Source organism: Filibacter tadaridae, assembly GCF_900609045.1.
GTDB classification, from domain to species: domain Bacteria; phylum Bacillota; class Bacilli; order Bacillales_A; family Planococcaceae; genus Sporosarcina; species Sporosarcina tadaridae.
Map to the genome: position 1 here is coordinate 1 of NZ_UXAV01000045.1, position 57,671 is coordinate 57,671.

Below are 57,671 nucleotides of genomic sequence, written 5' to 3' on the forward strand. Positions count from 1 at the left end.
ACAGTTCAGTCGGGCCATTACAGTTTCCGCAGTTGCCATTACAGTTTCACAGTTTGCCCTTACAGTTCAGTCGGGCCATGACAGTTTCCGCAGTTGCCATTACAGTTTCACAGTTTGCCCTTACAGTTCAGTCGGGCCATGACAGTTTCCGCAGTTGCCACGACAGTGTCTCATCAGATTTAGAAAAAGCCCATTTGCATCTTGCAAATGGGCTTTTCGGTATTTATTTAATAAGGAACTTCGTTTGGCTATGGCCTTCCCTGGATTTCTTCACTTCAAGAATAGCTGGGAATGCCGCCTTTAATTCTTCGACATGTGAAATGACACCAATCATGCGGCCCGACTTTTGAAGTTCAATAAGTGTGTCAATTGCCTTATTCAAAGATTCCTCATCCAAGGAGCCGAATCCTTCGTCGATGAACATCGTGTCAATTGAAATGGAGCCTTGGAAACTTTGGATCACATCAGCCATCCCAAGAGCAAGACAAAGAGATGCATTGAACTTCTCGCCGCCTGACAAGGTTTTTACATCACGCGTTTGACCAGTATAGGCATCATACACATCCAATCCTAGGCCACTTTGCTTACCTCGTACTTCCTGGCGATCACTGCGTATCAATTCAAACTGACCGCTGGACATTTCCTTCAACCGGCCATTTGCAGACTGAATAATGCGTTCCAAGTATTCGATTTGAATATATCTTTCAAAGGATAATTTTAATCCATTTTGTCCTCTTACAACGTCGTAAAGATCCGTTACCTTTCCGACACCCCGTTCAAGCTCACTCACTTTCCCTGCTGATTGTACAATTCTCTCTTTTAAACCGGACGCTGATTTTTTGAATTCCATTGACTGATTGTAATCTGTAAGTGCTTTTTCGTATGCACTTTTCAATTCTATTACAATTGATTCCAACTGGATAAGGTCTGTCATTTCTTTTCCGGCTAGATGCTTTTGCAAGTCTGCTACCGCATCTTTAAGCGATTGCAATTGCTGCCTGAAATGAATGATCTCTTCTTTCAATGAAATACGATCTGTTTCAGTCATCTTTGCGACACGGTATACCTCTTCTGTTTCAAAATGGGATTTTTTCAATGCTTCCTTGAATCTCAATATCGCATTGTTTTGCTTCATAATCGCTTCATCTAAAGATTTCCCAGCATACAACTCCGTTGAACGTGACGTTGTAAGTTGTTCCTTTGCCACTTCACGTACTTTTTGTATCGTATCCCATGCATGGTCCATATCTTTTTTGCTCTTTTCCAGCTCAGCGATTCGTTTTTCTAGAACGGCAAGTATGCGAACATCTTCGGGTATTGCTTGTATCGTCATTTCAACAAGGGCATGTTCTTTTTCGTATGTAGCTTTCTTTTCATATAAAGATTTTTCCATTTCGTTTTCTTTTGATACAAGTTCTATTGTAAGGTCGTTTTGTACGTTCAATTTTGTTTTCTGCTCTTTAAGCACCTTTCTGGATTCACGGAGTTGCGCGACTTCATGGTCCAATTCTTTTCTCAACGTATATAAAGCATCACTTTCAACATCGATTGCGAAACGGTTAGTATCCGCCACTTTTTCATTCAATAAGTCAGTTACACTTTGTCGTTTTGCGACAGCCGTACGATAGATGCTATCAATAGCTGCTAGGCTTCTTTTCTCACCTTCCAATTGGTCTCTCGTTAAACTTTCGTTCGAATGGCCATTCGATTTTGTTGGATGATCTAAACTTCCACAAACTGGACAAGCATCTCCAGCATGCAGAGATTCCGCCAACATCGCCGCTTGGTTATTCAACCATTTCATTTCTAGTGACTCATATATTTTCTTTTGCTTTTCATAGTTTCGTTCTTTTTCGACTTCTTCTTTTTCTAATGAAATGGCTTGTTTGTGAACCGTACGGTATTCATCAAGGATTTTGCATTTTTCATTCGTTTCATTTAACGCATCAACACGTTCATCAAACGGAATCAGTATTTCTTCAAGTTGGTCTATTCTACTTTTTAGCGCGTCTTGTTTTTCTTTTTCTGCAACGGACTTTTCTTTTGTAGCACCAAGTAGTTCTTCTTTCACGGAGATTTCTTTTTTCATTCCATCAATCATTTTTTCCTTCGATGCTAATTGTGAAACGGCCGGTAAATGACCATTCAATCGAATTAGTGTTTCCGTTAGTTGCTCGCGTTCCCTCTTTCGCGCTTCCTCAGCCTCAAAACGTATACCGATTTCTTCCATCTTTTTAGTTGCATGGAGAACCATAGTTTTTGATTCCTCAAAAAACTTCGTTTTGGACGCTACTTCTTTTTTCAGTTCATCACATCGTGACTCGATTTCTTCAACGGATACTGCATGTTCTGCATCTGCTAATTGTTTTTCCTTTACCTCTATATAAGGGATTCGCTCAGTGATTTCGGTTAGCAGACGGCTTTTTTGCTTCATTTCCTCAAATCGCTCGTTTGTACTTTTTGCTTCATGATAAAAGGCTAGCTTTTCCGCATGTTTGTTGACTGTTTCCTCGTAATTCTTCTTGTCTTGTAGTGTTTTCTCTTCGTAATAGACAAGTTCTTCTTCTAAACCTTGTACAACCTGATTGACGTTGTAGTGCTCATTTGCGAGTACGGTGAACAATTCGGATTCTCTTATTGGTAATAATGTCGGAATTTGTTTAATATGGCTTTCACTTAATTGCATTTCACTCGTTAGTTCTGATTGTGCTTTGTCTTTTTTTACTTTTAGGCGTTCCACCAATTCACGATACGGCCCTGTTTTGAATATTTTCCGCATGATTGCTTCCTTGTTTTCCGTGTCGGAAGTAAGGAATTTACGAAACTCTCCTTGCGGTAACATGACGATCTGACTGAACTGTGCTTGTGTGAAACCGACCAGTTCCTCCGCTTTCTTATTGATTTCAGAAACAATTTGTCTATCGACAAACGGCACTTCGCCATGTTCGGTGATCTCATAAAACTCACAGTTGGCTGTCGTCTCTGACTTGTTGCCTTTTTTTGTATAAGGCACTTGGCGCATGATACGATACGTTCGATTGTTTATGGTGAATGTCAATTCAACAGACGTCTTCACAGCTTCATCTGCAAAATCGCTGCGCATCGCCCGTATATCCGTTCTATCTTCACCACTTGCTTGTCCATATAATGCAAAACTGATACCATCGAAAATCGTCGTTTTTCCGGCCCCTGTTGCACCCGAAATAACGAATAAGCGATTGTCTCCCAGTTTTGTGAAATCCACTGTTTCTGTTCCTTTATACGGTCCGAATGCCGTCATTGATAGTCGTATCGGTCTCAATTCCCCGTCTCCCCTTTCCGCATCACTTCATGGAGTACTTCTGCAAAGAGTGCTTCTGTTTCAGAATCCGGTAGCTCCTCTTTCATTGCTTCGTAGAATGATTTAAACAGTGTCCAGTCATCTTGTTTGCCGATTTCAGACCGTTGTTTCTCACCTACTACCGAGGAGGTCTTAGGTATTTTACGTTCGACATGCATTGCATTCGGAAAGACTGACCTGATTTTCTCCATGGGGAACAAAACCGGTGTAGTGTCCTCTAATTTCACAAAGACATAATCGTCGCTAGCCGGATGTTGTAAAATGTCTTCCATCAGTCCTTGAACTGTCCGCATATCCCGTTTTGGTTTCAGCTCCCGTTTTTCAACGGTCACTTGCCCTTCACCATCCAGTTCAACGATGAAAAACCCTTTGTTATGATGTTCTTCTGAAATTGAATATTTCATTGGTGATCCGGCATAACGCACTGTTTCATCCGACACATAATGTGCCTGGTGTAAATGGCCAAGTGCCGTGTATTTGAAAGGTTCAAAAAGATGTGCTGACACATATTCCGCACCGCCGATTGCGATGGGGCGTTCTGAATCGCTTGTGTTGGCTTCGCCTTCACCGTGAGGCGTAACAAAAGCATGTCCTACAAATACATGTCGTGCGTCTTCCGCCCAATTTCCGCGGATACCTTCTATCACTTTTTTCATGGCGTCATGATGGTTCGAAATTGTTTCGTCTTCATATAAATGTTTTACAATGGAAGGATCCGCAAAAGGAACAAGGTGGAAATGAACATCACCGAAATCATCCGACAAAATGACCGACTCGATGTCCTTCGTCATTTGACCGACAACATGATAGCCATTCGACCGCATTAGGCCGCTACCGAAGTGCAAACGCCCGGGGCTATCGTGATTGCCACTTATTGCGATGACGGGCGTATTGTGCGTAATTGTAATCTCTTCTAATATATCATTCAATAATTCAACCGCTTCAGTTGGCGGTACTGCCCGGTCATACAAGTCGCCTGCGATAACGACCGCATCAGGCTTTTCTTCCTTTATCGCTGCAACGAATTGATCTAAAATAAAACGTTGGTCCTCTGTCATATAAACACCTTGGACGAGCTTACCTAAATGCCAGTCCGCCGTATGGAAAAATTTCAATTTCCTCTCCCCTTCCGAATCACTTTTCCCTTACTTTACAGGAAATAGCGCTAAAACTGAAGTTGACCTTCCCGTTAATGCACGATAAAAAATAACCGGAGGACACAGTAGTACCTGTGACTTCCGGCCGTTTTGTTGCCTATCAGATATCCCCTAACGCAATTATTTCCCCTGTCACCGCGTTAACACCTTCGGCTGCATCTAATAATCCGCATAATATGTACTTACCTGACGCCAAGTCATATACATATGTAGGATCGAGTGAAATATAGGGGAGCATTTTCTCAAATGCCTCATCATGTGTGACAACTTCTTTATCAGCTGGTGTAAACGTATCAAAAATCTCAAAAAACGACCCATTGTCCATAAAATTCAGCACGGACATCTTTTCCGGATGGATGAATACAACAAACTTACGATTGAACAGTGTTGAATTTTCATAACTCATTTTACAATGCGCTTCAATGAAATTCTCTTGGCACTGAAGTTTAACTAGCTTCCACATTCCCGAATCATCTGGAAGCTCCGTCCGTAAGACGTCTGTTACAATAACTTTACACTGTTCGATTTGTTGATCTGACAATGTCAACTTACCCAGAGTACCGGTATTGCCAAATGCCACATCCGCAGTCACTTCAGACAAAAACTCAATTTCTTCACGGGCAATCTCCTCTGTAAGTGGTTCAAGCCATTCGATGACTATATCTGTTTTCACTTCGGTACGTTCATGTTCCAGAAATGGAATCATCCTAGTTCCATCGACCGTTATAAACACTTCTTCCATCGCATAGACCGGAACAAAACATTTTTTCTCCTCCGAAGGAAATTTCACGAGTTGAAGTTGCTTTTTAACGAGTGGCTCTATTTCTTCCAATGTTAATGTGAACACTGACTTTTCCACTTGGTTTTCGGAAGGAATTTCACCATATGTATGATAGGATATCAACTTACCAACCTCATCAAATTCAACATTGATTATACAGCTTGGTGAAAGGGAAATCCCGTCAATATCTGATTCAAATTGAAAACCATTGGTACTTGATTTAGTCAGTTTAAAGCTTTCGCCATAGACTAAGCCCGTTTCCTTTTCAAGCCATGTCGATACTTCTTCGATTGATTTATTCGGGAATTGTGTCATTGTCGATAGTGATAAGTCATCGACAAATGTCACACTTCTAAACTGCTCTTTTCGGATCATATAGTCAATACTTGCAGTTCCATCAGGATTACAATCCTCTTCAACAGGCTCTTTCAAGTTCTTCGGAAACCACTCCAAATTCACCATATAAACTGCCGTTCCCATGCTGTCCCGCTCTTTGTAAATTGAATGTCTTTCCAATTCGTAAGCTTCCAAACCGAACTTCACTTTTGCCTCTTCTGCAATTCTTTCCACGCGCTTGTCCATGTGCCCACCCTTTTCATATCAGTTTATGCAAAAAGAAAAGCTGATTGCACATGGCAGTCAGCTCTTCAATTTACTCGAAAAACACTTTATCAACATTGTATCTTGCACGTTGCGTATTAATGATATACGTTTCGTAAATTTCACGTTCCATCGGGTCTTCAATAATGATAACGGAAATCTCCTTCACTTCGTTACGGTGTTCTTTGATTGGTGATACGTTATCTTCAAAATGCTTCTTTACACGTTGGCGTAGTTTACGCGCTTTCCCTGCAAACAGCAATTCACCTTTGTTATTATAAAACAAAATGATGCCGCCCTTATCACGCGGAATCTCATGTAAATCGATGAATCCATAAATTGGTTTTATAGGTACTACACCTGCGCCCAATTCCTGGTCACGTTGAACAATCGTTATATCTGGTTTCGGTATTGTAATTGAAATCAATTCAAAGTCACGTCCTCTTCTTTTCTGAAACTAAATACTACCACAAAACGGACTAAAAAGCGAAGGACGGCTTCACTGTCATCGATTTAAGAACCGGACTAATTTCCGGACCAATCCCTCTGTCAGTTCACTGTTATCCAAATTCGACATCATTCCGGAAATAACAGGTTTACGGAAATCAAGAGTTAATAGTTCTTGTCCGATCACGTCAAGGCTTATGAATACCTCATCTTCCGTGTCATTAATCTGTCGTTTAATCATTTCGATGTCCTTTATTAATTCTTCAGTTGTAATTGAAATCGCTGTACCCTCGAAACTCAGTAACTGCTCTTTCTTCAAAAAAGGCTCAGTTAAACCACTGATGATAGAATCAGTTCGCTCGACAATGTAGCTTGCCAAATCAGCGATATTCAATTTTTTCTTATTGAACACAATAATTTCTATATAGCCGTGTGTGATACCGTTTAACATGACGATTATATCGGGCAAATGATTGTGAATACCTTCGCCATACAAATTCAATAGAAGGTTCTCCATTGTTTCATACGCCTTTTTACGCATTTTATTCATCAAATCCAGCATTTCTTCATTTACAGGACTCGTTTGTTCCCTCATCTGCATAAGAATGAAATCCGAATAACGAGCAATTTCCTCAAATTGAATAACGAAAAACTGTTCAAATCTTTTCCTCGGGGTGGTTTCCATGTGATGAATCGCACCTATCCGGTCAATCAGTTTCGTACCAAAGTATTCAAAAACTGAAAGCAGAAGGCCTTCTTTCGATTTAAACGAAAGATAAAACGAACCTTTCGAAATGCCGCATGCATCTGTAATTTCTTGGACAGAAGTTGCTTCAAAACCTTTTTTCGCAAAAAGCTCCGAAGCTTTTTCGATTATCAATATTTTCTTATCCGACAAATCAAAACCCCCACCTAGTAGAAAAGTAATCTATTAAAATTGTTTCACTTGACTCATGACTGACCGGTCAGTTATTATGATAAAGCACCGATTGACTATTCTTTTCCAATCATAAAGCATTATGACTAGTTGGTCAAAGTAAAAATTCTAATGGAGGTACATATGAATTCAATCATTAACTTTGTCATGAAAAACAAATTGGCCGTATGGCTTGTCACGCTAATAATAACAGCTGCTGGTATTTATTCCGGATCGAAAATGAATTTGGAAACCATACCGGATATTACGATTCCTATCGTTAGTGTAACAACGGTTTACCCAGGTGCTACACCTGATCAAGTGGTGAACGAACTTTCAGAACCACTTGAAAAAGCAGTTAAGAGTTTGAATGGCGTCACTTCAGTCAGCTCCACATCCTATCAAAATGCGTCATCCCTTCAAATTGAATATGATTTCGGGACAGATATGAAGCAAGCTGAAGAAGATGTAAACGAGGCGCTTAAGAATGTCACGTTGCCAGAAAACGCGATGGATCCTACTGTCGGCAGAATCAGTATCAATGCATTTCCGATTCTCGCACTCAGTGTTTCTGATAGCAAAGCAGACCTTGAAGAGTTAACGGTAAAAGTCCAAGACTCATTGGTTCCTGAACTCGAAGGGATTGAAGGTATTTCAAGTGTTGCAGTTTCGGGACAACAAATTGAGGAAGTCATTCTGACATTCGATAAAGAAAAGCTAGCCGCAAACAATTTAGATGAAGAAACAGTCAAACAACTTGTAAAGGGCTCAGATGTGACGATGCCACTTGGCTTGATTCAATTCGACGAAGATGAACAATCCGTTGTCGTCGACGGCAATATTACAACTGTTGAAGATTTAAAAAACATATTAATTCCCGTGATGCCGACAGCTACTCCCGGTTTAACAACACCACCTGCCGGATTGGGATCATCAGCTCCCCAAATGTCTACAGTCAAACTAGGTGAACTCGCAACAATTGAGCATATTGGTAAAGCTGAATCTATTTCAAGGATGAATGGTAAAGAAGCCATTGCCGTTCAAGTTGTAAAATCACAGAATGCCAATACAGTAACCGTTGTTAATAATGTAAATGAACTGATGACGCAGTTTGAAAAAGAAAATGATGGCGTCAAGATTTCTACGACGCTGGACCAAGGTGAACCTATTCAACAATCAGTTGATACGATGGTGAGTAAAGCACTATTTGGTGCACTTTTTGCTATCATCATTATTATGCTCTTCCTTCGTAACTTTAAATCTACACTTATTTCAATTGTGTCGATTCCAATGTCACTGCTAATTGCCGTCATATTCTTGAAGCAGATGGATATCACACTAAATATGATGACACTTGGTGCAATGACCGTTGCAATTGCACGTGTAATCGATGATTCAATTGTCGTAGTCGAAAACATATTTAGGCGAATGTCCCTTTCAACAGAAAAATTGAAAGGTAAAGATCTTGTACGAGAAGCAACGAAAGAAATGTTTAAACCTATCATGTCGTCCACACTCGTTACAATTGCAGTCTTCCTACCGATCGCATTAGTTAGCGGTATGGTTGGCGAACTATTCATGCCATTTGCTTTGACAATTGTATTTGCTCTACTCGCTTCACTTATTGTCGCGATTACAATCGTCCCGATGCTTGCCCATTCATTATTCAAAAAACAGCTGTACTCAAATACTGGTAGCCACATTGAAAAACCGAGTAAAATGGCTGCAGCCTATCGGAACTTTTTGAACTGGACGTTAAATCACAAATTTATCACATCCATCATTTCAATCGTACTGCTTGTCGGTAGCTTATTCCTAGCCCCTGTCATTGGTGTGAGTTTCCTTCCGGATGAAGAACAGAAAATGATGTATATTACGTATACTCCTGAACCCGGTGAAACGCTTGATACCGTGAATAGTACTGTTGAATCTGCAGAAGAGTATTTATTGGATTTGAAAGATGTTGAAGTTGTGCAAGCTTCAGTCGGAGGAGAAAATCCGATGGCACCTGGTGCATCTAATGGGGCCCTAATGTTTGTAACATTCGATAGCGATACTACCGAGTTTACGAAAGTGAAGGAAAAAACAATCGTCGAACTGCAAAAAATTCCTGCTAAAGGCGAATGGAAATCACAGGACTTTTCAACAAGTGGTTCAAGTAATACCGTAAGTTATTACGTTTACGGAAATAACTTGAAAGACATTGAACCTGTCGTTGAGGACATTGAAAAGATCATGATTGACAATAAAGACCTGAAGAATGCTAAAACAAGTCTAACAAGAAAATATAAAGAATATACACTCGTTGCCGATCAAGAAAAGTTAACACAGTACGGTTTAACCGCTGCACAAGTCGGAATGGTCCTCTATCCGAATAACCAGCAAGAAGTATTGACTAAGATTGTAGAAGACGATAAGACAATCGAAGTTCTTATTAATGAAGAAAAGAAAGAACATAAAACAATCGATGACCTATTGAAAGAAAAAGTTCAGTCACCACTTGGCATGGAAATCGCCATTTCTGAATTGGTGGACATTCAAGAAGGTACAACGTCTGATACGATTTCCCGTAAAGACGGTAAATTGTTCGCAAGTGTTTCAGCAGAAATTACGACAAAAGATGTCGCAAAGGCATCAACGGCTATTCAGAAAAAGGTTGATGAACTCGATGTTCCATCTAATGTGAAAGTTAATACCGCTGGCGTAACAGAAGATATCACAGAAGCGTTTACACAGCTTGGGCTTGCGATGCTTGCAGCAATTGCTATTGTGTACTTGATTCTGGTTATTACATTCGGCGGAGGCCTTGCGCCACTAGCAATCCTGTTCTCCCTTCCCTTCACAGTAATTGGTGCTTTGGTTGGTCTATGGATTGCTGGTGAGACAATCAGTGTTTCGGCAATGATTGGTCTACTAATGCTGATTGGTATCGTTGTGACGAATGCGATTGTATTAATTGACCGTGTCATCAATAAAGAAAAAGAAGGACTTACAACGAGAGATGCCATTTTAGAAGCGGGCTCTACAAGACTTCGTCCTATCCTTATGACTGCACTCGCTACAATCGGAGCATTGATTCCTTTAGCTATCGGTGCGGAAGGTAGCGGACTGATTTCCAAAGGACTCGGCGTTACTGTCATCGGTGGTTTGACAAGCTCAACATTACTCACACTTATCTTCGTTCCAATTGTCTATGAGTTTTTAGGAAAGTTCCGTAAAAAGAATAAAAAAGCTTAACTTTTAACACAATTAATAAACTCGCCCTTGTCAATCGTTTCAAGATTGACAAGGGCGAGTTTTTTGTTTTTCAATATCTAGTAAAAAAGAAACTATTCAAGCCGCCTCACAACAACTGCTTATCAATTTCTCCATTGTCACTATTCCCAAACAAGCTTGTCAATTTCAGTTTTGCTTTATCCTTCATATCATCATCAATATATGCAATGACTTTATAAACGGCAGCTACTATGACACTGGCATCGTCAGCTAGTCCCACTACCGGTATGAAGTCGGGAATAAGATCTATCGGGAGAATGAGGTAACTAAGTGCACCGATAATTATCATCTTCGAAGACTTCGGAACCGCTGGATTTTTGGCTGTATAATAGAGAAGCAAACTATAATATACGGTCTGTTCCCCTGCCTGTTTGCCATATTTCTTCACTTTATCCCAAAACCGTTCGTCTGAATAATGATTGTCCGTATTTTGCAAGTCAGATTCCGGATCAACGTGTTTCAATTCAACTTCATACTCATCTTTCTTTTTCAGCATATGGATGTCTCCCTTTTCAACATTCTTTACATTAATAGTACACATTACAACCTGAGTTGTCATTTGTCAGCTATGAAAATCCTTACTACATCCGGTAGTCGAGTTGATTTCTCTCAAATTGTTCGCCTCTTCTTTCCCCTATCATCCAAGCATACACTATACCATTCTGCTTTTTTAGAAAGGATGGAGTCTATGGATTTTCCTGTTTCAATTGTTACTAAAAAACTGCCCCATGCTTCACCAAACGTCAACGTGTATTACCCCACCGTTATGCACCTACAGGACTTTACTGTCCAAAGGAAAATCAACCACGCTATTATTTCGACGTTAAATGAAATTCTTATCGAACAGAACTTTTATGATACCAACCTTGTAGAACTGCAAGCATACTATGAACTGAAAACGAATCAGCGGGGCATTCTCAGTTTGAATCTTATCGTCTATTCTTTTACGGGCGGTGCACATGGTATGACGATTATCAAATCGCTAACATTCGATGTGAAAACCGGAAAACAATATGACCTGAAAGACTTATTCAAACCAGGCAGCGATTATCAAAAAAAACTATCGTCCATTATTCGCAAACGTATTACAGATTGGAAAACCATTTTGTTAGATCCGCCATTCAAAGGAATCCGTAGCGACCAGAACTTTTATATCGCGGATACATCAATCGTCATCTATTTCCAGCTTTACGAAATCGCTCCCTATTCATCAGGTTTTCCATATTTCCCAATTCCAATTCTTGATATCGCCGATATCGTCAGATCCAATGGCCCACTTGAGCGCATGATGTCATTTACGTGATTCATTCAATACTTTCCTGTTGGACCTCAGTAAAAAGCGAGTCACTGAAACTTCTTTCCGTTTCAGTGACTTGCTTTTTCACTTCCAACAAATCGGAGCAACTAATTTCAATCGCCCACACGTTGACATCCTTTCTCATTGTTCTATTCTATTTACATTACTTTACTGTTGATGTAGCTTAGATACATAGGATACTGTATTGAAAGGTGGAATTCGGTGGATAGAATACTTGTCATAAGTGACATACATGGCGAACTGGACCTATTTGAACGCTTATTGAAAGCGGTACACTACGATCCAGCAAAGGACCAGCTAATTCTACTGGGAGATTACGTAGATCGCGGCATCAACGCAAAAGCCGTACTAGATAAAGTCATCCAGTTAAAAGGACAAGGCGCCGTCGTTTTAAAAGGTAACCACGAAGATATGATGATCAAATCACTGACAATGGATGACGAACGGGCTTGGGGAAATTGGACAGGCCGCAACGGTGGCAATAAAACCTTGGAAAGTTACGGATTCAAAGAAAAGGACTTTATAATCCCTGAAGATGAAGCTTTTATAAAGCCTTCACTTTACTCTGCAACATTAAATGGCCATCTTCAATTCATCCAAACCCTTGATCACTTCATGGAGTGGGACGATTACATTTTCGTTCACGCAGGTGTAGATCCAACAACCCCAATTGGCGAAACGGATCCATACGTCCTTATGTGGATTAGAGAAGACTTTTATAAAAATTATAAGGGGAATAAAATAGTTGTTTTCGGACATACGCCAACAAAAATTCTTCATGGAAGCGCCGATAATCATGCTGTGTACTTCGGCAAGAATAATATCATCGGTATCGATGGGGCTGCGGTATATGGCGGACAATTAAATTGTTTGGAATTACCTAATGGTGTCGTTCATTCTGTAAGGAAATAGTACATAGAAGCAATGCTGTACAGACTAGGAAAGAGGTGTTTGTTTATGGAAGAGAAAAGTTATCAAGAACTGATTCCAGGTAGAATATTCATTGGTGGAATCGATGCAATCGGCGAACTACTTACCAACGAAGAAATCGATGCTATTTATGATTTACGAGCAGAAGTGAAGGGTCCTCTATCAAGCGCTATAAGCGTACACCAACCCCTTGTTGACGATGCCGAACAGCAAGACGCATCTATCAAAGCCGCAGTAAATGAAGTGATTAGTGCCTACACATCGGGCAAGAATGTCTATTTTCACTGCAATACTGGACGCGGACGTGCTGGGACTATTGCAACCGCAACACTGTTGGAACTTGGATTAGCAAATTCCGTAAATGAAGCAGAGCAAAAGGCACAAGAGATACGCCCACAGATTAATGTCAAACCACAATTCAAGGAAGCCTTAAAAAGACTATACGAAGCATAATACAGCAACAAAGCCGGGTCTCCAGAACACTGGAAAACCGGCTTTTATTTATATTCGGAACCTTTATCACTCTACAGTAATAGCCCGCTTGTTTTTTCTCCCAACAAATAAATAAATCAGTAATACAACAACTATCAATGCCGCAGAAAGCAAGTAAACATTTTGGTAACCGTAATAGACAGCTACAAGCCCTAATACATAAGATCCTGTCGCAATGCCAAAATCAAAGAAAGTGAAAAATGTCGCAGTCGCATAGCCACTTCGTTCATGTGACGTCGACTGAATCGCCAGCGTTTGTAAGCAAGGAACAAGTGCCCCATACCCAAGACCGATAAACACACCAGCAACAAGGAATAACCACGCTGTATCCATAAATGCCAATAGAACAAGACCAATAATAAAGAAAATCATGCCCGGTATCAAAATGAAGATTGGTCCTTTTTCATCAAAAACCTTCCCGGTAAACGGTCTTGTAACCAGCATAGCCACTGCATAAACGACGAAGAAAATACTTGCAAGTGCTAACAAATTCTTTTCCTTCGCATAGATTGATAAAAAAGATAAGACGCTCGCATACGAAAAGGCGATTAAACTACTCAACATCGCAACCGGCAATGCCTTTTTCTCAAAAAGATCATTCAATGAAAACTTACTCTTTTTCAAGGCCGGCACTTGCACAAAATCCTTCGGTATAGTTAATGAAGCAAGTGCACCTATTACCATTAAAACGCTCATTACAATAAACAACGTTTGAAACGAATACGATTGAATAATGAATAAGGCAATGAATGGTCCGATAACAACCGCTAAATTTGTAGACATTACAAAATAACCAAGGCCCGCACCTCGTCGCGTGGGCGGGACATTATCAGCGGCAAGTGCCCCTGCAGCCGTCGTTACAATACTGAACCAAATTCCCTGAACGAACCGAAGGATCAATAGACTTTGAAAAGGTTCGATGAAATAATATAGGATTGTACAAAGTAAATAGAACACTAAGCCAATCCATAACATTTTACGCTTCCCTACGAGTTCCAGTACTTTCCCCGTGAACGGTCGAACTACAATTGCCGATAGTAAGAATATCGTCATTAATAGTCCAGCTTCTTCGTCTGTCCGGCTCAATACATCTTTCGCATAAAGCGGTAAAGTGGAAACTAATCCATAAAATATGATAAAAACAGATAAATTCGTTAAAAATAAACTGATAAAAGCTTTTGTCCAAATTGGTTCTTTTGTAGTCAAACTATCAGGACCTTTCTTTATTCGTTTTTTTCAACAACGACATTAAAAGCGATTGCTCTTCTGCCGTCAGGCTCTCTAAAAATCGATTTTCGAACTGGATAACCGACTCTTTAACTTTTGGAAGTTCAGCTTTTGCCATTCGGGATAGACTGACAACTTTTTCACGACGATCCTTCCCTTCACGCGTTTTCAACCAACCTAACTCTTCCAATCGATTAACCGTCCGCGTAACTGTAGGTGCTTCTACATTTAAATACTTCCATATTTGTGTTAATGTCATCTCATCCTGTTGTTGAATACAAAATAAAACAGTCCATTGCGCTGCAAATAAATCATGGTTTTTCAACGCATGGTTCAATTCCCTATTTAAAAATCGAGTCTTCTGAAAAAGTTCATGAAATAATGGATTCAATTTTTTCACCTCTTTATTAATTACCTAGCTAACTAATTATACTTCGCGTGACGAAATTTGTAAACTGATGCAACAATCCCAAAGATCCGATTTTATCTCTATTTTGACGATGAGGCTAAATGCGATGAAAAGCCGATCTTATTTGGTATCATAAATTAAGATGGTACACGAAAATACAGAAACGAGGCGTTTTTATGGAGACGAAAAAGAATATGATTTGTGACATCGATACTGGAATCTGCGGACCTGCCGGTGAAGGTACAACGCAGTTTATCGATTTGTCGGCGCCGCAAAAGAAAGTGAAAATTACGGATGCAGATTCATCGAAAGACTACATTGCGGTACAACAAGAAGTGGCGTCGGAGGAAGTCAAAAGAACTGAAAACAAAAGTGATTATTGATAAAAACACGAGTAGCTTAATCGACTATACGTATCCAAAATTTCTACAGTATACAAAATGCCCGCTAATCCATAAAAGGATTAGCGGGCATTTTCCCTCTTCATCATTAACTTCATGCAGCAGTCATTTTTTGATCACGCGGTAATGCTAAACCCACAAGCCCGATAATCGGAAGAAATGACACGACAACCATCGTCGGTAAAACACCGATACTATCCATCAACGCACCGATAACTACGGCGCCAATAGCCCCCATGCCAAATGCAAGTCCTACTGTTAGACCTGCCATCGTACCAATTTTGCTCGGTACAAGTTCTTGCGCATAAACGACCGTAACTGAAAAACTTAGCATGATAAAAAATCCGATGAACACCAATAGAATAATGGCTGCCCAAAACGGAACATGTGGCAATAGTAAACAGAGCGGAATCGGCAAAGCGAGTGATAAAACAATAACGTTTTTCCTACCGATTCGATCCGCCATAGGTCCACCGAAAAATGTCCCCACTGCTCCTAAGGCGAGAAAGATAAATATGACCAAAAGTCCTTCCTTCTCCGTAAAGCCATACATATTAATAAGATGAAACACGTAAAAGCTTGTAATACTGGTCACGTAAAAAGAACGGGCAAAGATAATAACTAGCAGTAGACCAAGCGCTATGCCAACCTGTCTTTTCGTTAAATCCCCAAGCGAAGAAAGCAGCACTTTTTTCCGGCTATTCAACTTCTCCTGTTCAAGTTGCTTCTTATACCAAGCTGATATTTTTGTCAAAATAAAGACAGCAAGCGCAGCAACCACTATGAAAATAGCCGCACCTTTTTGTCCTAATGGAACCAATATGAATGCACTGATTAACGGAGCGAGTGCTTGACCTGTATTTCCGCCGACTTGGTAAATGGATTGAGAAAGACCCCTTTTTGAACCAGCCGCCATAAAGGAGACCCGAGATCCTTCAGGGTGAAATACTGCTGAACCGAATCCAAGTAACATAACCGATACGAGAATCATCCAATATTCTGGTGCAAATGCAAGGCCCGCTATCCCAACAAGGGAGAACATCATACCGAACGGCAACGCATACGGTTTTGGTTTACGGTCACTTAAATAGCCTACAACGGGTTGCAAGACAGAGGCAACCATATTAAGACAAAAGAGAATTAGCCCTAGTTGTGTGAAAGTAAGTCCTCTTTCCACTTTTAGGACGGGAAAAATTGCAGGAATAACGGCCTGTAGTGAATCATTCAGTAAATGTACGCCGCCAATTGCAAACATAATCGGGTACACAGGATTTCCTAAAATAGAATCTTTTTTTGTAGTCATCTACCGTCAACACACTTTCTATAATCGAAATAATTGCCATAATCCAGTATAACGCAACTTTTGGATAATTGGGCGTATATTCGATTAATGCGTGCTTAATGTGTCAATTCCTTACTGAGTTCTGGTGCAGTTGAAACAATTATACTCGTTGTAATCCCACTCAATAATACAGTTGTTAACGAGATAGATAAAAATACAGATTCAAGCATTAAACTTCCAATCGTCACGATAACTACATCGACTAAAAAGATTGCGATGCCCGCATTCATACGCAACTTCCTAGCAATCATTTGAGAGAATAAATCAATCCCCCCGATACTAATGTCCCGACGAAGCATAATGCCAGCCCCAGCTCCGATTATTATCCCTCCAAATGCAGCACCGAATAGCGGAGAAACCCCTAACCCGCCACCCAACTTATGTAATGGATATAACAAGTCGATGATCAATGAGGAGAACAACATACCGTGAATACCATTATAAAAAAACGAACGATAGAAGAACCAGGCCATTATGAAGATTGGAATGCTCAAAAGTAGAAAAGTCAGCCCAACTTTAACGTCCAGCATATAATGGAAAATCAGGCTAACACCAACAGCACCGCCTTCCAATAATCCAAATGGGACAAGAAATAAATTCACACCAATTGCAATTAGCAAACTACCTATTAATATTGTCAATGACTTCTCTAAGAACTGCACGGAATCCCACCTACCCTAGATACTTTCTAGAAGTATATGATTGTCCCGTACGTTTCTTTACTATTTGCTTGTCTTTTCCTACAATTTAATACAATCTAGAAATATTCAGCCGCTAAATGGTTGTTTGTTTATTGCATATGCATTAGATCGATTCATCACTTTTACGGTTACATATAAAAAAAGGAAAACGCCTCCCCCACTTTTCAGGTGGAAAAGGCGTTTCACTCATTTATCAATCGGTTGGAATCACTTCTACTTCAATTCGATCCTTTTCAGTACCAGCCACGACAACTGCCGCAGATGCATCACCGACGACGTTAACCATTGTGCGCATCATATCCAAAATCCGATCGATACCTGCAATAAGTGCGATGCCTTCTATCGGCATGTTCACTGAAGTCAACACCATTGCGAGCATAATCATTCCTGCACCCGGTACGCCTGCTGTGCCAATGGAAGCAAGAATCGTGATTAAGACAACCGTTAATAGTTGAGTGAACGATAAATTCAAATTGTAAAACTGTGCGATGAAAACAACAGCCACCCCTTGGTAAATGGCCGTCCCGTCCATATTGACCGTTGCTCCGAGTGGTAGAACAAAGCTGGAAATTTTATTCGGCACACCAAGGTTTTCATTCGTATTTTTAATCGTCATGGGTAATGTTCCTGAACTGCTCGCTGTACTGTACGCAACGAGTGCAGTGGGTGAAATTCCTTTGAAAAACTTAACCGGGCTCATTTTTCCATACGTTTTTACAGCAGTTGAATACACAATTACTGCATGTAATAGACAGGCAATATAGACTGCAATAACAACCTTTAATAATGGCAATAAAACAGATAATCCATACTGACCAATAACTGGGGCGAGTAGACCTAAAACGCCGATGGGTGCCACTTTCATGACGATACCAGTAATTTTGTACATCACTTCGGCAAATCCCTCGAAGAATCGGTAGACCGGCTTCGCTTTCTCTCCGACGAGTGTGATTGCTATGCCAATGAACAATGCAAAGAAAATGATTTGCAAAATGTTCCCAGCGGCTAAGGCGCTGAACGGATTTTCAGGAATAATATTCAAAAGTGTCGTAATGGCGCTTTGCGGCTCTTGCGTTGCTGCTTCAGGAACACTCAATCCATCTGTTGCAATCGTTATTCCTTTTCCTGGTGAAATCATGAATGCGACCGCTAGACCGATGATAATTGCTAATGCTGTCGTCACTAAATAATAAGCAATTGTTTTGATACCCATTCGTCCAAGTTGCTTCGGATCTGCTGTCCCCGCTACTCCAACGACAAGTGTCGATAATATCAGCGGAGCAATAATGAACTTGATCAGACGTAAGAACAAATCACCAAACGGTTTCAAAAAATCAATGGAACTACCGAAAATACTTCCTAAAATAATAGCTAGAACAAACGCGATAAAAATTTGTGTAACAAGATTGAACTTTACTCTCATATCCCTCTCTCCCTTCTATTTTTTTAGCACATCTTATTCACTTACCCCATCTTATACAAATCGCCCCTCCGTCATGAATTGCATTTGTCATTTCATATAGACAAACGCAAAAAAAGATGCAATCCGATTAAACGGATTGCATCTTTTTTCTACATTATTTAAACCACGCACCCACTATCGGGTAATTAAACTCTTCATTGTTGAGCGCTTTGACGATTCCTATGATTGGGACGATGAACCACAATAAACCAAGTCCAATGACCAATGGAATGCCAATAATTATGAAAATCAATAAAATAGATATGACTAACAATGCACCCATCACCAGTTGAAAAAAGATTGCTTGGAGTGCAAGTTTCTTCATTTCAAGGTCCTCCACAAAGAAATGGCAAAGGATATAGATTAATAGCGGAACCGCATAAGGAGCGAAAAAAGCGCTGGCATGCACGATAACTTTTAACCCCGTATTATCCACAAGATAACCCCCTCATCTATTTTCCTAGTATTTTAGTATACGGATGAAAGGTATGGAAGTTTCACACAAGAATTTTTATGTTACCATGTTTTTGTCATGGCTGCTAGATTGAGAAGCGACACATGACCTTTTTGCAAGGGCGGCGGGCAGGATTTATTGTAAGTTACTATTTTTTTATTCACTTTCTTGATCTTTTTTTCGATGTCTTTCGTGGATTCGTTTAACTGATTATCTGCGATTATATTAATCTCTTCGCGGATTTCATGTTGAAGTTTTAGCCAGTGTGGTTTATAGCCCGCATCCTTCGCAATCCGCTGGAAATGTTGAAACGTATCACCTGCAAAATACTCTTCAGATAATGGCTGTCCTTGTCCTTTCAGATTATCCATACCACCCGTTTTTGCATGTTCTTTTAAAATGTCTCCCATCCAATCTTGATAGGGTGGATTCAATTTATCTTCATTCAATTCCACGCACATCCCTCTTAAGATGCATTAGAGTTTCAGTAAATCATTGCCGCTCGGTGTATAGTCCAATCTCATTTTCTCCAACTCTATCTTCATTTTTTCCGTTTCGATGACAAAGTTTTGTTGTTTTATTTTTTCCAATTCGATTTCATCCCGAATCATTTCCGCTTTAATCTTAATCGCTTCCCGCCTGTGTTTCGTTATTATTTCTGTGATTGGAACACACATTACACACGCAACAATTCCAAGTATAACTAACAATGCAATCACTCCTTCAAGAGTATTCAAATAATCTCATTATACATGAATTGTACCTTAGAAAAGCTGATTGCACATGGCAACCAGCTTTTTTGATTTCTTATTTTTGTGTGAAAGTGGCAGGCATGACAACACCAACGACTTCTCCTGTTGCGCAAAGTGTGTCATCCGCAAATACTTCGACAATGACTTTCCATTTCTTCGGATGGATTTCCTCCACCTTTCCGACCGCTTTCAGGATTGCTCCCTGTGGTGTCGGCTTTAGATAATTGACATTCAATGACGCGGTAACAAAACGCGGCGCTTCTTCACCGCTTCCAGGCTCATGACCATTTTTACGATGTAACGCCAACGCACAAGACCCCGTTCCATGACAATCAACAAGAGATGCGATTGCCCCCCCATAGACAAAACCGGGTATTGCAGTGTATTTTTCATCCGGTTCAAAATACGTTACCGTTTCATCACCTTGCCATCCCGTACGGAAATGGTTACCTTCCGTATTCAATCGACCACAACCATAACACCAAGCAAAATCGTCCGCGTACTCATCTTGGATTGCATGTAGTACTTTCGTCGTCATATCTACCATTCCCCCAATTACGTTAATTCAATTTCATTATAACATTCTGACAACAAATTAATCTTCTAAAATGTCTTTCAAAAGCTTTTCGCGGTGGTCAAGGAAATATTTCGTTATCTGGTAGTGCTCTGTCATTTCATATCTCGTCTCCGTTATTTCCCCATTGTCAAAGTTAAGAATGGCAGCATCCGGATAACCTAAAATAATCGGTGAATGCGTTGCGATAATGAATTGGCAATCCTCTTCGTTGACGAGATCATGCATGATGCGCAAAAATGCCAACTGCCGTTGGGGAGATAGTGCCGCTTCGGGCTCATCCAGTAAATAAATTGCCTTGCCTTGGAAACGATTTAGAAATAAGGACAAAAACGACTCACCATGTGATTGCTGGTGAAGTGATTTCCCTCCATAAGCTTGATAAGAGCCTCCAGGTTCCCTAGCCATTCTATCGATGTGCGAAGCAAAATTAAAAAAAGACTCGGACCTTAGAAAGAAACCGTTCGAAACTTTCGGGAACCACGACAATCGAAGATGCTTGCTTAAGTCACTTTCAGACGCATCGACTTCATATATATTATTCCTTCCGCCGCCCGCTGTATTGAAATCACATAAATCAGCAATCCCCTCCAAAAGCGTCGATTTTCCAGAACCATTTTCTCCAACAAAAAATGTGACTCTATTATCCAGTTTCAACTCGTTCATAGTCTGGATGGACGGGATAGAAAACGGGTACTCTTCTTTTCTTTCGTCGCCTTCATGTAGCAACGTGATTTTATTCAAAAACATTTCGTACCTCCCTTCTAAAATCAAACTACATTGTATAAAGCCATCTGGACTAATCAAGTCTCCAGTGTCTGCGTATACTATAGAAACGAGATACAGGAGGAATTCACCATGAACAAAAAGATGAAAAAGAAAATGAGAATTAGGGGCTTGTTTCTAATCGCCATACTGATAGGCGGCACTTTTCAATTATCCTATTCAGTCAACAATACCACCGAGAAAGAATTCGCTACACTTTTTGATCCTATGAATTCTGTAATTAGTTCTTTAACGTTCACGATACCATCGGCTCTTGCTTCAAATTCAAAAACATGGATAGTCGATGATGAAGAAGAAATTAATGCGTTTTTACACTTTCTAAAAAGCCATAAAATCCAACAATTAAAACCGGATGAAATTGATGTAAATGATACTATTTCACAATTCAGCATTAGCCTTGAAGATGAACAAGGCAATGAGTTTACTGTTATTGTTGAAGAAGAGTTAATCATCGAAAATAACATGCTCTACTATAAAATAGTCGATGGCCCACTCGATGTGGACTGGCTTGTTCATTTCTTCATACAAAATCAACTTTAACGAATTTTTGTTCCTTAATTGATACGAATGATTCTACCCTATCCCTACCTTCAGTTACAATGAAACTAACTTCACTCAAAAAAGGAGCTTTAATGATGGACTACAAAACTAGCGATGAACAGGTCATTCAAAAATACCAAGAAGATGAGCAGCTGATGATTCGCCTATTCATTCAGTGGTGCGCCAATCACAACTTAGATCCCCACCAGTTATATAAACGGGCCTATCCTCATCAACAAGAGAACAACACCATGAAACAACTTATAAAAGACGCAGAGAATAACAAAATTCATATAGACAATGAAACAATGCTTGATGTATTACAAGTATTCGGCAATGATGGCCTTGCTTTTATCGTTGCCGAAGAAATAGAACGGCTCAGCAGGAATTCTTAAAAAAGTAAATCGATTTTTACAATTAGCCGAATCTATTATATACTATAACTAGTCAGACATATGCAATAAAAGGGAGAGATGAAATTGGTTAAAAGTTTACCAGCACGTTCAGAAGTAAAGATAGAAGAGACATGGAACTTGCAGGATTTATTTAAATCAGAAGCAGATTACGAAGCGGCAATTGTAGAACTTGAAAATGAAGTCGATACATTCGCTGAACAATTTAAAGGGCGTATTACAGACCCCACATCAGTAATTGAAGCATTAAAAGGATATACATCCATTTTTGAAAAAATGATTCCTATAGGTACTTATACAAGCCTTGCATCCAGCGTCGACCAAACAAATGACGAGGCCCAAATGCGTGATAACAAATTCGGTTCAACTGCTGCGAAAATTAGCAGTAAATTATCATTTGTCAACAGTGAACTTTCCGAACTTCCAGCAGAAGTATTGGAAGAAGCACAACAACAATCTGCTGAATTCAAAAACTATCTGGACGAAATAATTCGTAAGAAACCATTCCAACTGCATCCTGAAGTAGAGAAAACATTAGCGGCATTCTCTTCGACATTCGACGCACCATATGGTTTGTACAACACAACGAAAATGGTCGATATGTCATTTGATGATTTTGAAGTAAACGGGGAAAAGTATCCCCTTAGCTATGTTTCATTTGAAGGTGGTTGGGAGTCGGAGGTTGATACAGACAAACGCCGTGCTGCATTCGATGCTTTCTCCGCAAAACTAAAAGACTATCAGCATACAACTGCAAAAACATATGATACACATCTTCAAACCGAAAAAACAATGTCCGATGTGCGTGGCTATGATACCGTATTCGACTATCTGTTATTCGATCAGGAAGTTGACCGTACGATGTATGATCGTCAAATTGATTTGATCACAAAAGAATTAGCACCACATATGCGGAAATACGCAAAATTGCTTCAAAAAGTACATGGTTTGGATAAAATGACATTCGCCGATTTGAAAATTCCACTTGACCCGACTTATGAACCTGAAATTACTGTTGAAGAGTCAAGGAAGTATATCGATGATGCACTTGCCATCATGGGTGACGATTATTTGGATATGGTCGACCGCTCTTACAAAGAACGCTGGATTGACTTCGCTCAAAACAAAGGGAAATCCACGGGTGCATTTTGCTCCAGTCCTTACGGCAATCACCCTTATATACTTATTTCTTGGACGGGAAGCATGGAAGATGTCTTCGTGCTTGCCCATGAATTAGGACATGCGGGTCATTTCTATAATGCACACAAAGAGCAAAACCTGTTCAATTCACGTCCTTCCCTTTATTTCATTGAGGCTCCTTCAACAATGAATGAAATGCTCATGGCGAATCATCTTTTGAAAAATTCCAATGATCCGCAGTTCAAACGGTGGGTTATTTCTTCAATCGTTGCACGTACGTACTACCATAACTTCGTCACACACTTACTGGAAGCTGCATATCAACGTAAAGTATACGAACGTATCGATGCAGGTGGCAGTGTGAACGCAGGTATATTGAACAACTTGAAACGCGGCGTCTTGGAAGAGTTCTGGGGAGAGGATGTTGACATTAATGAAGGAGCTGAATTGACATGGATGCGTCAACCTCATTACTACATGGGCTTGTATCCATACACATACAGCGCAGGTTTGACAATCTCCACTCAAGTATCCAAACGTATTCTTGAAGAAGGTCAACCTGCCGTAGACGAGTGGTTGGAAGTACTGAAAGCAGGCGGAACGAAAAATCCGGCGGAGCTTTCTAAAATGGCTGGCGTTGATATTACAACTGAGCAGCCTCTCCGCGATACAATTGCTTATATCGGCGAAATGATTGATCAGTTAGTTGAGTTGACAGAGGAAATTGAATCCGTGAAAAACTAATAATCATTCATAAAGAAAAAGGAGTAAGGTTACATGACTTTTATGTAACCTTACTCCTTTTTCATCTATTTATAAATCCGAGTTGAACGGAATCAGCAATTCTTTTATAACCAATCTCTTGATAGATTTTATTTGACGTTGGATTCATCAAATCTGTGTACAATACACAAAAATCATAAGTTTTAAGGAACTCCTTTGAACCGGCTGCGACCATTGTGCGGGCATATCCTTTTTTCCGTTCTTCTTTTGGTGTGAAAACGAATGAAACGGTAATTCCTTTTTTTGTTGGTCGTGCCTTTTTCATCATTGAGACCACCTTTCCGCCATCAACCCATAAAAGAACCTCGCGTCCATCTATAAATGACGCAACACGCTTTTTGACGTCTGCAACAGGCGTAAGTGGCAGGTGAGCATCTTTTTCGAACAAATTGTACCATTTCTCGATTAAAGGACTATCACTTTGTTCCGCGTATCGCCAATTCCCCGGGCTTTTCTCAGGCGTTTCATCTACTTGGTCTAGACGGTACAAACCCTGGTCCATTAGTACTTCATGTTCAATACCTGTTTTCTCTACCCATTTCTCCGCAAAACTATATGCCCATGGTTTCAATGATACAACAGAGTTAAGCGTCAATTTCAATCGGAATAAGTTTGGAAATAACACGTTCATGATTTCTTCCAGCCGGTTATCGTCATCAATAATTAAATTTAATGGATGTGGAGGTGTCATTTGAAATAGGCCTAACACTTCTCCGTTTTCTTCGATTGTTGCCATAAAAGGATTGTCGTATCGGCCCGCTTTTATTGCCTGTAAAACACCTAAAAATAGACTATACACATCCTCTCTTTTGGATAAAATGGGTTCAGCCTTCAAAGCAAATTCATGCACATTGTCATACTGTTTAAATTCCATTATCATAAGCCCCCTTTTCCTTATTAATTTGAATCTTACAATATACGAAAGTCGCTGTCACTTCGTTAGTTTTTCTTCCTAGTTATATAGCGAACTAAAGATTCCACTCAAAATCACTTCGGTGCACGGGGATGGCTTTGCTGGTTTTATCACACACCCGGTGCCGATTTCTGACACCATTTGTGTTCTTCAATTTGCGGCAGATGCTGGCATCCGATTCAAAAAAAAGACGTACACCTGTAAGATGCACATCTTTTTCTATGTATGACAGTACCCAATAAGTCGGGCTTCACCAAAGCATTGGTTTCTGTACCATAAGCCAAAGCATGATTAGCATAAGGCCGATGTAACCCCAGGAAGTTCTATTTAAACTCTTGAGTATGTCATTCTTATTAGCACCCGGAAGATGAAATCTGCGGAGTACTTTTGTAAACCCTTTTGTTAGGAAGACTGCTGATACAAGCATGACAGCAAGTGTCATGATAACCCATGATGTATACCACGGCCAAGGTCCAAGAATAATCAGAAGCACGCCCGAGAAAACAAGAACGTGCCCTGCATGCATGACGATCCGGACAATAACGTTAATAATAGACAAATAAGCATTTTCGATATCTACATTAACATCATATAATCGTTTAATGACCGGCATAAGGATGAATAATGGACCTATGGACGTAACCGCACTGGCAACATGCAGAAATACGATTATGCCATAGATATCCGGTTTCATTTAGAACATCATTTCTGAACCGGGCTGAATTCGTGTACCCATACACGCATCGTTGGGAGCCACGGCATTTTAGGATGGAAAGCAAGAATCGATTGTTTGTAAGATTCCATATCAGCGAAGCCTTCCTGTTTCGCATTTTCATCAGTCATTTCACCAAGCGTTTGTGAATAAACCGTATCCATTTTGAACTCTTTACCGTCCAGCACCATAATTTCTCCAGGATATGCATATACGCCATTCCGTCTAGTTGCTGTTTTTTCGCCGTTCAACACTCTTTTTATGTCTTCAGGAACCGTAATAAGTTTTTCCACTGAGCTTGTTTTTTCCGGAAGTCCTGCATTTTGTTGGTTATTCATATTCATCCCCCACTTCTATTTATTGTACCTCTTTATATTACCTATTTCTTTTGTGTTTAGCGAGGTTTTCGATTTTGGGTAGTATAAAAATAGAGATAATCTGCCGTCCATATCGACGTCGATTATCTCTGCTGTATAGTACTTAGGAAATTAAGTTCAAAAATTGTCGTGTTCGTTCCTCTTTTGGATTCGTAAACAATTCACTCGGTTTATTTCGTTCAATTATTTTGCCCTTGTCGATAAAGACGACTTCGTCCGCTGCATCTTGTGCAAAACGCATTTCGTGGGTAACAACGACCATTGTCATTCCTTCATCGGCAAGATCTTTCATGACTTGCAACACTTCACCAATCAGTTCTGGATCCAGCGCGGACGTTGGTTCATCAAATAACATAACCTTCGGCTCCAAAGCGAGAGCTCTTGCAATTCCGACTCGTTGCTGCTGACCACCTGACAATTGGAAAGGGTAGAAGTCCAGTTTGTCACCCAGTCCCACTTTCGTTAACAATTTCTCTGCTTTGTTTCGGGCACTAACTTTGGATTCTTTCTTCACAATAACAGGCCCTTCCATTACATTTTCAAGAGCAGTTTTATGGGGGAATAAATTATAACCTTGGAAAACCATCCCAGTTTCACTTCTAAAATAGTCGATTTCCTTTTTTGCAAGTCGTTTTGAAAAATCAGCAGTATGCCCGTCAAGCGTTATACTGCCGGATGTCGGTACTTCCAATATATTCAAACAACGAAGCAGTGTCGTTTTGCCGGATCCCGATGGTCCTATGACAACAACGACTTCTCCCTTCGTAATTTCCAAATCAATTCCCTTTAACACTTCAAGTTCGCCGAAACTTTTTGTTATGTCTTTTATTGCAATCATCGTATGCTCCTTTCCACGCTTATTTATTCCTGCTTATCACTTTGCTACATACCGATCCAATCGATGTTCGATTCTATCTTGTATGACGGATAGGATTGAACAAATAACCCAGTAAATAAGCGCGGCTTCCGTATAGAGCAGTAGATACTCATAGTTTGCTGATGCAATTTCTTGCGCACGTCTGAACATTTCTGTTACCAAAATAAGCGATGCTAATGATGTATCTTTCACTAAACTGATAAATGTATTCGATAACGGAGGTATGGAAACTCTCGTTGCTTGCGGTAGGATGATGCGTCTTAACGATTGTGAATAATTCATGCCAATCGTATGAGCCGCTTCCCATTGCCCTTTCGGAATCGATTGGATTGCTGCTCGAATAACTTCAGAAGCATACGCCCCAACGTTTAATGAAAAACCGAATATAGCAGCTGGAAATGGGTCGATAACAATCCCGATCGTCGGTAACCCGAAAAACAATATGAACAATTGAACAAGTAACGGCGTCCCTCGTATGGCAGACACGTATATTCTTGCAATAATCTGCAATGGCTTTACCGAGGATATTCTTGCCAATGCCGTTAGTACGGCAAGAATAATCCCGAAGAAGAATGAAATCAAGGTTAATGGAAGTGTATATTTTAGGGCTCCCTCCAAAAGTGGCCAAAGGGAAGTTTGAGCAATCGTCAGCAGTCTTTGTACTTTCTCTGGGTCAGCAAATAGGTCACTTAAGTACATCTTCACCAAACCACTTCTCTGAGATTTCCAAGTATGTTCCATCTTCAATCATTTCATTGAATACCTTATTTACTTCATTAACAAGTGTTTCATTTCCTTTTCTAAACATCAAACCACTTTGTACAGCATCATCTGCTGTTGCTACAATTTGGACTGGTGCATCTGGTTTATGTTTTTTAAAGTCTAAAAATGACATTTTATCATTAATCGTAACATCAACGCGTTTGGTATTGATAAGCTCAATTGCTTGGTTAAATCCATCGACGCCTACAATTTCAGCTCCATACTTCCTCGCTGTATCCGCGTAATTGCTCGTCAATGAGTGCGCAGATTTCAACCCTTTAATATCTTCAAATGTTTTGACGTCTTTATTATCACTATTTGCAATTAGTACAGCCGAAGATGTAATATACGGTACTGAGAAATCATATTTCTCCGTCCGGTCTTCGCGGATTCCTACTTGGTTTGCAACCATATCAAAACGCTTCGAATCAAGTCCAGCAAAAATTGCATCCCATTGGGTTTCCAGAAAAACTGGTTTAACATCGAGTCTTTTTGCTACTTCTTCCGCAATTTCAACATCGAAACCTGTGAGTTCCCCTTTTTCATCATGAAACGTAAACGGCGGATATGTTCCTTCTGTCCCGATTACTAATTCGCCTTCATCCTGCACTTTTGTGAGCAAATCTTCGCTTGTTCCCCCTGCATTATTATCTTTTGATGCTTCATCGTTAGTTTTATTTCCTTTATCAGAATTTCCGCAAGCAGACAATAATAAAATTGCACTAACTAGTAGAACTGACAATAATTTGAACTTCATCAAACTAATTACCTCCAATGTATATTAACTTACTAGGCTTTGAAAAGTATACAGCATTGATTGTATACCGTCAAAAGATTGATTTCAATTTGATAGAATAGAGCTCAGTTATAGGATTGGCTGTTTTTCAAATATGATTCATGAAAGCGGTAGATAATTTTCATTTGGACTTGAAGACGGTGTTGAATCCGGATGCCAGCTTCTGCCACAATTTGAAGAGCACAAATGGTGTCAGAAACCGGCACCGTGTGTGTGTGATGAAAACCAGCGAAGGCGCCTTAAAGGGGTAGCCGAAGCAATAAGACTGACAGTGAACTCCTGTCTGGCTTATTGCGAGAGGCATCCCCAAGCGCCGAAGCGGGATTCAATGGACTTCTTTTAATGGGATGCCTACTTCCAGTTTTCCCTATTAAAAAAATAAAAACCCAGCCCGCGTTAGCGGAACTGAGTCTAAGTAATTTGTTATTTTATTACTTCAAGTCTTCAATCGATGTGATATCCATATATTCTGGAACGACCAAACCAATTTTCACGCCTTCAATACTAATACCGACGTCTTCAAAATCTCCTTCGAATTTATCAGCATACGTTTTATGCGTAACAGGTAACCAAGCTGCGAGTGCTGCATCGGCACTACCATCTGCAACTGCAGTCCACATAGGGCCTGCTTCGACTTGTGTCAATGTTACATCATAACCCATATCCGCTAAGACAATTTTAATAACGTTGTGACTTGCAATTGCGCTATCCCATGCAACGTAAGCAAGTTTGATTTCATCGCCATCTACTTTTTCTACGCCTTCAGTCCACGCTGTAGCCTTCTCTTCATTTGCATCAAGCCAGTTTTGGGCAGCAACTTCAGCTTTTTCACCGTCATGTATGGCAACCATGATTTCACCCATGTCGTCTTGAGTCCATTTAAATTGTTTCAGGATTTGGTACGCTTCAGGCATATCTTCCTTCAAACCATTTCTAGCAATTGTGTGGATTTCTTCTTCTCCACCGTAAACACCTTTTGGATCTTCAAGGTATTTCAAATCATATTCTGTGAACTTCCAGTGAGGTGACCAACCTGTTACGATGATTGGCTCCTCTTTATCATATGCCTTTTTAAGAGATGCAGTCATTGCTGCGCCTGAACCAGTTGTTAAATCCCATTCAGACAGGTCATATTCTTCAATCGCTTTTCCAGTCGCTTCCATAATACCTGCGCCCGGATCGATTCCTGTAATTTTATAGTCAACTGATTCGCCAACTGATTTCGTTGTATCTCCGCCTGTTTCATTCTTATCATTGCCCTTTTCATCGTCATTGCCACATGCTGCAAGACCAACTGCAAGTAGAGCGACCGCTCCAAGTCCTAATGCTTTTCTAGTGAATTTTTTCATAATGTGTTTCCCCCTTGTTTTTTCTTTCCTGCGTGTTGTGTAATACGGTCCAAAATAATGGCTACGATTACGATGGACAATCCAGTTTCAAAACCGACGCCCGTTTTTAATTGTGTTACTGCTCGGTATACTTCTTCACCAAGCCCTGGTGCACCAACCATTGAAGCGATAACAACCATGGATAGGGAAAGCATGATGCTTTGATTGACCCCTGCCATGATTGTAGGTTTGGCAAGTGGAATTTGTACTTTAATCAGTCTTTGCCACGTTGTTGAACCGAACGCTTCTGTCGCCTCGATTAGATCCTTCGGTACTTGCTCAATTCCGAGCATCGTCAAGCGAATTGTCGGTGGCATGGAGAAAATAACAGATGCTACAACTCCTGGAACAACACCGATATTAAAGAAGAATATCGCTGGTAACAAATAGACGAATGCTGGCATCGTTTGCATCAAATCCAGTACTGGATTAATGACTTTTCGAGCCATTGCTTGCTGGGAACCCCATATACCGATTGGAATTCCTATCACGAGTGCAATTACAACAGAGGTAAGCACAAGTGCTAGCATTTGTAGCATCGGATGCCAATACCCTAGATAATCGATGAACAATAAGCCGACTAACGAGAACAACGCAATCCGACGTGTAGAGATAAGCCATGCAAGTAAGGCGAACAAAACAGCAAGTATGATAGAAGGTACCATATCAAGCCCATCCACTGCCCCTTCAACAATCCCTGCAAGAACATCAGCAATACTATCGAATACTGTTCCGAAGGTCGTAACTAGCCAATCAACGCCTTCGTCAATCCAATCTGCAAATGGAAGACGCGGTAGTAAATTATTCATGTAACGCCACCTCCGCGTCTTTCTCTTCAACGGAATCGACTGTTCCATCACTATTTATAAACTGGTCGTCGCCTGCCAAAGCGCCAATCAGTGCACCACGAATAATAATCCCTTGAATCTTTTTAGACTCATCGATTACAGCAACAGGAATTGTCGCTGTCGAAACAATATCAAATAAATCTGTTAGGACAGTCTCTGGAGGTACCACCGATAAATCGGTGATCAAGACCTCTTCAAGCGTCTTACCCGATTCACTAGCTTGGACTGCATCTTGTGCGGTCACAGCTCCAATTAAACGGTTTCCTTTATCGACTACGTAAATCGAAGAAATACTTAGTCTTTCCATAAGGCGTAGAGCAACCCGAGGACCCCGGTCGACTTGTACAGTATCAGCTTTTTTCATGATATGCCCTGCCGTCAATACTTTGGATAAATCCACATCTTCAACGAAACGTTCCACATATTTATTTGACGGGCTCATCAGAATTTCTTCCGGTGTTCCAATCTGGACGATTTCGCCATCCTTCATTAACGCGATTCGATCACCGATACGTAACGCTTCATCTAAGTCATGGGTGATGAAGATGATTGTTTTGCCCATGTCATGATGAAGTTGTAACAACTCATCTTGCATATCTTTTCGAATGAGGGGATCGAGCGCACTGAATGCTTCATCCATAAGCAAAATATCAGGGCCGTTTGCAAGCGCTCTGGCAAGACCGACACGTTGTTGCATACCGCCACTCAATTGTTTCGGAAATTGGTCCTCGTAACCTGCAAGCCCAACTAGCCTCAATGATTCTGTTGCTTTCGCCTTACGTTCCTCTTTCGCAACCCCTTGAATTTCCAACCCGTATTCTGTGTTTTCAAGAATTGTTTTATGGGGGAAAAGAGCAAAGTTCTGAAAGACCATACCGATTTTTTTACGTCTAACTTGACGAAGCTGCTCTTTATTCATCTGGACGATATCTTCACCGTCAAGTAAAATCTTGCCCATTGTCGGATCAATCAATCTGTTCAACAATCTGACCAGTGTTGACTTTCCGCTTCCTGACAATCCCATAATGACGAATATTTCACCTTCAAATACATCAAACGATGCATTTTTGACACCAACTGTTGCGCCGGTCGCCTTCAATATTTCACCCTTTGACTTACCTTCACTTAGCAACTGGGCTGCTCGCTTATGATTCTTACCGAAGATTTTAGTCGTATTCAACACTTCAATCTTTTTACTAGTTACTTCCTCGCTCATGCTTACACTCCCTACAGTTTCAAATCTTTCTGATGTCTACTAGTATAGCTGTAACATAATTGTAATACAACCGTTTTTACTAAATTAATTGTTTGAACGGTAAAAACTGTTTGCACGATGAATTTTTTGAATTGCTTTTTGAAAGTAGATATAATACGCTATACTAAAGTGATTAGTGAAGTTGATATTGACTGAAAATAGTGGAGGGAAAGCGTTAATGGACGGTACTGAAAGATTAGACAAAGCCCGTGAACGAATTATAGAAACAATCGCACAAAATATACATCTTTACGGACTCACGCCTTCTGCCGGAAGACAATATGGGATGATGTTTTTTCATAATGAACCGTTAACATTGGATGAGATGACTGAAGAACTCGGGATGAGCAAGACAAGTATGAGTACATCCGTTAAAGCATTATCTGATTTAAAGCTTGTGGAACGTGCTTGGAAAAGAGGTGTCCGAAAAGATCTTTATCAAGCCAAAGATGATTGGTATCAAAGCTTCATCGATTTATTTTCGATTAAGTGGCGGAGATCTGTTTCTCTGCATGTAGTCGCCGTTAGAAAGTCGTTAGCCGAACTGGAAGACCTTGTAACTGATCCGGGCTTAAGTGAGGATTTGGAAAAAGAGGTCCTTGGGGATATTGAAAAGTTGAAATACGCGCGGGATTATTATGAATGGCTAGATCGTCTCGTCGATGCATTTGAAGACCACGACATATTCAAATTAGTGCCCGTAAAAAAAGACAGTGATGACTAAGAAGGCGTCAGGTATAATACGGACCCTCGGAGCGGCTTGGTCTGTTTTATGACACAGAGTCACTAGGCGCTAGGACTAGACAATGATTCAAGTTGAAAAATGTATACTTTGAAGAAAGGGCGTACTCTATGAGTACGCCCTTTCTTCATTCAATTGATTGATTTTGTTATAATTGCTTCTACTTCCACGCTCACATTGCCTTTAAGTGCTCTAGTAACCATGCAGGATACCTCTGCTTTATCTGCAAGTTTCAGTGCAAGCGCTTCATCTTTTTCAGTTGCATCCGATTTCAACACAATATGGGGTTTGTGAATGATTTTTTTGAATGTCGTAATACCGTTTGTTACATCTACGACCCCGATTGAATCCATCGTCAAATCTTCTTTTTCAAGCTTACTGCGATCCATCATCGCAGCTAGCGTAATGATATAGCACGTCGAAGCTGCCCCAATAATCATATCTTCAGGATTCGCTCCAACTCCCGGTCCGCTCAGTTCTACAGGGACAGATACTTCCGTTTTTAGATTACCTACTGCAATTGTGCCTACGTCATTCCGTAAGCCTGGCCAACTCGCCTTCAGATGAAATAAATGTTCCGCCATATTTCCCCCTCCGATTCCGTTAATTACTCCTAGCTTTCCACAGTTACAAAGGTATTTTATTCCACAATAAGCGTATGCACTTCATGTTCATGCAACTCTTGGTCGTCTTTAACATGGATTTGAACGCTGTATGTGCCGGCTTCAACAAAAGTATGCTCAGCCATGTATTCGCCGGCATTCATTTCTTCCGCATCAAGCCATTCACGTTCCTCCGGATTTGCCTCATTCCATATTTCATAACGTACATGTAATTTCTCTAACGGCTTCGTATCCATTTGTATATGGACGGAAAGTTCCTGTTCTTCGTCGACTTTCACAGTTTTAGGAGCCGTGAAATGCATAGAAAATCCAGCGGAATGGGCATGATCTTCGCCTTTTTCAACTGCGTCGTAATGGCCACCGCCACCGACAGTCACTTCTTTCATCGGCATCGTATGCATATCTCTTGCCGACACATGGACTTGGATATGGAATAGACCATCATGATCAAAAACTGTATTCGCTGTGTACAGCCCCTCTTTTTCATTTACTGATTCAATCTTGACACTTTCGTCTTTTTTGCCTTCTTCCCAAATTTCGTAGACAACTTCATCGGCATCTTCTACTTTTTCATCACCTTGCGTGACAAGGGCCGCCATTTTCACTGTACCGTTTACATCAACCTGTTCAGTGACCGTTAAATCTACTTTAAGCGGTTCAGGGACCTTCGATGAATCAGCCCTTTTTTCGTCTTTCCCACAAGCGGCTAATGTGATAAGTACAAATACGACCATAAGTATTCCTAATTTCTTTTTCAATTAAATTCCTCCATTTGTTTGCATTCATCAAGCGAATTAATACGTTCTGTATGATTTTAAATGGTAAATTAGAAGTAAATGTGAAGTATGAATTTCACAATGGCTTCACATGTGTTAATGATAATGAAATAAGGTATCCTATAGATGAAATGAGGTTTAACAATGAGCAAGCCCACCATTATGATTATAGACGATGAACCACAGATGCGTGAACTCATACGAACTTTTCTAGAGAAAGATGGTTACGCTGTTGTAGAGGCTACCGATGGCATTCATGCACTTTTGATGCTCAAGAAGCTGACACCACAGTTATTAATTGTCGATGTAATGATGCCGTATATGGATGGTTTTTCATTTGCTAAGGAATTAAAAAACAGTTCAACAATTCCACTTATCTTTCTGTCAGCAAAGGGCGAGGAATGGGATAAAATTCAAGGGCTAAAACTGGGCGGCGACGATTATATTGTAAAGCCGTTTTTACCCGGGGAACTGTTGGCTAGGGTCGAATCGGTGCTAAGACGTACATACCAAACTAGATCTGCACCCGATATTGTAGAAGAAGGCCCATTACTTATTGATAATGACGCGCATATGGTGACGCTAAATGGTAGTCCCCTATCGTTGACATTGAAAGAATATGGCGTGCTACACCTTCTTGTTAAGAACAAGAGCCGTGTCTATTCGAGAGAACAACTGCTACAGCTTGTCTGGGGCGATGAGCATCAGAGTAGTGAACGGACAGTGGATACACATATCAAAACATTGCGGCTGAAACTTGGTGAGTATGGCGAATTAATAGATACAATTTGGGGTATCGGCTATCGATTCGAGGTGTAGGATGAAAAAACTCACATTAAGTAAAAAAATTCTACTCGTTCTAATCTCCAGTATTGCTTTTACAATTCTGTTTTCTTTTTTCTTTATTCATTATTTGTATTCAGAGTTGTATTTAAAAAGCATTGAAGAATCTATTGTCTACCAAGGCGAACGGACAGCATCCCACTATCACTATGGGGTATTAAGTGACGACATCATCGAAAAGATTCAATGGTACAACATCGTTTCGGAGTATGAAGTTATTGTCGTCGATAATCTCGACAAGCTATCTACTTATTTTCCGTATCAAATCAATTACGAAACACTTGTCGATAAAAAAGATCATTCGGAGCTCGAAAAGGGGAAATATATTTTAAAAGAAGGATTTGTCAAAGAATTGGACCGCGAAATCATCGGTGCCATCTTTCCTATAAAAGGCGCGGATGGTCTGATTGGTTTTATCTATATTTATGTGCCACTTGCCGCAATCCAAGATGTATTCCGGGAAAGCATTCCCCTTCTAGTTGCAGTTGGAACACTCTTTTTCCTGATTCTTTTTTTAGTCGTCAATACAGCCTGGCGCTCTTTATTCAAACCGTTGCAGGACTTACAAAACCTTTCTAAAGAAATAGCCCAAGGTAACTTTTCAAGCAGAATTGAAAGTAATCGTGAAGATGAAGTCGGTCAATTGACAAAGGCATTCAATACAATGAGCCTCTCATTAGAGCAACAAGAAGAACGAAAAAAAGATTTCACATCGAATATTGTCCATGAACTTCGGACTCCTCTAACGTATATAAGTGGCTATACTCATGCATTAAAAGACAAGCTCAATACATCAACGGAAGAAGCAGTACACTATTTGTCAACGATTGAAAAAGAAACAGAACGATTGAATAAATTGATAAATGACCTTGTTGAATTAAATTATTTACAAGACGATGTATACTCCATTCAATCTGAACCGATTGCCATCACACAATTACTAATCGATACGATTGACCTTTTTTCGATTCATATCGCAAGCAAAGAATTACTTCTCGATTCCAATATTCAAGAAGACCCTATCATTTTTGGGGATCCCAAAAGGATTCAACAAGTATTCTATAATATAGTTGACAATGCCATAAAATATTCTACTAAGGGAGGTACCATTGGTCTTGTTTTGAAGAAAGAAATAGATTATGTCAAGTTCCAAGTAAGGAATCGAGGTCTTCTTATTAATGCGGAGGATATCAGTCGAATGGGTGAACGCTTTTTTAGAACAGACAAAGCACGTAATCGTACGACAGGCGGTACTGGTCTAGGCCTATCTATCGTAAAAGAAATTGTACGCTTACATGATGGTACATTTTCCATCTCAAGTGACGCGGCAAACGGCACAGTAGTTACAATCCATATACCCGGACTTATTAACATGAAGGAGATTTAGATGTAATATGAAAAAGTTCCCTAATTATGTTTTGCTTCTCATCTGTCTCTTGCTTCTAATAGCCTGTAGTGAAAAGTCCCAAAGCGTCGAAAAAATCGATTCGTTTTCTTTTACAGATCAATCGGGACACCCTTTCGGCACTGACGACTTAAAAGATAAGGTATGGATTGCAAATTTCATCTTTACGAAATGTGATACCATCTGTCCGACAATGACCGCTGAAATAGCTTCACTACAAAAAAGGTTTATCGAAAAAGGGATCCCAGTCGAATTCATTTCATTTAGTGTAGATCCAACTGTAGACTCACCAGCCGTATTGAAGACATATATTCAACGATTTACCGATGACGAAACGAACTGGCATTTATTGACGGGTTATAAGCAACAAGAGATTGAAAAGTTTGCCAGAGAGCAATTTCAAACAATCGTTCAAAAGCCCAACAGTTCCACTCAAGTCCTACACGGGACTAATTTTTACTTGGTGAATAAGCAAGGAGTACTTGTGAATGAATACAATTTTGTGGATAGTTCTTATGTAGATACTTTAATTAAGGATATCGAAAATGAACTGAAATAAAACCTAGGCTTAGAATAACTCATAGGAAACTGTTAGAGTGGATATAATTAGTAAATGCAATATTTATCGGAGGTATAGAATGACTGAATCGTACAACCAAACCGTCTCAACCATTACCTACATCGACGTCGAACGGAAAATGGGTTGGTTTGAACAGAATCATCAACATTCCGTTCATGTTATCAATCTTTATGCAAACGCAATTTCGACGACCAGCCATACATTCAAACTTGAAAATGTGCTAGATATGTCGTATCGCCCTTTTTCCGATGGAACCGGCCTCTTTTATCTGCATACAAATCAAGGTGTTTTCACATATAAAGTAGATACAAATCCAAATGATTTCATATTAGCGTATAAAAAATTACGTGGAGATTATTCACCTTTCTAACTAGTTAAGTTAAGCAAATGAATAGCTAAATCAATGGGATTCGATACACGATGAAAATCCTTCCGATATGTTTAGAACTCCATTTTTGATGGTATATATAACTAGAGCCACAATAATTGGAGGGATTTTTAATGACTGTTAAACTTACTGTAGAAAATGCTGTACAAGCGAAAAAAGAAATCGAAAACTGGGTAACACAAGGGTACACACACGATGATATCTATATATTTGCCCATGACAAAAAAAGAAGCGAGGATATCACGGATGCGCTTGATACGGAAAAAGTCGGTATAAAAGAGCAAGGTTTCATAGATGGTATGAAAAATATGTTCACTTCTCGTGGAGATGAGTTACGTAGTAAAATGGAAGCTGCCGGCCTTTCGACTGAAGAAGCGGCAAATGCTGAAAAGGAACTGGACCAAGGACGACTTATTCTTATCGCGAAGAAGTAATCGTACACTGATTCTATTATTCAGTAATTCTATCAATCCCATTCCCCTTTATCAGGCGAATGGGACTTTTTTTGCATTTTAAGTGATTCATATGCTAGCATTGTCAGCCTGTTATTCGGTATGATGTATACGGAAAGAAGGTGTAGCACTTGAATAATAAAATATGGAAAATAGGTCTTTTTACAGGCCTGATATCCTTCGTTCTCCTTATATTCGGGGTACGCACAGTTTTAGGTCAAACACTTGAATGGAAGAACTATATAGCATTTGGCCTGTTTGGGTTAAGTGTTGGTGCCCTAGTGTTACTCATATTATTTTACGAATTGAAAATAGCCTTCCGTATTTTCATGGTTGCAATCGTTCTGGGATTTGCTGAACTTTTCCGCAGTTTTCTAATGGACACGAATGGTCTAGGTGACTTAGCTGGTATTTTGTCGTTATTCATCATTACGTCATTCGGTTTGGGCGTTGCATTGATTGTACAGTTCATCGTTATCCTTATGCGAAAAGAAAAAGCGTAAACTACATACGTTGCAGCACTTTTTAACCATTTAAAAAAGCCCATCAAAATCGATGGGCTTTTTTCTAGATAACATTATCTTTTTTGATTTGTTTACTTCTTAATTGACCACATGCGGCATCAATGTCTGTACCGTGTTCGAGACGTACGACACAATGAATACCTTTCTTTCTCAACGTTTCGTAGAATGCTTTAATGGCTTCCGGCTCACTGCGTTTATATTGGCCATGTTCATCCACAGGATTATAAGGAATCAAGTTGACAAACGATAGATGGCGTTTATCCTGGAGTAATTTCCCGAGTTGTTCAGCTTCAGCAACATGATCATTAACACCATTCAATAGTATATATTCGAATGTGATTCGACGATTTGTCGTTTCTAAGTAATAATCAATCGCATCCATTAATTTCTCAATCGGGTACGCCCTATTTATCTTCATAATGCTTGTCCGTAGTTCGTTATTAGGTGCATGTAAAGAAACAGCCAAGTTAACTTGAATGTTTTCGTCTGCAAACTCCCTAATTTTATGTGTGTTTCCGCTAGTGGAGACTGTAATATGGCGTGCACCGATGCAAAGACCTTTTTGGTCGTTTACGACACGAAGGAAATTCATCAAGTTCGAGTAATTGTCAAATGGCTCGCCGATACCCATTACGACAATATGACTTACCCGTTCATCTTCACCTTTTTCGTCGAGATGCTGTTGAACTTTCATAATCTGACCGACGATTTCACCTGCCGTTAAGTCGCGGTTTTTCTTCAATAGTCCACTTGCGCAGAAACTGCAACCAATATTACAGCCCACTTGTGTTGTTACACAGACGGAATTACCGTATGGGAATTTCATCAATACTGTTTCGATCAAGTTACCGTCATGCATTTTAAATAGAAATTTAATCGTGCCATCTTCGGATTCTTGTTTGACGGTTTGTTCCAGTGTCTGGATGACGAAATTGTCTTCCAACAATTGAATACATTGCTGATTCATATTTGTCATTTCAGCAAAGTTTGTCACTCTTTTCTTATACAGCCAGTCCCATACTTGTGCAGCACGGTATTTTTTTTGTCCGTTTTCTAAAAACCATTCTGTTAGTTGCTCTATAGTCATTCCATAAATTGAATTTTTCATTTCATATCCTCATTTCAAAAAGTGCAATTCACATATTATACTACAGGAAATGAAGGAATGGAACAACTAATTTCATTTTTAATTTCTTTTATATGGCTTGAACTGAGGAAATCCATCGAATACTGCTGCGGCGCTTGGGGATGCCTCCCGCAATAAGCCGGACAGAAGGTCACGACGCCACTGTCAGTCTTATTGCTTCGACTATCCCTTTAAGGCGCCTTCGCTGGTTCGGTACACAAAACCTGGCATCGGAATTCACAAAAATAACCGCCTTCTCTGTCTGCATATGCAATGCAGCAAAGCTGGCGGTCTAGTTTATTGGGGTGCACAGCCAATACTTAAGCTGTGCGTTTTTTTAGATTCAGCAAAACATTAAACCCGAAACAGAAAATCCCGATTAATGTTGCGGCTCCTCCTGCAGTTGCAATCGGAAAAAATAGTGGGCTTACTCCTAAAATCGCAAGTGCAATCGCAATCATCATGACAGGTAAACCAATGTTATGAAGCCAAAAGTGCAATTTTGCCAAACCCGTCTTTTCCAACCCCGGATATAAATGATAAATGATACCGATTAGCGCCAACGACATCCATCCCAACAAATTGACGTGTACATGGACTGAAGTCATCGTAAAGACATGTGTAAGTGACATATATAATCCAAATGATATCCCGATCATGAAATAGATTACAGAAATCTTAATCAAAGTTCTCCCCATGATTTCCCCTCCCCTCTTTCATTCACTTTTCAAGTTCAAAGCACAATCAACACCTATTACATCATATGCATCTTGCCCCCCAATATTTACACAATCCAGTAATTTAGTGTTCGTTTCACGTGTTTTCTTAATCGCTATCGACCATTCACTATTTTTAAAACGTACTGTTGTAGCATTGGGACTTGTAAACGGATAGTACTATTTAAAATATTTTAATTATTTACTTGCTTACATATTATTCAGTAGTGTATAGTTTATTCAAATTCAAATATTCTATTAATAAATCTCGCTATCAGAGAGGAGTTCCTATGGCGCAATTTCATTTGACACCTAATTCTGTCCATGAAATTTTAGACACGCATGATGAGGATGTCATTGTTACGAATCGGGATGGAATCATTATCAAAGCAACGCGAATCAGTGGACAACAGTACGGGATGAAATCTGATGAGTTGATTGGAAAATCGGTTTATGATTTACAGTCCGCCGCTATTTTCTCACCAGCCATTACACCACTCGTACTAACTCAAAAAAAGAAAGTGGTTACAATCCAAACAACTCCTTTAGGAACAAAAGTACTAATTACCGGAATGCCCTTTTTCGATGAAGACGGAGAGGTTGAATTCGTCATTAGTTATTCCTATGACGTTTCAGAATTACTTGTCATCCAGGAATACATGAAAGAATATGAATACGAAATGTCAAAAGTGCAAGAAGAGCTTCAACTTCTTAGAAAACGGACACTTACTACTGATGGCCTTGTAATCGAAAGCCAGGCAACACGTGAAGCATATGCCATGGCATATAAAATTGCTCCAATTAATGTTTCAATCGTTCTTTACGGTCAACACGGAACTGGGAAGACGACGATGGCCAAAGTAATTCATAATGAAAGTCCTTGGAAAGACGGTCCTTTCATTGAAGTGGATTGTGGGGTGATTCCCGAATCTCTATTTGAAAAGGAACTCTTCGGCGAACAGGTTGGGGGTGCCCTTGAAACCTCTATTTCACCAGGTCTTTTTTCAATAGCGGAAGGCGGGACGTTGTTTCTAAAGAATATCGATCACCTATCCCTACACTTGCAAGGTAAATTAGTTAAGGTTTTTAAAGAAGGGGCCTTTAAACCCTTTGGCGGCGACAAATTCCAGACCATAGACATGCGGCTCATTTCCTCTGCGAAGGCGGATTTAAAAAATGCGACAATGGAAAACCGTTTCCTGGAAGAACTCTATTACTTTCTAAATATCGTGCCTATCCATCTGCAACCGCTTCAAGCACGGGAAGAGGATTTGAGCACGCTTATCTCGTACTACCTGAACAATTACGCTGAAAAATATAACACTAAAAAACGGTTATCGGACAGCCTATTCAAGTTACTCTTCAAATTTAATTGGAAAGGTAATATTCATGAGCTACGGAACGTCATGGAACGGATTGTTGTTCAAAGCCCTGTCGAACTGATCGGTGTTAACGACTTACCTACCGAATACCGAATACGATTTGAAGAAGGCCTGACCGACATTGATCTTGACGGGCAGACCTTGCCAACCATTTTGCAGCATGTCGAAATGAAAGTAATGAAAAATGCCCGAAATCGCTATAAGACAACAACTGAAATGGCAAAAATACTTGGAATCAGCCAACCTTCCGTTGTAAGGAAACTTAAGAAATACACGCTTCCTGATTAATGCACAATAGCCACAAACACAAAGGATACACATATAAATGGAGGTTTTTACTATGCAAATCAAAGTTAAAGAAGAACAAGACTGGACTCAAATGGTAGACGTTATCGGAAACTATCTCGCTCCTAGTATGGCAAAGGATCATCCGAATCTACCCGTTGTCAAAGCGGAAGGTTGTTATTACTACGGCGCTGATGGAAAACGGTATTTGGATTTCACTTCGGGCATTGCTGTTGAAAATGTCGGTCATCGTCACCCTAAAGTCGTTCAGGCGATAAAAGATGGCGCAGATCATCTAATACATGGTCCGTCAGGCGTTATCATTTACGAATCCATTCTTAAGTTAGCAGCTGAGTTGCAAAAAATCCTCCCTCCGAAACTGGATAATTTCTTTTTTGCCAACAGTGGAACTGAAGCAATTGAGGGTGCATTGAAACTAGCGAAATATGTAACGAAAAGACCTTATATAGTTTCATTCACTGGCTGTTTTCATGGTCGCTCGATTGGCGCATTAAGCGTCACGACATCGAAAAGTAAATATCGTAAGCATCTCCAACCTTCATGGCTAACTCACCAAATCCCTTATGCTTTACCTGAATTTCTGCCGGAAGGGGCAGACCCGGAAGTGTACTTCCCGGAAAAACTTGAGCGTGATGTAAAAAGTTTATTTAACCATCAGGTAGATCCTGAAGAAGTTGCCTGCATGATCATTGAACCTATCCTTGGAGAAGGCGGCTACTACATTCCTCCAACAGCATGGTTGAAAAAAATTCGTGAGATTTGTGATCGACATGGCATACTTCTCATTTTTGATGAAGTACAGACAGGCTTCGGCCGAACTGGGAACTGGTTCGCTGCACAAACATTCGATGTCAAACCGGACATTATGGCAGTCGCAAAAGGTATTGCCGCAGGTTTACCGCTTAGCGCCACTATCGCTTCCAAAGAATTAATGGACCAATGGCCACTAGGCTCTCATGGCACGACATTTGGAGGAAACCCGATTGCTTGTTCAGCAGCGTTGGCCTCATTACAAGTGATTCAAGAAGAGCAACTCCTTGAGAATACAAGGTCGATGGGCGCATATGCAATGGCACGACTGCTTGAAATGAAAGACGAGTATCCGATTATTCGTGACGTCAGAGGAGTTGGACTCATGATTGGAATCGAGCTTGGCGATCCAAAAACCGGAGAACCTTCTGGTAAATCGGTCATGGATATCCTTGAACTTTGCCTGCAAAACGGGGTGCTATTCTACTTGTGTGGTAATTCCGGCGAAGTCATTCGCATGATACCACCACTTACAGTCACTAAAAAACAGATAGATCAAGGTCTTTCTATATTGGAAGATGCATTGCACTCGTATACAAACTAAGGGGGATATGCCATGTCAGTCGTTTACAAAGGGGAAATTGCAAAAACTAGAAGTACAGTATGGAAGTTTCTACTACCTTCTTTGATTGGGGTTTTACTGTTTCTTGTACCCATCAAAGTGAATGATGAATTTACAATTGGCGTAGGGGTTCTTGCCACTTACCTGACAGACAACTTCGGTAATTGGATTCCTCAATTTATCTTGATCATCCTGGGATTCACTGTCATCATGAGCTTACTTACAGTAACGATAAAACCTAAATTCATAGTGGAAAATGCTTTTCTGAAGAATCTATTCCTTGTGGGTCCACTTAACATTTCAATGCGCATTATCGGTTTTGGCGTTGGAGTCATGGCATACTATCAAATCGGACCTGAATTTATATCCTCCCGCACTACGGGTGGAGTCGTTCTGTATGATTTAGCACCTGTTCTACTTACTTGGTTCCTTTTTGCTGGAATTTTGCTTCCTCTTCTAGTGGAGTTCGGACTAATGGAGTTCATAGGATCTTTAGTGAAAAATATCATGCGTCCATTATTTACGTTACCCGGTCGTTCAGCTGTAGACTGTATGGCGTCATGGATGGGTGCTGGAACAGTTGGCGTCCTTGTAACCATGAAACAGTATGACGAAGGTTACTATTCAAAACGTGAGGCAGCTGTCATTGCAACAACATTTTCGATTGCTTCCGTCGCCTTCTCACTTGTAGTTGCGAATATTGTTGATCTTGGTCATCTGTTCATCCCATTCTATTTGACGGTGTCAGCGGCAAGCTTTGTTGCGGCGATAATCATGCCGCGTATCAAACCTCTATCAAACAAACTGGATACGTACTATGAACCAGTCGGTCAACAAATTGACGAAACTCAACCTGAGGGAATTTCGAATATTAAATGGGGCTGGCAGCAAGCACTTGAAAAAGCACATACGGCCAAAAGTCCAAAACGTCTCATTCAGGATGGCGTTGAAACAGTACTCGATATTTGGCTCGGACTGATTCCGCTTGTTATGAGTTTGGGGGCAATCGCACTTATTATCGCTGAATTCACTCCTTTCTTCAATATTATTTCATATCCTTTAGTACCCATTTTGGAATGGATGCAGCTTCCTGAAGCAGCAAGCGCCGCCCCTACAATGCTCGTCGGATTTGCTGATATGTTCCTGCCTTCTGTAATAGCTGGCGGCATAGACGCAGAGATTACAAGATTTGTAGCTGCTGCATTATCACTTACACAACTTGTCTACATGTCTGAAATTGGAATACTAATCTTACGCTCGAACATTCCAGTTAATTTTCTTGAACTATTCATCATCTTTATCCAACGTACAATTATCACTTTACCGATTATCGTGTTAATTGCACACTTTATTGTATTCTAAAAGCATTAACTAAAATTAAAGACCTGTAAATCCTTTCATAAAAGGATTTACAGGTCTTTATATAATTTCTTTCAACTTTTCAACCAGCTTTCCCATCTGTTCATCTGTTCCGATTGTAATGCGTAGATAGTTATCAATTGGCGGCTTATTGAAGTGTCTGACGATAATGCCTGCTTCCTTCAATTGTCCGTAAATCATTTCTGCTGGCACGGTGGCATGCGTTACGAATAAGAAGTTTGCTTGCGATGGAAGAATGTTGAAACCAAGCGTTGTTAACATGTCACTCGTTTTTTGGCGCGTTTTGATGATCATTTCAGTTGTTTTTTTGAAATATACTTGATCTTCCAATGCCGCCTTCGCACCTACTAATGCCAAACGATCCAGCGTATACGAGTTGAACGAGTCTTTGATGCGCACTAATGCGTCTATTAGTGTTTTGTTGCCCAATGCAAAACCGACACGCAAACCGGCCAGTGAGCGTGATTTGGATGTTGTTTGAATAACTAGTAGATTGTCATATTTAGCAACCAATTCGATTGCAGAGCCCGATGCGAAATCGATATAAGCTTCATCAATAATAACAACTTGGTCGGGGTTGTTTTGTATAATCGCTTCGATTTGATCTAATTCTTTGTAAAGGCTAGTTGGTGCGTTTGGATTTGGTAAAATGACGCCGCCTTCGGATTGATAAAAACGCTTGATTGGTACTGAAAAATCTTCATGCAGGGGTATCTCTTCAAAAGGTATGTCAAATAACTTTGCATAGACTGGATAAAAACTATAAGTGACGGATGGAAAGCGAATTTTCTTTCCAGGTTCAAAAAATGCCATGAACGAAAATGCCAACACTTCGTCCGATCCATTCCCTACGAAAACTTCTTCTGGTGCTAATCCATAAACTTGACCAATCTTTTGACACAGCTCATTTGCCGTAGGAGAAGGATAGAGTTGCAGCCCCCGTTCCATTTCCTTGCTGATTGCAGTAATCACAGCAGGACTTGGAGGATAAGGGTTTTCGTTTGTATTCAACTTTATACTATCTTGTCGGCTGACTTGTTCTCCAGGGATATACGGTTCTGTCCGCTTTGCCATGCTGCTCCAAAACTTACTCAACACGCAATACTTCCTTTTTTGGACGTCTAGTTCGCAATACTGTTTTCACATCATCGATGGTCACTTCCATTAGTTCCATCAGGACAAGTGTGTGATAGGTCAAATCAGCAAGTTCATTCGCCAACTCTTCCTTATCATTATTCTTCGCACCAATTAGTACTTCCGTTGCTTCTTCCCCCACCTTTTTTAAAATCTTATCGATTCCTTCACGATATAAATAGGTTGTATAAGAACCTTCTACTGGGTTTACACGCCGTTCCTTTATCTCATCTGCAACTTCATAAATCACTTCACGAATGGATGCCTTCCCTTCGAAAACTGTGTTGAAAAAGCAGTTCTGTTCGCCCGTGTGGCAGGCGGGTCCCATTGGCTCGACTTGTACTAAAAGTGTGTCTTGATCGCAATCCAGTGCTAGCCGTTTAACGCGTTGTCGGTTACCGGACGTTTCGCCTTTATGCCACAGTCCTTGTCTAGATCTACTGTAAAACCATGTTTCTTGTTCTTCGATTGTCATTTGCAGCGCTTCCCGGTTCATGTAGGCAAGCATCAATACCTCCCCAGTCCGTGCATCCTGGACAATAGCAGGAATGAGTCCATTACTATCAAAAGAAATTGCGTTAATGTCAATTGTCATCGTCACTCATCACCTAACTGCGTATTTTTTGTTCGACTAAATAGTCCTTCAAACCATGAATAGTCATCGTTTCGTAATGGAAGACAGATGCTGCAAGTGCGGCACTTGCTTTTCCTTCCGTCAAAACGGTATGGAAGTCTTCCAGTGTACCCGCACCGCCACTGGCGATAATCGGAATGTCAACCGCTTCAGCCATTGCCCGGTTCAACGCGATATTGTAGCCGGCTTTGACACCGTCTTGATCGATGCTATTGACGACGATTTCCCCCGCACCGAGTTTTTCACCTTTTTTCGCCCATTCGATTGCGTCGATTGCCGTGTCTTCCATTCCGCCTTTTGCAAAAACTGACCATTTGGAAGGGGCCACTTCACTGACATCCATCGATAAAATGATACGTTCAGAACCGAACCGTTTTGCTGCCTCTTCAATTAATAATGGATTCGTTAAAGCAGCGCTATTAATCGACACTTTGTCTCCGCCTACATTGAAAATCGCTTCAATATCTTTAATCGTCCGGATACCCCCACCGACAATGAACGGTACTGGTACTACTTCCGCAATTTCTTTTATTAAATCAAGAAACAGTGCACGATTCTTCATCGAAGCAGATATATCATAGAAAACAAGTTCATCCGCACCGTCCGCAACATATTTCTTTGCAAGCGTAAGTGGATCCGCAATTTCTTGAACGTCCAGAAAATTTTTCCCTTTCACCACCTTTTTGTTATCGATATCTAAACATGGAATGATTCTTTTGGTCGTCATCTCATTTCCTCCATTACTTTTCCAAGTGATAGATTACCTTCATAGAGTGCTTTTCCAATGATTGCCCCGTACAAATCGAATTCCTTCAACCCTTCAATATCCTCTTCAGTGGATACACCGCCCGATGCGACAATAGCAATCGAAGAAGCTTCATTCATCATTTTAAGCTCGGCAAAATTAGGGCCTTGTAACATGCCATCTTTCATAATGTCCGTGTAAATGACTGTTTGAACACCGATTTCTTCCAATTCTCGTAATAAGTCAATTGCTTTCACTTTACTCGTTTTTGTCCAGCCATCTGTTGCGACATATCCGTTTCGAGCATCGATTGAAACAGCTATTTTCCCGCCGTATTTCTCAACTGATTTTGTTAGGAATTGCTGATCTTGAATGGCTGCGGTTCCGATAATGACACGATTGACGCCATTTTCAATGTGAATATCGACATGATCCATCGTGCGGATTCCACCTCCAACCTGTACAGGTACTGACACCGCCCGTATAATTTCTGCGATGGCTTCCTGATTTAAAGACTTACCTGTTTTTGCTGCATCCAAATCGACTATATGGATGTATGTAGCACCCTGCTTCTCCCATTCCAACGCCATTGTCGCCGGGGAATCATTGTAGATGATCTCCCGCCCATAGTCACCTTGTATAAGACGAACACATTTCCCACCACGTATATCGATTGCTGGAAATAAAATCATGCCAACTCCCCCTTTTACAGTATCCCCTTTGTTGAAGGTATCCCTTTCACATCCGGGTCAATAACACTTGCCAATCGCAATGCACGGCCAAATCCTTTGAAAATTGCTTCTATCATATGGTGACTGTTTTTCCCGTAGTTCAGATTGATATGCAATGTCACTTTTGCGTGGCTAACAAATGCACGGAAAAACTCTTCCACTAACTCTGTATCAAAATCCCCAACCTTCTCTTTCAACCCTTCAACATTATAAACTAAAAACGGTCGTCCACTAATATCTAGTGAAACAGTCGATAACGCCTCGTCCATCGGTGTTGAGACCGTTGCGTAACGTTCAATTCCTTCCTTTGTTCCGATACTTCCATTGAACGCTTGCCCAAGCACAATGCCGATATCTTCAACCGTATGGTGCTGATCGACTTCAATATCGCCATTGCATTCGACCGTTAAATCGAATCGACCATGTTTTGTGAATAAGGTCAGCATATGATCAAGAAAACCAAGGCCGGTATGGATAGCTGTCTGCCCACTACCATCGATTGAAAACTCCATTTCAATGGCTGTCTCTTCCGTCCGTCTTACAACTGATTCACTGCGCATTCCCATCCACCTTTCTCACCCTTATGGAATTTGCATGAGCTGTTAACCTTTCCGCTTCTGCAAGTGTAATGATTGCATCTGTCACACTTTCCAATGCCTGTGCTGAGTACTGAATGACGCTTGACTTTTTCATGAAATCATAGACACCGAGTGGTGAAGAAAATCGAGCAGTGCCACTTGTCGGCAACGTATGATTTGGACCCGCCATATAATCACCCAATACTTCAGGAGAATAATTCCCAATGAATATCGCACCCGCGTTTTGGATGAACCGGAGCTGGTCCAAGGGATTGTCAATCATCAGCTGTAGATGTTCGGGAGCCAACTCATTCACTAACTCAAATGCTTCCGCTAGCGCATTAACAACGATGATTCTTCCGTTATCAGTTATCGATTTTTCAATAACATCCATTCTGTCCACTGACTTCATCTGCTGCTCTATTTCGTCCTTCAAAGACTCTGCAAATTCCTTACTTGTTGTAATACAAATTGCAGTCGCTCGTTCATCATGCTCAGCTTGCGATAAAAGGTCGGCGGCGACGAAACGAGGTACAGCACTATCATCTGCCAAGACGCAGATTTCACTCGGACCTGCTATCATATCAATCGCAACATCACCGAAAACCCACTTTTTTGCACGGGCAACATAGACATTCCCGGGCCCAACAATCTTCACGACTTTTTGGACTGTTTCCGTACCGTACGCCAGGGCAGCAATCGCCTGTGCCCCGCCCACTTTATAAACAACATTAACCCCGGTCTCCATGGCCGCTACAAGTACGTGTGGGTCCACTTTACCGTCCCGCCGTGGAGGGGTTGTGATTGCAATCTTTTTTACGCCTGCAATTTTTGCCGGGATAACATTCATTAAAACAGTTGACGGATAAGATGCCTTCCCGCCCGGTACATACACCCCGACACTTTCCATCGGAGTCACCTTTTGTCCGAGTAAAATACCGTCGTCACTTGTTGTAAACCACGATTGCTCTTTTTGCACTTCATGAAAAGCTTGAATATTTCTCATCGCTCTTCTTAATGAATCAATGAATGGCTGCGTAACAAGAGCTTGTGCTTCTTCGAATTCTTCCTCTGAAACTTTTATTTCCGCCAAACGAATACCATCGAACTGTTCCGTATAAGTACGCAACTCATTATCACCATCTTTTTGAACATGTCTAATTATTTCAAGTACAGTTTGGTCTACATCCACATCATCTCTTATGTTCTTCCTTTTCTTTTCATCTCTAAATTGTTCAATCGTTACAATTCTCACTACTTATCACTCCAATACGCCTTTTAAACTCTTGATGGATTGCTGGATTTGAATGGTCTTCGTAGCAAAACTTGCTTTGTTGACGATAAGTCTGGCACTGACGTCCGCAATCGTCTCTAAAATGACTAACCCATTCTCTTTTAACGTGCTTCCCGTTTCTACGATATCGACAATAACATCTGACATTCCAATAAGCGGCGCTAACTCAATCGAACCATTCAATTTAATCAGTTCGGTCCGAATACCCTTTTCCACAAAAAACCTTTCTGCAATCGAAGGGTATTTCGTTGCAACAGTTATTACTTTGTCTTTTTCCGGCTGTTTCCCCTCGAAGCCAGCTACGACAATCTGACATTTCGCGACCTTGAAATCGAGTAATTCATAGACGTTCGGTTGTTCCTCCATAATTGTGTCTTTCCCAACGATTCCAATATCCGCCGCTCCTTTTTCCACATAAGTCGGTACATCGACCGCCTTGACAAACAGTAATTTAATAGTTCCGTCTTCGGAGTTTAGAACAAGCTTCCTACATGTAGCATGAAAATCTGGAAACTGGATTCCTGCCTTCGCCAATAACTCCATCATTCGATCTGCAGTACGTCCTTTTGCTAGAGCTAACGTTACAGCACACAATTATAGGTCCCCCTTTCTTCTTCCAATAGCCGTACAACTTCACTACTATTCACGAAAGGTGTTTTCTTCTCTTGGTAAAGAAGAGAATGGCTTGCTTCTTCAAGATATATTGTGCATGTACTCTGTTGGTGATTAAATACCTTTTTCTGCGAAGGTAATGACAATACCCTATAGTTCTGGTCTCGTAATTCATTTGCAAGTTGGATGGACTGGCTAATACAAGCGGAGTCATAAATAATCTTCGCGTCTAGTTGAATGGGCGATTCCACTAGTCGGTTTGCCGAAGCTTCAATAAGCGAATCGATTTCGCAGGCGAATCCAATCGCGGGAATTTCCGCTTCAAATTCATTGCCAAGTTGGTCATATCTACCGCCCATTAATACCGGTTTTCCTATGTGCTCTACAAAGCCTTGGAAGATAATACCCGAGTAATACCCCATATGATTGATGAGCCCTAAATCTAAGACAAGGTAATCCTCCAACCCATACAATTTCAGAAGTTCAACCACTTTTGCCAAATGCTCAAGTTTATTTTTCAAATTGGGTGTAAAAGCAATTTCTGCTGCCCTATATTGAACTTCTTCCGGTTTTCCATAAAGAAAAGGTATCATCATAATGGCTTTCTTCACTTTTTCTCCGATTGGTAAATCCAGGATAAAGGATTCGATTTCAGTTACATTTTTTGCTTGAATCATTTTAGTAAGCATTTTTACTTGTGTCGCTGTTAAATTCATCTCCGAAATTAATTCATTAAAGAATCCTGCATGACCTATTTCGATTTTACAATCTTGTAGCCCTAGATCCGTTACTGTTTGGCAAGAGAGTGCGATAACTTCCGCATCGGCTTCAGGGGAACTCACACCAAAGTATTCCACACCTGCTTGCGTTCTTTGACTATTCCCCTGACCATCAAAAGTTTGACGAAATACATCTTGCACGTAAAAGTAGCGATACTCGTTTCGTAGCTCAGAAATTCCAGCTGCCAGTTGTCGTGTAATCGGTATTGTCACATCTGGCCGCAACACTAACACCTGCCCCGTACCATCAATTACTTTCATCATTTCATTTTGATGAATTGAACTTGTCACCTTCGTATACAAATCGTATTGTTCGAACATTGGTGTTTGGATACGCGTGTAGCCATATGTCATAAATCGTTTGCTGATCGTGAGAATAATCTGCTCGTATTTTTGATAGTCAATGAGATTCTCATCATTCAATCGATAATCCGTATACATTATTCGATTAGCCCCCTTATACTTTAACGCTTTACCATGATGAAGTTAATTAATACTATAAATGTATTACTGTATAATGTCAATAGAAGGAGTGGATTTAAAATGTTTGACTATCATATGCATAGCCATTTTTCGGCGGATTGTTCAATTTCAACAGAGAAAATGGTTATTGGAGCGATTGAAAAAGGAATGGAAGAAATCTGTTTCACAGAGCATATCGATTACGATTATCCAGATGAATCAATTGTTTTTGAGTTCGATTTGCATGCCTACGACACTGAAATTAAAGAACTACAAAAAAAATACGCGGAACGCATCCGCATAAAAAAAGGTGTAGAGATAGGTGTGCAACCTCATCTGTTAAAACGCTATGAAGAACTGATAACTGCTGAGGCATTCGATTTTGTTATCTGCTCCATGCATACGGTTGAGAGAAAAGGGTTGCATTACGGGGATATTTTCATTGGGAAGACTGTTGAAGAAGCCTATAAGACGTATTATGATGAATTGACTTATTGTGTAAAGAATTTTAATCAATACAATGTACTTGGCCATGTCAATCTTATAAAACGTTATGCGAAAGAAGAGGTCGATAATAACTTCCACACGGAGTTGCGGGAGTTATTCAACGTACTCATCCCCGCCGGCAAAGGAATCGAGTTGAATACGTCTGGTGTTCGTTACGGGTTACCGAGTGGGTTGCCCAGTGATGATATTTTAAAACTCTACAAACAATGCGGTGGAGAAATTATAACAGTGGGATCTGATGCGCATCGGGAAACGGATATTGCTTTTCAGTTCAAGGAATCTCTTCAACTATTACAAACTATTGGATTTAAGTACATCACTACATTTGATCAGCAAAAACCTTCTTTCCATTCAATTGAACAATTACTTTGAACGCCAAAAAGAGGAGCCCTTGGTAATCATAGGACTCCTCTTTTTATTTATTTTTACGCAATTCACATGGGCTTTGACTTTGTTTCTGTTTTTGCTTGTCTCGTTTTCATAATAAATGTTAAAACATTCATGAGGCAGAGTACAACAAACAATATAGCAATTCCAGTTTGATCGTTCATGAAACGGTTGTACGCAAAATAACCCATGAAAATAATAAATGCAATATCAATGTATTTGGATTTCATCATAATAACCCCCCAGTTCATACAAGTATAGCAGTTTCAGCTTTTACTTGGCTACATCTCGACAGCTATAAACGTATTTTCCACATCGAAACTTTTCTTTGTAAAACTTATGGTCATTCTACCGTAATCCTCAATTGCCTGATGTTCAAGGTACCTATCTATGAGTTTCACATATACTAACTCGACAGTGTATGAAAAGGAGGGAAACCAATTTGACTGACAATCTATTACCATTCCAGTCGGGATCTGATAAGGACGAACAATTATATGGTCGACCACATTACCCTGGGATGTCAAATGAATCAAGCACCGAACTATCACAGGAAGCTTCCGAGGAAAAGGATAGACCGACCAGCCCGCCACCTGCAATCGTTCCACAACAAAAACAGATGGGTACACTCACCGTTGACCCAGGGGCTTTGGTGGGTTGCCTAAACAGAAACACTTTTATATTGCTAAGCAACCACCAATCTTTCTGGATTTACCCTACGTATATTGACCGCAACACCGTCTCGGGCTATAAATGGAACGGCTATATTTGGATTCCTTGGGGAACAGATTTAGATCGAATCATTTCATTCCAATGTTCGTAACGAATTGAAACAGCTACGCTCATTTTTGGGTATTTGGGCTGTTTTTCTCGAATTATTTTTTTCAAATCAATCATACGCCATGAACAATAGGCGAATTAGCCATACAAAAGATACACAGAGTTCCTATGAAATTCAAAACCCTCTCAACCAATAGGTGAGAGGGTTTTGAGGTTCATACAGAATCAGTTTTTCACAGTCTTCTTTTCATTAACCATACTATGCACTTCTGTTGGCAAGCCCCAAAGCTTGATGAAGCCAACAGCGGCAGATTGGTCAAATTCATCATCGGCAGTATACGTTGCCAACTTTTCATCATATAGCGAGTTCGCAGACTTTCTGCCTTCTACTATCGCATGGCCTTTAAATAGTTTCACACGGACAGTCCCGTTAACAAACTGCTGTGTTTCTTCTATAAAAGCTTCTAGCGCATTTTTGAGAGGTGAAAACCATAATCCATTATAGATGAGTTCACTTAATTTCTGTGAAATGATCGGTTTGAAATGGGCTAATTCTTTAACAAGCGTAATATCTTCCAATTCTTTATGTGCCGTTAGAAGTGTCATGGCACCGGGGCATTCATACACTTCACGGGATTTTATACCGACAAGTCGATTTTCCACATGATCAATACGACCAACTCCATGTTTTCCCGCACGATCATTCAACTGAAGAATAAGCTCGCTAAGTGGATATGTCGTCCCATTAATGCTCGTCGGAATACCTTTTTCGAATTCAATTTCGAGTAATTCCGGCGTATCGGGGGCATCTTCAATTGCAACCGTCAGTCCATATGCACCTTCTGGTGGGGCAGCCCAAGGATCCTCTAGGATGCCGCATTCGTTACTACGGCCCCATAAGTTTTGGTCAATTGAATAAGGACTATCTAAATTGATTGGAATTGGGATATTTTTCTCTTTGGCGTAATTGATCTCCTCTTCACGAGACCAACTCCATTCACGCACAGGAGCAATCACTTCCAATGAAGGATCAAGCGCTTTAATAGCCACTTCAAAACGGACTTGGTCATTGCCTTTTCCCGTACATCCATGGGCGACAGCAGTTGCATTTTCCTTATGTGCCACTTCAACCAATTTCTTGGAGATTAAAGGACGGGAAAGCGCTGAAATGAGTGGGTATTTCTCTTCATACATCGTATGTCCTTGCAGCGCTAATCTTACATACTCATTGGCGAACTCCTCTTTTGCGTCAATAACATAGCTATTCACCGCACCGACTTGTAAAGCCTTCGCTTGTATGAAATTCAAGTCTTTCCCTTCCCCCACGTCCAAACAACATGCAATGACCGCATAACCCTGATCCGTCAACCATTGTACTGCTACTGATGTATCCAAACCTCCAGAATATGCTAAAACCACTTTTTTCTTTTCCATATGAATAATCCCCTTTCATCCGCGAGTGAATGTTTATACACATAACTGTATTTTTATAATACCATGTTTTTGGATTAATACAATCCTTTTTTCGATTTTTTTACAAATTAAAAAACGAGAACACAAAATGCTATCGTGTTTTCGTTTTTCACTATGAATCATTACAGTTAATTAATGCCGTGGCCGACCATTGCGTCTGCTACTTTTAAAAATCCTGCGATATTTGCACCCATTGCTAGATTACCGGGATGCCCAAAATCATCTGCTGCATTTATACAGCTCTGATAGATGTCTTTCATAACTTGATGCAGTTTTTGATCAACTTCTTCGAATGTCCAGTTAAGCCGCATACTGTTTTGAGACATTTCCATTGCTGAGACTGCTACTCCGCCTGCGTTTGCAGCCTTTGCAGGCGCGAAAAGAACGTGATTCTCTTGAAATACGTCAATCGCCTCTTTTGTACATGGCATATTCGCCCCTTCACCAACAGCTTTGACGCCATTTATAACAAGCCAATCGGCAGCTGCTTCATCCAGCTCATTTTGAGTAGCACACGGCAATGCGATATCACATGGAATTGACCAAATCGAAGAACAATCCTCATGATACTCTGCAGTCGGATGATCCTTCACGTACTCCCATATCCGTCTATTAGCATTCTCTTTTAAACGTTTTACCGTCTCGACGTCGATACCATTTCCATCATAAATATAACCACTTGAATCACTACATGCTACAACTTTCGCACCAAGTTGAATTGCCTTTTCCATCGCATATGTAGAGACGTTTCCCGAACCCGACACAACTACCGTACTACCCCGGAATTGCAGGTTTTTTCCTCTCAACATTTCTTCAACAAAATAGATGGTTCCATATCCAGTTGCTTCTTTTCGACCGAGACTTCCACCATGCTGAGGGTCTTTACCCGTTAGAACGCCCGCAGCATAGCCGCCCCTTAAGCGCTTGTATTGCCCAAACATGTAACCGATTTCCCTTTTTCCTACACCTATATCCCCTGCCGGTACATCCGTATCAGGTCCAATATATTTACTTAGTTCAGTCATGAAGCTTTGTGTGAAACGCATCACCTCACGTTCTGATTTACCTTTTGGATCAAAGTCGGAGCCCCCTTTTCCTGCTCCTATCGGTTGACCGGTTAAAGCATTTTTAAATATTTGTTCGAAAGCAAGAAATTTCATAATGCTACTATTCACTGTCGGGTGGAATCTGATTCCGCCTTTGTAAGGACCAAGTTCACTATTGAACTGAACACGAAAGCCACGATTCACATGTACTTTTCCTTGATCGTCTTCCCACGCTACGCGAAACGTAATAATTCGTTCAGGTTCGGTAATGCGTTCAAGTATTCCATTTGCGATATATTCAGGATGTTGGGCAAACACTGGACGGAGGGAATCGAATATTTCTCTCGTTGCTTGTAGGAATTCTGCTTCATCGGGATTTCTTTTCTTTACCAAAGCATATACTTCATGGACGTAATCATTCGCCTTGTTTTTAATCTCTAATTGAACTTCAGTTGAATTTATCAAACGCATTCAGCTCCTCCTGTAGAATATAAAAAGAGAATCCATTGATTCTCCCTTTCAGTGATTGAATATTTGTTCCATTCCACCATTTCTTACTATTATCGCTGAAAATTAGAAAAGATTCAATATGAAAACGAAATATATTTTATATTTTTGCATTTAAGTGGCAATTGCATGCAGTCGATGCTAATAAAAAATAGTTGATTTTTTAGAAAATAAGTGTATTATTACACTATTCAAACATATGATTTGAAAGAGAGTATACGCTTTTTTTCATACCGATGTATTTGAAAATCGCTGAGTCCAGGAAGGATGAGAAGAAGTATGAAATTCAAAAAGATAGTGCGTACATTTATAGGGGCAAATGTAATGCTGGTGATGACTTTCGCTTTTCTACCTCTTCTACTTTTCAATCCGGATGTCGAATTTCTACAAACTTTTATGAATTACCTTAATAAGGAGTAATAAAAGAAGGAATGAGCCATAAGTGCAAAAGCACTTATGGCTCATTCTTTCTTTTTCAACTTAGTTTTTCGATTATGAAGTTATCTTTTAGCAACAGCCAGTTTTGCGGGAATGACAAGCCTAGCTTCCAGTACATGATTCCACGTAAATCAAATTGCTTTATCAAGTCGAATTTAGCTTGAATACTCCGTGCATCCTCAAACCATACTTCATGAACAACCCCTGCGTCATCTGTATAGCGGAAATGAGGTGCTTGCGCCTCATAGTCATATTGAATGGCGACGTTTTCCTGTAGCGCAATCATCAGCGCCTGCTGGGGACTGATTGCTTTTGCCGCGCTTCCTCCTTCTGAAGGTAAAGGGAAACTCCAATCATAACCATATAGATTTTGACCCAGAAAAATTTTGTTTTTAGGGATTTGACTGACTGCGTATTCAACAACTTCACGCACTGGATTGATAGGACTAACAGCCTGTGGATCGCTATACGTATAGCCCCACTCATAGGTCATAAGAGAAACAAAGTCAACGATTTCACCATGTGCTTTGTAATCGTGAGCACCATATATGCCAGTTTTTATATCACTTGCTTTAGGTACAAGTGCTGTAGAAAGTGTTAATCCCGCCGAATGTATACGATCTCTTGCATTTCTTAAAAAATTGTTATACAAATCCCTATCTTCGGGATGAAGTAATTCAAAGTCAAAATGGATATCCTTATATCCTACTTCTTTGGCAACTTGAATTAAGTTATCAAATAACCGATTTTGAACAGCCTCATTTGTAAATATTTCATGGG

At 40.4% G+C, this 57,671-nt stretch carries 61 protein-coding genes (1 of these 61 running past the window's edge); 20 read left to right on the forward strand and 41 right to left on the reverse strand.

Features of this window, described 5'->3' with window-relative positions; all coding sequences use genetic code 11:
- Positions 1 to 223 precede the first annotated feature (223 nt).
- From FILTAD_RS14575 to FILTAD_RS14595, 5 genes are all read right to left on the reverse strand, one after another.
- A complete protein-coding gene (locus FILTAD_RS14575) occupies positions 224 to 3,301 on the reverse strand; it encodes an AAA family ATPase (protein WP_124071716.1) in 3,078 nt (1,025 codons plus the stop codon).
- A complete protein-coding gene (locus tag FILTAD_RS14580; protein ID WP_124071717.1) occupies positions 3,298 to 4,455 on the reverse strand; it encodes an exonuclease SbcCD subunit D in 1,158 nt (385 codons plus the stop codon). The genes FILTAD_RS14575 and FILTAD_RS14580 overlap by 4 nt, the downstream gene beginning before the upstream one ends.
- Before the next feature lie 142 nt (positions 4,456 to 4,597).
- Positions 4,598 to 5,860, reverse strand: a complete 1,263-nt coding sequence (locus FILTAD_RS14585) for a hypothetical protein (RefSeq protein ID WP_124071718.1) — start codon at positions 5,858 to 5,860, stop codon at positions 4,598 to 4,600.
- Between the two features lie 70 nt (positions 5,861 to 5,930).
- The gene (locus FILTAD_RS14590) at positions 5,931 to 6,305 is read right to left on the reverse strand and encodes a nucleotide excision repair endonuclease (protein ID WP_124071719.1); all 375 of its coding nucleotides are present in this window, start codon (positions 6,303 to 6,305) and stop codon (positions 5,931 to 5,933) included.
- A gap of 78 nt (positions 6,306 to 6,383) precedes the next feature.
- Positions 6,384 to 7,223: a TetR/AcrR family transcriptional regulator gene (locus FILTAD_RS14595; protein ID WP_160117622.1), complete on the reverse strand. Its 840-nt coding sequence runs from the start codon at positions 7,221 to 7,223 to the stop codon at positions 6,384 to 6,386.
- Between the two features lie 162 nt (positions 7,224 to 7,385).
- Between FILTAD_RS14595 and FILTAD_RS14600 the strand changes: the two genes are divergently transcribed.
- Positions 7,386 to 10,478 (forward strand): efflux RND transporter permease subunit, encoded by a 3,093-nt coding sequence (locus FILTAD_RS14600; protein ID WP_124071721.1) that lies wholly within the window; start codon positions 7,386 to 7,388, stop codon positions 10,476 to 10,478.
- Between the two features lie 106 nt (positions 10,479 to 10,584).
- Here FILTAD_RS14600 and FILTAD_RS14605 read toward each other — a convergent pair whose 3' ends face one another.
- Positions 10,585 to 11,013, reverse strand: a complete 429-nt coding sequence (locus tag FILTAD_RS14605) for a YkvA family protein (RefSeq protein WP_124071722.1) — start codon at positions 11,011 to 11,013, stop codon at positions 10,585 to 10,587.
- Positions 11,014 to 11,205: 192 nt separating this feature from the next.
- Here FILTAD_RS14605 and FILTAD_RS14610 point away from each other — a divergent pair, with 192 nt between their 5' ends.
- The 3 genes from FILTAD_RS14610 (at position 11,206) to FILTAD_RS14620 (ending at position 13,218) form a co-directional block, all read left to right on the forward strand.
- Complete coding sequence (locus tag FILTAD_RS14610; protein ID WP_124071723.1) at positions 11,206 to 11,820, forward strand: DUF3298 and DUF4163 domain-containing protein; 615 nt, start codon at positions 11,206 to 11,208, stop codon at positions 11,818 to 11,820.
- A 216-nt stretch (positions 11,821 to 12,036) separates the two neighbouring features.
- Positions 12,037 to 12,747 (forward strand): metallophosphoesterase family protein, encoded by a 711-nt coding sequence (locus FILTAD_RS14615; protein WP_124071724.1) that lies wholly within the window; start codon positions 12,037 to 12,039, stop codon positions 12,745 to 12,747.
- Positions 12,748 to 12,792: 45 nt separating this feature from the next.
- The gene (locus tag FILTAD_RS14620; protein WP_124071725.1) at positions 12,793 to 13,218 is read left to right on the forward strand and encodes a protein-tyrosine phosphatase family protein; all 426 of its coding nucleotides are present in this window, start codon (positions 12,793 to 12,795) and stop codon (positions 13,216 to 13,218) included.
- A 66-nt stretch (positions 13,219 to 13,284) separates the two neighbouring features.
- Here the strand turns inward: FILTAD_RS14620 and FILTAD_RS14625 are convergent, their stop codons facing one another.
- Both FILTAD_RS14625 and FILTAD_RS14630 read right to left on the reverse strand, forming a co-directional pair.
- Positions 13,285 to 14,463, reverse strand: a complete 1,179-nt coding sequence (locus FILTAD_RS14625) for an MFS transporter (protein WP_124071726.1) — start codon at positions 14,461 to 14,463, stop codon at positions 13,285 to 13,287.
- 4 nt (positions 14,464 to 14,467) lie between these two features.
- The gene (locus FILTAD_RS14630; protein ID WP_124071727.1) at positions 14,468 to 14,875 is read right to left on the reverse strand and encodes a MarR family winged helix-turn-helix transcriptional regulator; all 408 of its coding nucleotides are present in this window, start codon (positions 14,873 to 14,875) and stop codon (positions 14,468 to 14,470) included.
- A gap of 194 nt (positions 14,876 to 15,069) precedes the next feature.
- Between FILTAD_RS14630 and FILTAD_RS14635 the strand changes: the two genes are divergently transcribed.
- Complete coding sequence (locus tag FILTAD_RS14635) at positions 15,070 to 15,276, forward strand: hypothetical protein (RefSeq protein ID WP_124071728.1); 207 nt, start codon at positions 15,070 to 15,072, stop codon at positions 15,274 to 15,276.
- A 112-nt stretch (positions 15,277 to 15,388) separates the two neighbouring features.
- Here FILTAD_RS14635 and FILTAD_RS14640 read toward each other — a convergent pair whose 3' ends face one another.
- The 8 genes from FILTAD_RS14640 to FILTAD_RS14675 form a co-directional block, all read right to left on the reverse strand.
- The gene (locus tag FILTAD_RS14640; protein WP_124071729.1) at positions 15,389 to 16,597 is read right to left on the reverse strand and encodes an MFS transporter; all 1,209 of its coding nucleotides are present in this window, start codon (positions 16,595 to 16,597) and stop codon (positions 15,389 to 15,391) included.
- Between the two features lie 95 nt (positions 16,598 to 16,692).
- On the reverse strand, positions 16,693 to 17,298 hold the full coding sequence (locus tag FILTAD_RS14645) for a YitT family protein (protein WP_124071730.1): 606 nt from the start codon (positions 17,296 to 17,298) through the stop codon (positions 16,693 to 16,695).
- Positions 17,299 to 17,530: 232 nt separating this feature from the next.
- Positions 17,531 to 18,760 (reverse strand): dicarboxylate/amino acid:cation symporter, encoded by a 1,230-nt coding sequence (locus FILTAD_RS14650; RefSeq protein WP_124071731.1) that lies wholly within the window; start codon positions 18,758 to 18,760, stop codon positions 17,531 to 17,533.
- 154 nt (positions 18,761 to 18,914) lie between these two features.
- A complete protein-coding gene (locus FILTAD_RS14655) occupies positions 18,915 to 19,235 on the reverse strand; it encodes a magnetosome magnetite crystal formation protein family (RefSeq protein ID WP_124071732.1) in 321 nt (106 codons plus the stop codon).
- Positions 19,236 to 19,315: 80 nt separating this feature from the next.
- Positions 19,316 to 19,708 (reverse strand): DnaJ family domain-containing protein, encoded by a 393-nt coding sequence (locus FILTAD_RS14660; protein ID WP_238988262.1) that lies wholly within the window; start codon positions 19,706 to 19,708, stop codon positions 19,316 to 19,318.
- A 21-nt stretch (positions 19,709 to 19,729) separates the two neighbouring features.
- A complete protein-coding gene (locus tag FILTAD_RS14665) occupies positions 19,730 to 19,963 on the reverse strand; it encodes a hypothetical protein (RefSeq protein WP_345788911.1) in 234 nt (77 codons plus the stop codon).
- A gap of 97 nt (positions 19,964 to 20,060) precedes the next feature.
- The gene (locus FILTAD_RS14670) at positions 20,061 to 20,543 is read right to left on the reverse strand and encodes a PaaI family thioesterase (RefSeq protein ID WP_124071733.1); all 483 of its coding nucleotides are present in this window, start codon (positions 20,541 to 20,543) and stop codon (positions 20,061 to 20,063) included.
- A 57-nt stretch (positions 20,544 to 20,600) separates the two neighbouring features.
- Positions 20,601 to 21,329: an AAA family ATPase gene (locus tag FILTAD_RS14675; RefSeq protein WP_124071734.1), complete on the reverse strand. Its 729-nt coding sequence runs from the start codon at positions 21,327 to 21,329 to the stop codon at positions 20,601 to 20,603.
- A gap of 108 nt (positions 21,330 to 21,437) precedes the next feature.
- On the opposite strand from FILTAD_RS14675, the gene FILTAD_RS14680 reads away from it, so the two are divergent.
- The 3 genes from FILTAD_RS14680 to pepF all read left to right on the forward strand — a co-directional run bounded on the left by FILTAD_RS14680 (position 21,438) and on the right by pepF (position 24,202).
- Positions 21,438 to 21,905, forward strand: a complete 468-nt coding sequence (locus tag FILTAD_RS14680) for a hypothetical protein (protein WP_124071735.1) — start codon at positions 21,438 to 21,440, stop codon at positions 21,903 to 21,905.
- A gap of 92 nt (positions 21,906 to 21,997) precedes the next feature.
- On the forward strand, positions 21,998 to 22,300 hold the full coding sequence (locus tag FILTAD_RS14685) for a hypothetical protein (RefSeq protein WP_345788912.1): 303 nt from the start codon (positions 21,998 to 22,000) through the stop codon (positions 22,298 to 22,300).
- An 84-nt stretch (positions 22,301 to 22,384) separates the two neighbouring features.
- Positions 22,385 to 24,202 (forward strand): oligoendopeptidase F, encoded by a 1,818-nt coding sequence (gene pepF / locus FILTAD_RS14690; RefSeq protein WP_203229727.1) that lies wholly within the window; start codon positions 22,385 to 22,387, stop codon positions 24,200 to 24,202.
- A 61-nt stretch (positions 24,203 to 24,263) separates the two neighbouring features.
- Here the strand turns inward: pepF and FILTAD_RS14695 are convergent, their stop codons facing one another.
- From FILTAD_RS14695 to FILTAD_RS14735, 9 genes are all read right to left on the reverse strand, one after another.
- Entirely contained in the window at positions 24,264 to 25,115 is an 852-nt protein-coding gene (locus FILTAD_RS14695) for a GNAT family N-acetyltransferase (RefSeq protein WP_124071737.1), read from the reverse strand.
- A 289-nt stretch (positions 25,116 to 25,404) separates the two neighbouring features.
- Positions 25,405 to 25,848, reverse strand: coding sequence for a hypothetical protein (locus FILTAD_RS14700; RefSeq protein WP_124071738.1), 444 nt, complete (start codon positions 25,846 to 25,848; stop codon positions 25,405 to 25,407).
- Positions 25,849 to 25,856: 8 nt separating this feature from the next.
- A complete protein-coding gene (locus tag FILTAD_RS14705) occupies positions 25,857 to 26,210 on the reverse strand; it encodes an ASCH domain-containing protein (RefSeq protein ID WP_203229728.1) in 354 nt (117 codons plus the stop codon).
- Between the two features lie 136 nt (positions 26,211 to 26,346).
- Positions 26,347 to 27,081, reverse strand: coding sequence for an amino acid ABC transporter ATP-binding protein (locus FILTAD_RS14710; RefSeq protein ID WP_124071740.1), 735 nt, complete (start codon positions 27,079 to 27,081; stop codon positions 26,347 to 26,349).
- 36 nt (positions 27,082 to 27,117) lie between these two features.
- Positions 27,118 to 27,819 carry an amino acid ABC transporter permease gene (locus FILTAD_RS14715; RefSeq protein WP_124071784.1) on the reverse strand — a complete coding sequence of 234 codons (702 nt, stop codon included), beginning with the start codon at positions 27,817 to 27,819 and terminating at the stop codon, positions 27,118 to 27,120.
- Complete coding sequence (locus FILTAD_RS14720) at positions 27,806 to 28,639, reverse strand: amino acid ABC transporter substrate-binding protein (protein ID WP_124071785.1); 834 nt, start codon at positions 28,637 to 28,639, stop codon at positions 27,806 to 27,808. The genes FILTAD_RS14715 and FILTAD_RS14720 overlap by 14 nt, the downstream gene beginning before the upstream one ends.
- 470 nt (positions 28,640 to 29,109) lie before the next feature.
- Positions 29,110 to 30,027 carry a glycine betaine ABC transporter substrate-binding protein gene (locus tag FILTAD_RS14725; protein WP_124071741.1) on the reverse strand — a complete coding sequence of 306 codons (918 nt, stop codon included), beginning with the start codon at positions 30,025 to 30,027 and terminating at the stop codon, positions 29,110 to 29,112.
- On the reverse strand, positions 30,024 to 30,875 hold the full coding sequence (locus FILTAD_RS14730; RefSeq protein ID WP_124071742.1) for an ABC transporter permease: 852 nt from the start codon (positions 30,873 to 30,875) through the stop codon (positions 30,024 to 30,026). Before FILTAD_RS14730 ends, FILTAD_RS14725 begins: the two co-directional genes overlap by 4 nt.
- Positions 30,868 to 32,130 carry a quaternary amine ABC transporter ATP-binding protein gene (locus FILTAD_RS14735; RefSeq protein WP_124071743.1) on the reverse strand — a complete coding sequence of 421 codons (1,263 nt, stop codon included), beginning with the start codon at positions 32,128 to 32,130 and terminating at the stop codon, positions 30,868 to 30,870. The genes FILTAD_RS14730 and FILTAD_RS14735 overlap by 8 nt, the downstream gene beginning before the upstream one ends.
- 217 nt (positions 32,131 to 32,347) lie before the next feature.
- On the opposite strand from FILTAD_RS14735, the gene FILTAD_RS14740 reads away from it, so the two are divergent.
- Complete coding sequence (locus FILTAD_RS14740; protein WP_124071744.1) at positions 32,348 to 32,893, forward strand: GbsR/MarR family transcriptional regulator; 546 nt, start codon at positions 32,348 to 32,350, stop codon at positions 32,891 to 32,893.
- Between the two features lie 149 nt (positions 32,894 to 33,042).
- On the opposite strand, the gene FILTAD_RS14745 is transcribed toward FILTAD_RS14740, so the two are convergent.
- Positions 33,043 to 33,495 (reverse strand): SACOL1771 family peroxiredoxin, encoded by a 453-nt coding sequence (locus FILTAD_RS14745; RefSeq protein ID WP_124071745.1) that lies wholly within the window; start codon positions 33,493 to 33,495, stop codon positions 33,043 to 33,045.
- A gap of 56 nt (positions 33,496 to 33,551) precedes the next feature.
- Positions 33,552 to 34,292, reverse strand: a complete 741-nt coding sequence (locus FILTAD_RS14750) for a FixH family protein (protein ID WP_124071746.1) — start codon at positions 34,290 to 34,292, stop codon at positions 33,552 to 33,554.
- A gap of 162 nt (positions 34,293 to 34,454) precedes the next feature.
- Here FILTAD_RS14750 and FILTAD_RS14755 point away from each other — a divergent pair, with 162 nt between their 5' ends.
- The 6 genes from FILTAD_RS14755 (at position 34,455) to FILTAD_RS14780 (ending at position 38,481) form a co-directional block, all read left to right on the forward strand.
- Positions 34,455 to 35,129 (forward strand): response regulator transcription factor, encoded by a 675-nt coding sequence (locus tag FILTAD_RS14755; RefSeq protein ID WP_124071747.1) that lies wholly within the window; start codon positions 34,455 to 34,457, stop codon positions 35,127 to 35,129.
- Between the two features lies 1 nt (position 35,130).
- Complete coding sequence (locus FILTAD_RS14760) at positions 35,131 to 36,540, forward strand: sensor histidine kinase (protein ID WP_124071748.1); 1,410 nt, start codon at positions 35,131 to 35,133, stop codon at positions 36,538 to 36,540.
- Between the two features lie 7 nt (positions 36,541 to 36,547).
- Positions 36,548 to 37,117 carry an SCO family protein gene (locus tag FILTAD_RS14765; RefSeq protein ID WP_124071749.1) on the forward strand — a complete coding sequence of 190 codons (570 nt, stop codon included), beginning with the start codon at positions 36,548 to 36,550 and terminating at the stop codon, positions 37,115 to 37,117.
- 79 nt (positions 37,118 to 37,196) lie between these two features.
- Complete coding sequence (locus FILTAD_RS14770) at positions 37,197 to 37,508, forward strand: hypothetical protein (RefSeq protein WP_124071750.1); 312 nt, start codon at positions 37,197 to 37,199, stop codon at positions 37,506 to 37,508.
- A 131-nt stretch (positions 37,509 to 37,639) separates the two neighbouring features.
- Positions 37,640 to 37,960 carry a YflT domain-containing protein gene (locus FILTAD_RS14775; protein ID WP_124071751.1) on the forward strand — a complete coding sequence of 107 codons (321 nt, stop codon included), beginning with the start codon at positions 37,640 to 37,642 and terminating at the stop codon, positions 37,958 to 37,960.
- Positions 37,961 to 38,109: 149 nt separating this feature from the next.
- Complete coding sequence (locus tag FILTAD_RS14780; RefSeq protein ID WP_124071752.1) at positions 38,110 to 38,481, forward strand: hypothetical protein; 372 nt, start codon at positions 38,110 to 38,112, stop codon at positions 38,479 to 38,481.
- Between the two features lie 64 nt (positions 38,482 to 38,545).
- Here the strand turns inward: FILTAD_RS14780 and rlmN are convergent, their stop codons facing one another.
- Entirely contained in the window at positions 38,546 to 39,610 is a 1,065-nt protein-coding gene (gene rlmN / locus FILTAD_RS14785) for a dual-specificity RNA methyltransferase RlmN (protein WP_124071753.1), read from the reverse strand.
- 338 nt (positions 39,611 to 39,948) lie between these two features.
- Positions 39,949 to 40,326 carry a cytochrome-c oxidase gene (locus FILTAD_RS14790; RefSeq protein WP_124071754.1) on the reverse strand — a complete coding sequence of 126 codons (378 nt, stop codon included), beginning with the start codon at positions 40,324 to 40,326 and terminating at the stop codon, positions 39,949 to 39,951.
- 308 nt (positions 40,327 to 40,634) lie between these two features.
- Here FILTAD_RS14790 and FILTAD_RS14795 point away from each other — a divergent pair, with 308 nt between their 5' ends.
- Genes FILTAD_RS14795 through FILTAD_RS14805 form a run of 3 tightly spaced genes read left to right on the forward strand, consistent with a single transcriptional unit; the run spans position 40,635 to position 44,766 of the window.
- Positions 40,635 to 42,014, forward strand: coding sequence for a sigma 54-interacting transcriptional regulator (locus FILTAD_RS14795; RefSeq protein WP_124071755.1), 1,380 nt, complete (start codon positions 40,635 to 40,637; stop codon positions 42,012 to 42,014).
- 52 nt (positions 42,015 to 42,066) lie between these two features.
- Complete coding sequence (locus FILTAD_RS14800) at positions 42,067 to 43,386, forward strand: aspartate aminotransferase family protein (RefSeq protein ID WP_124071756.1); 1,320 nt, start codon at positions 42,067 to 42,069, stop codon at positions 43,384 to 43,386.
- A gap of 12 nt (positions 43,387 to 43,398) precedes the next feature.
- Positions 43,399 to 44,766, forward strand: coding sequence for a YjiH family protein (locus tag FILTAD_RS14805; protein WP_124071757.1), 1,368 nt, complete (start codon positions 43,399 to 43,401; stop codon positions 44,764 to 44,766).
- 57 nt (positions 44,767 to 44,823) lie between these two features.
- On the opposite strand, the gene hisC is transcribed toward FILTAD_RS14805, so the two are convergent.
- The 8 genes from hisC to hisZ are packed head-to-tail and all read right to left on the reverse strand — an operon-like array spanning position 44,824 to position 51,732.
- Positions 44,824 to 45,879, reverse strand: a complete 1,056-nt coding sequence (hisC, locus tag FILTAD_RS14810) for a histidinol-phosphate transaminase (protein WP_124071758.1) — start codon at positions 45,877 to 45,879, stop codon at positions 44,824 to 44,826.
- The gene (gene hisIE / locus FILTAD_RS14815) at positions 45,872 to 46,519 is read right to left on the reverse strand and encodes a bifunctional phosphoribosyl-AMP cyclohydrolase/phosphoribosyl-ATP diphosphatase HisIE (RefSeq protein WP_124071759.1); all 648 of its coding nucleotides are present in this window, start codon (positions 46,517 to 46,519) and stop codon (positions 45,872 to 45,874) included. Before hisIE ends, hisC begins: the two co-directional genes overlap by 8 nt.
- A 7-nt stretch (positions 46,520 to 46,526) precedes the next feature.
- Complete coding sequence (gene hisF / locus FILTAD_RS14820; protein WP_124071760.1) at positions 46,527 to 47,279, reverse strand: imidazole glycerol phosphate synthase subunit HisF; 753 nt, start codon at positions 47,277 to 47,279, stop codon at positions 46,527 to 46,529.
- Complete coding sequence (hisA, locus tag FILTAD_RS14825) at positions 47,276 to 47,989, reverse strand: 1-(5-phosphoribosyl)-5-[(5-phosphoribosylamino)methylideneamino]imidazole-4-carboxamide isomerase (RefSeq protein WP_124071761.1); 714 nt, start codon at positions 47,987 to 47,989, stop codon at positions 47,276 to 47,278. The genes hisF and hisA overlap by 4 nt, the downstream gene beginning before the upstream one ends.
- Positions 47,990 to 48,003: 14 nt before the next feature.
- Positions 48,004 to 48,588: an imidazoleglycerol-phosphate dehydratase HisB gene (gene hisB / locus FILTAD_RS14830; protein ID WP_124071762.1), complete on the reverse strand. Its 585-nt coding sequence runs from the start codon at positions 48,586 to 48,588 to the stop codon at positions 48,004 to 48,006.
- Complete coding sequence (gene hisD, locus FILTAD_RS14835) at positions 48,578 to 49,861, reverse strand: histidinol dehydrogenase (RefSeq protein WP_124071763.1); 1,284 nt, start codon at positions 49,859 to 49,861, stop codon at positions 48,578 to 48,580. The genes hisB and hisD overlap by 11 nt, the downstream gene beginning before the upstream one ends.
- Positions 49,862 to 49,867: 6 nt before the next feature.
- Positions 49,868 to 50,494, reverse strand: a complete 627-nt coding sequence (gene hisG, locus FILTAD_RS14840) for an ATP phosphoribosyltransferase (RefSeq protein WP_124071764.1) — start codon at positions 50,492 to 50,494, stop codon at positions 49,868 to 49,870.
- The gene (gene hisZ, locus FILTAD_RS14845; RefSeq protein WP_124071765.1) at positions 50,482 to 51,732 is read right to left on the reverse strand and encodes an ATP phosphoribosyltransferase regulatory subunit; all 1,251 of its coding nucleotides are present in this window, start codon (positions 51,730 to 51,732) and stop codon (positions 50,482 to 50,484) included. Before hisZ ends, hisG begins: the two co-directional genes overlap by 13 nt.
- Before the next feature lie 102 nt (positions 51,733 to 51,834).
- On the opposite strand from hisZ, the gene FILTAD_RS14850 reads away from it, so the two are divergent.
- On the forward strand, positions 51,835 to 52,632 hold the full coding sequence (locus FILTAD_RS14850) for a histidinol-phosphatase HisJ family protein (RefSeq protein WP_124071766.1): 798 nt from the start codon (positions 51,835 to 51,837) through the stop codon (positions 52,630 to 52,632).
- Between the two features lie 62 nt (positions 52,633 to 52,694).
- On the opposite strand, the gene FILTAD_RS14855 is transcribed toward FILTAD_RS14850, so the two are convergent.
- Positions 52,695 to 52,880, reverse strand: coding sequence for a hypothetical protein (locus FILTAD_RS14855; protein WP_148085405.1), 186 nt, complete (start codon positions 52,878 to 52,880; stop codon positions 52,695 to 52,697).
- 209 nt (positions 52,881 to 53,089) lie between these two features.
- On the opposite strand from FILTAD_RS14855, the gene FILTAD_RS14860 reads away from it, so the two are divergent.
- Positions 53,090 to 53,470, forward strand: coding sequence for a collagen-like protein (locus tag FILTAD_RS14860; protein WP_124071768.1), 381 nt, complete (start codon positions 53,090 to 53,092; stop codon positions 53,468 to 53,470).
- A 182-nt stretch (positions 53,471 to 53,652) separates the two neighbouring features.
- Here FILTAD_RS14860 and FILTAD_RS14865 read toward each other — a convergent pair whose 3' ends face one another.
- The 3 genes from FILTAD_RS14865 to FILTAD_RS14875 form a co-directional block, all read right to left on the reverse strand.
- Complete coding sequence (locus tag FILTAD_RS14865) at positions 53,653 to 54,861, reverse strand: argininosuccinate synthase (protein ID WP_124071769.1); 1,209 nt, start codon at positions 54,859 to 54,861, stop codon at positions 53,653 to 53,655.
- A gap of 167 nt (positions 54,862 to 55,028) precedes the next feature.
- A complete protein-coding gene (gene gdhA, locus FILTAD_RS14870) occupies positions 55,029 to 56,417 on the reverse strand; it encodes an NADP-specific glutamate dehydrogenase (RefSeq protein ID WP_124071770.1) in 1,389 nt (462 codons plus the stop codon).
- A gap of 511 nt (positions 56,418 to 56,928) precedes the next feature.
- Positions 56,929 to 57,671, reverse strand: partial view of a glycoside hydrolase family 18 protein gene (locus tag FILTAD_RS14875; RefSeq protein ID WP_124071771.1) — the 3' portion only. Its footprint extends 544 nt past the window's final position; the window shows 743 of its 1,287 coding nt (coding positions 545-1,287); its start codon lies beyond the right edge, outside the window; the stop codon is at positions 56,929 to 56,931.

Bases quoted from the DNA above. Each gene is read 5' to 3' on its own strand.
- FILTAD_RS14585 (WP_124071718.1), bottom strand. From the start codon at position 5,860: ATGGACAAGCGCGTGGAAAGAATTGCAGAAGAGGCAAAAGTGAAGTTC.
- FILTAD_RS14600 (WP_124071721.1), top strand. From the start codon at position 7,386: ATGAATTCAATCATTAACTTTGTCATGAAAAACAAATTGGCCGTATGG.
- FILTAD_RS14605 (WP_124071722.1), bottom strand. From the start codon at position 11,013: ATGCTGAAAAAGAAAGATGAGTATGAAGTTGAATTGAAACACGTTGAT.
- FILTAD_RS14610 (WP_124071723.1), top strand. From the start codon at position 11,206: ATGGATTTTCCTGTTTCAATTGTTACTAAAAAACTGCCCCATGCTTCA.
- FILTAD_RS14620 (WP_124071725.1), top strand. From the start codon at position 12,793: ATGGAAGAGAAAAGTTATCAAGAACTGATTCCAGGTAGAATATTCATT.
- FILTAD_RS14635 (WP_124071728.1), top strand. From the start codon at position 15,070: ATGGAGACGAAAAAGAATATGATTTGTGACATCGATACTGGAATCTGC.
- FILTAD_RS14640 (WP_124071729.1), bottom strand. From the start codon at position 16,597: ATGACTACAAAAAAAGATTCTATTTTAGGAAATCCTGTGTACCCGATT.
- FILTAD_RS14650 (WP_124071731.1), bottom strand. From the start codon at position 18,760: ATGAGAGTAAAGTTCAATCTTGTTACACAAATTTTTATCGCGTTTGTT.
- FILTAD_RS14670 (WP_124071733.1), bottom strand. From the start codon at position 20,543: ATGACGACGAAAGTACTACATGCAATCCAAGATGAGTACGCGGACGAT.
- FILTAD_RS14675 (WP_124071734.1), bottom strand. From the start codon at position 21,329: ATGTTTTTGAATAAAATCACGTTGCTACATGAAGGCGACGAAAGAAAA.
- FILTAD_RS14680 (WP_124071735.1), top strand. From the start codon at position 21,438: ATGAACAAAAAGATGAAAAAGAAAATGAGAATTAGGGGCTTGTTTCTA.
- FILTAD_RS14685 (WP_345788912.1), top strand. From the start codon at position 21,998: ATGATGGACTACAAAACTAGCGATGAACAGGTCATTCAAAAATACCAA.
- FILTAD_RS14695 (WP_124071737.1), bottom strand. From the start codon at position 25,115: ATGGAATTTAAACAGTATGACAATGTGCATGAATTTGCTTTGAAGGCT.
- FILTAD_RS14700 (WP_124071738.1), bottom strand. From the start codon at position 25,848: ATGAAACCGGATATCTATGGCATAATCGTATTTCTGCATGTTGCCAGT.
- FILTAD_RS14705 (WP_203229728.1), bottom strand. From the start codon at position 26,210: ATGAATATGAATAACCAACAAAATGCAGGACTTCCGGAAAAAACAAGC.
- FILTAD_RS14710 (WP_124071740.1), bottom strand. From the start codon at position 27,081: ATGATTGCAATAAAAGACATAACAAAAAGTTTCGGCGAACTTGAAGTG.
- FILTAD_RS14715 (WP_124071784.1), bottom strand. From the start codon at position 27,819: ATGTACTTAAGTGACCTATTTGCTGACCCAGAGAAAGTACAAAGACTG.
- FILTAD_RS14720 (WP_124071785.1), bottom strand. From the start codon at position 28,639: ATGAAGTTCAAATTATTGTCAGTTCTACTAGTTAGTGCAATTTTATTA.
- FILTAD_RS14725 (WP_124071741.1), bottom strand. From the start codon at position 30,027: ATGAAAAAATTCACTAGAAAAGCATTAGGACTTGGAGCGGTCGCTCTA.
- FILTAD_RS14730 (WP_124071742.1), bottom strand. From the start codon at position 30,875: ATGAATAATTTACTACCGCGTCTTCCATTTGCAGATTGGATTGACGAA.
- FILTAD_RS14735 (WP_124071743.1), bottom strand. From the start codon at position 32,130: ATGAGCGAGGAAGTAACTAGTAAAAAGATTGAAGTGTTGAATACGACT.
- FILTAD_RS14740 (WP_124071744.1), top strand. From the start codon at position 32,348: ATGGACGGTACTGAAAGATTAGACAAAGCCCGTGAACGAATTATAGAA.
- FILTAD_RS14745 (WP_124071745.1), bottom strand. From the start codon at position 33,495: ATGGCGGAACATTTATTTCATCTGAAGGCGAGTTGGCCAGGCTTACGG.
- FILTAD_RS14755 (WP_124071747.1), top strand. From the start codon at position 34,455: ATGAGCAAGCCCACCATTATGATTATAGACGATGAACCACAGATGCGT.
- FILTAD_RS14760 (WP_124071748.1), top strand. From the start codon at position 35,131: ATGAAAAAACTCACATTAAGTAAAAAAATTCTACTCGTTCTAATCTCC.
- FILTAD_RS14765 (WP_124071749.1), top strand. From the start codon at position 36,548: ATGAAAAAGTTCCCTAATTATGTTTTGCTTCTCATCTGTCTCTTGCTT.
- FILTAD_RS14770 (WP_124071750.1), top strand. From the start codon at position 37,197: ATGACTGAATCGTACAACCAAACCGTCTCAACCATTACCTACATCGAC.
- FILTAD_RS14775 (WP_124071751.1), top strand. From the start codon at position 37,640: ATGACTGTTAAACTTACTGTAGAAAATGCTGTACAAGCGAAAAAAGAA.
- rlmN (WP_124071753.1), bottom strand. From the start codon at position 39,610: ATGAAAAATTCAATTTATGGAATGACTATAGAGCAACTAACAGAATGG.
- FILTAD_RS14790 (WP_124071754.1), bottom strand. From the start codon at position 40,326: ATGGGGAGAACTTTGATTAAGATTTCTGTAATCTATTTCATGATCGGG.
- FILTAD_RS14795 (WP_124071755.1), top strand. From the start codon at position 40,635: ATGGCGCAATTTCATTTGACACCTAATTCTGTCCATGAAATTTTAGAC.
- FILTAD_RS14800 (WP_124071756.1), top strand. From the start codon at position 42,067: ATGCAAATCAAAGTTAAAGAAGAACAAGACTGGACTCAAATGGTAGAC.
- FILTAD_RS14805 (WP_124071757.1), top strand. From the start codon at position 43,399: ATGTCAGTCGTTTACAAAGGGGAAATTGCAAAAACTAGAAGTACAGTA.
- hisF (WP_124071760.1), bottom strand. From the start codon at position 47,279: ATGACGACCAAAAGAATCATTCCATGTTTAGATATCGATAACAAAAAG.
- hisA (WP_124071761.1), bottom strand. From the start codon at position 47,989: ATGATTTTATTTCCAGCAATCGATATACGTGGTGGGAAATGTGTTCGT.
- hisB (WP_124071762.1), bottom strand. From the start codon at position 48,588: ATGCGCAGTGAATCAGTTGTAAGACGGACGGAAGAGACAGCCATTGAA.
- hisZ (WP_124071765.1), bottom strand. From the start codon at position 51,732: ATGTATACGGATTATCGATTGAATGATGAGAATCTCATTGACTATCAA.
- FILTAD_RS14850 (WP_124071766.1), top strand. From the start codon at position 51,835: ATGTTTGACTATCATATGCATAGCCATTTTTCGGCGGATTGTTCAATT.
- FILTAD_RS14855 (WP_148085405.1), bottom strand. From the start codon at position 52,880: ATGATGAAATCCAAATACATTGATATTGCATTTATTATTTTCATGGGT.
- FILTAD_RS14865 (WP_124071769.1), bottom strand. From the start codon at position 54,861: ATGGAAAAGAAAAAAGTGGTTTTAGCATATTCTGGAGGTTTGGATACA.
- gdhA (WP_124071770.1), bottom strand. From the start codon at position 56,417: ATGCGTTTGATAAATTCAACTGAAGTTCAATTAGAGATTAAAAACAAG.